General features: G+C 49.2%; 10 protein-coding genes (1 of these 10 only partly in view). All 10 read right to left on the reverse strand.

From position 1 onward, the window contains the following. Positions 1-12,182, reverse strand: partial view of a non-ribosomal peptide synthetase gene (locus J7E26_RS14845; RefSeq protein WP_214813605.1) — the 5' portion only. It extends 4,129 nt beyond the left edge of the window; only the first 12,182 of its 16,311 coding nucleotides appear in the window; its start codon is at positions 12,180-12,182; its stop codon lies beyond the left edge, outside the window. Then, on the reverse strand, positions 12,172-22,740 hold the full coding sequence (locus J7E26_RS14850) for an SDR family NAD(P)-dependent oxidoreductase (RefSeq protein ID WP_214813608.1): 10,569 nt from the start codon (positions 22,738-22,740) through the stop codon (positions 12,172-12,174). Before J7E26_RS14850 ends, J7E26_RS14845 begins: the two co-directional genes overlap by 11 nt. Before the next feature lie 17 nt (positions 22,741-22,757). Next, positions 22,758-36,182, reverse strand: a complete 13,425-nt coding sequence (locus J7E26_RS14855; protein ID WP_311379500.1) for a type I polyketide synthase — start codon at positions 36,180-36,182, stop codon at positions 22,758-22,760. 1 nt (position 36,183) lies between these two features. Further along, the gene (locus J7E26_RS14860) at positions 36,184-51,147 is read right to left on the reverse strand and encodes a non-ribosomal peptide synthetase (RefSeq protein ID WP_214799149.1); all 14,964 of its coding nucleotides are present in this window, start codon (positions 51,145-51,147) and stop codon (positions 36,184-36,186) included. A gap of 38 nt (positions 51,148-51,185) precedes the next feature. Further along, positions 51,186-51,935, reverse strand: coding sequence for a polyketide synthase (locus tag J7E26_RS14865; protein ID WP_214799152.1), 750 nt, complete (start codon positions 51,933-51,935; stop codon positions 51,186-51,188). 9 nt (positions 51,936-51,944) lie between these two features. Continuing rightward, the gene (locus J7E26_RS14870) at positions 51,945-52,718 is read right to left on the reverse strand and encodes an enoyl-CoA hydratase/isomerase (protein WP_214799153.1); all 774 of its coding nucleotides are present in this window, start codon (positions 52,716-52,718) and stop codon (positions 51,945-51,947) included. Next, complete coding sequence (locus J7E26_RS14875) at positions 52,715-53,977, reverse strand: hydroxymethylglutaryl-CoA synthase family protein (protein WP_214799155.1); 1,263 nt, start codon at positions 53,975-53,977, stop codon at positions 52,715-52,717. The genes J7E26_RS14870 and J7E26_RS14875 overlap by 4 nt, the downstream gene beginning before the upstream one ends. A 53-nt stretch (positions 53,978-54,030) precedes the next feature. Beyond that, positions 54,031-54,279, reverse strand: a complete 249-nt coding sequence (locus J7E26_RS14880) for an acyl carrier protein (protein ID WP_214799157.1) — start codon at positions 54,277-54,279, stop codon at positions 54,031-54,033. Positions 54,280-54,347: 68 nt separating this feature from the next. Then, positions 54,348-56,588: an ACP S-malonyltransferase gene (gene fabD / locus J7E26_RS14885; protein ID WP_214799159.1), complete on the reverse strand. Its 2,241-nt coding sequence runs from the start codon at positions 56,586-56,588 to the stop codon at positions 54,348-54,350. 1 nt (position 56,589) lies between these two features. Beyond that, positions 56,590-57,564, reverse strand: coding sequence for an acyltransferase domain-containing protein (locus J7E26_RS14890; protein ID WP_214799161.1), 975 nt, complete (start codon positions 57,562-57,564; stop codon positions 56,590-56,592). Positions 57,565-57,671 lie beyond the last annotated feature (107 nt).

A 57,671-nucleotide genomic window follows, 5' to 3' on the forward strand; every position in this document is an offset into this window, starting at 1 on the left:
ATTCCTACGATGGCAACCGGCTCAGGAGTTTGTTTCATCTCTGTCTGAACAGGCTTTGTAACCGGTTTGGCAAACCGTTTTTTGCCTGTCAGCCTGATGTCTGCATCGTTTTTTGTGCGAATTTGTTTTTCTTCTTTCGGCTGCGTCCGGTCTGTAAATTGCGTTTTATATTCTTTTGATAAATACGCCGCTAATGTTTGGATGGTGGCATATTCAAAAAATATCGTCGGCGCGAGTTCAAGATGGTATGTTTCGTTCAGCTTGTTTGCGAATTCCGTCAATGTGATGGAATCGAAGCCGTATTGGTTGAACTCCAGATCTGTATCTATCTCTTCAGGTTTTATTTTAAGAAGTTCGGAGACCTCGTCTCCCAGCAAATCCTGAAGTTTTGCCGACAAGCCCTTCGGAGCGGCCGTTTCTTCCGCCGTTTTGGCCGGTGCAGCCGATGAAGGCGCTTTTTGGAGCAGCTTTTCCTGCATCACGTCACGAATTCCTTCCATGACGAGCACGCTGGTTTTTCCCATGTTCCACGCTTGATAAAGCGCTTCTATCCCGGTTTCTGTCCGCATCGGCGTCACACCGGTTCTCTTCATCGTGAGCTTCGCCGTCTCTTCATCTACTTGCATACCGCCGTCTTTCCACAGCGGCCAATTGATCGACAGTGTATGCCCGTGGCGGTACATCGCAGTAACAAGCGCGTTGCGGTATGCCGCATAGCTATCCATAAATGCGTTTGCTGCCGCATAATCCGCCTGTCCCGGATTGCCGGTGACACCGGATATGGATGAAAAGACGATGAAGAAGTCCAAAGCCAGATGCGTGGTTGCTTCATCCAAATTGACAAATCCGTCTGCTTTAGGCGCCAATACACCGTGCAGCTCTTTTTTCGTTTTCTTTACGACATATTGATCCTTCATTACACCCGCGCTGTGGATGATGCCGTGAAGGTCTCCGTATTTTGTCTCTATGCTTTTTATGACGTCAGCAGCCGCTTGCGCTTCCGTCACATCCGTCTGTCTGTATTCCGCGTTTGCTCCCAGTAGCCTGAGTGACTCCAGCTGTTTTTGCTGATTCACACTTAATGCGGAACGGCCCGTCAGAATAAGTGTCGGCTGTTTCACTTTCGCGGCGATTTCCTTTGCGAAAATAAAGCCAAGTCCGCCGGCTCCTCCGGTAATAAGATAGATGCCGCCGTCTTTCCACGGGATGCGGATGTTTTTGTCAGGGATGGCCACTTCCTTGACGTCAGCGCTGTATCGTATGCCGTTTTCATATTTCACGCGGCCGTCATCGGCATGATTTTTATTCTCTTTTATGATGTCAGCGATTTTGCCGTTTTCGGCCGCCTCCACTTCGATGAGCTGGGCTTTTAGTTTTTTATTTTCCAAGCCGGCGGTTTTTAACAGACTTGAAAGCCCTGAGAACAGCTGGTGTTTATCTGTTTTAGAGAGGACGGCTTGTACAAGCACGTCTCCTTCCGGTTTTTCCGCCAAAATTTGCTGCAGCGTTTCTAATACCTGCTCGGCATAATCGCGGTAGCGTTCCGCCGCTCCCTTATGCGCGGAGGCCAGCTTAATGCATTCGGCGCCCGCAACACCGGCTTCGACAATTTCTTTTGTTCCGGCATTTGTTTCACAAAGCATCACGATATGCCGGGCAAAAACAGGCGCTGGCTGGTCTGCTGCCTGGCTGTTTCGAGTCCATACAGGTTCAAACATCAGCGTTTCTAATGTTTCCGCTTTTTTCTCCGGTTCTTTTTCAGCTGACCTGAAGGACAATCCTTTCAGCCGGACACAAACCGCACCGTTCTCATCACAAATATCAATATCGCGTTTTTCTACGCGGTCTGCCGCTTTGTTATCTTCAGAAAGTCTGGCGTACACCCACATGTCAGCAGAACACCTGCCGTATACTTCAAGCTCCTGAACCGCAAATGGCAGCATCAGCTTTTGATCGTTTGTTCCGGTCAATATGCTTGATGCCTGCAGCGCCGAATCCATTAATCCCGGATGCATGGTGTAGTCCTCTAAAGTATCCATACAAGCAGGATGCAGCGACAGTTTGCCTAAGACGAAATTCTCACCAGTATAAATGGCTTCGACACCCCGGAAAGCCGGACCGTAATCAAAGCCGATCATGCGGTACGTATCGTATACTTCGTCTACAGTGAACGGGCTTTGGACGCATTGGGCTTGCAGATGCTGCAAATCAAGCACTGGGGCTTGGGCTTCTGGATGGACAGATGCAGATCCTTGGCTGTAAACGATCGGATCAGCAGTTTCTGAATAGCTGTAAATATCGTATTGAACGTCATCCGTATCGTCAGGAACGAGCCGGATGTTTACGTCTAATGGCTCCTCATCAATTGTGATCGGACGCACCCAAACCGTATTTTTCAGTTTCACGCTTCCTTCTCCGGCTTGCAGTTCGGCCGCTTCTTCCATCGCTGCCCGCGCCATTTCAAGATGTGCGACTCCCGGTAAGATCGGCACGCCCTTGACTACATGATCCGCGAGGTAAAATTCTTCACCCGTGTAGGTGGAGCTGAACCGCTGTTCTGTCAGATTCGATGTATTCCGGTGCAAAAGCGGATGTAAAACTGCTCCGGCTCCTGTAAAAGCAGTGCCTTCGCCTTCATTTTTATGCGCGGTGCCGGAAACCCAATAACGGTCTTTTGCAAAAGGGTATGTCGGCAGGCTGATGCGTTTAGGCGGTTGGTCTCCATACAGCTTCGCCCAATCGACATCTAATCCTTTTACCCATAATTCAAGCAGTTTCGCATATTTCCCGCGCGCCATCCATTTTTCCACGGCTTCTTGAATTTCTTCATCCTCGGTCAGCATTTGCAATGTGCTTTTGTCGATTCTGCCTCTGTACAGGTCAGCACTCTCGTCTTCATTTACAAATTGAGACAGTTTTTCTTGCAGTTCTTCAGCGGTGCCCGCAATGATCGCCAGACGTTCTTCCATGGCGTCCCTTCCCGTTTGGAGGGTATAAGCCATAGAAACCAAGCTCAATTGATCGTACCGCTTTTGCTGAATTGCATGTTTCAGCTGCTCGGCTTGTTCTTTCAAGCGTTTTTCATTCTTGGCCGACAGTACGAAAAGGCCCGGATGCTGGTGAGACTGATCTGTTTCCTCTCGATCAGTCGGAATGTATTCTTCTATGATGATGTGGGCGTTGACGCCGCCGATTCCGAATGAGCTGATGCCCGCGCGGCGCGGCTGTTCTTGGCCTCGTTCATCTTTTGGCGCTTGCCACTCCATCGTTTCCCGCACGAGATAAAACGGGCTGTCCTCGAGCTTAATGTACGGGTTCACCGTCTCGCAATGAAGGCTTTTCACCAAAGTTTTATGCTTCATCTGCATCAAAATTTTAATGATGCCCGCCGCTCCGGCTGCGAGAGATAAATGACCGATATTTGTTTTTACCGAGCCTAAGCCGCAATATCCCGTCGTTTTGTCTTTCTCGTCAGCGAATGAGCTGAAAGCTGCTTTCAGACCGTTAATTTCAACGGGGTCTCCAAGCTCTGTCCCGGTGCCGTGCGCCTCGATATATGTGACTGTTTTCGGATCGATGCCCGCTTTTTGGTATGCGGCTTTTATAACTTCCGCCTGCTGTTTCGGGTTGGGCGTTGTTAACGAAGCCGCCCGGCCGCCGTGATTCACGGCGCTTCCTTTGATCACACCGTAAATATGATCTCCATCTTCTTCAGCCGCTTTTAACCTTTTCAAGAAAAAGAGACCGGCTCCTTCGCCATGCGCAAAACCGTCGGCTTGATCTGAGAACGTTTTGCAACGCCCTTCTTTGCTCAGCGCGCCGGCTTTATCAAAGCTGATGTATACGTCCGGCAGAATAATCGTATTGATTCCCCCTGCCAAAGCCATGTCGCACGTCCCTTCTTCAATGGAAGAGATGGCGTGATGGATGGCGACGAGCGAGCTTGAGCAAGCCGTATCAATCGGTTCGCTCGGGCCGTGCAGATTGAGCGTGTAGCTGACGCGGTTCGGTCCGACTGACGGACTTGTATTCGCCGCTGATGAACCCTCAATCGCTGAATTCGCATTGGCCAGCAGTGAGCCGTATCCTGTATTTCCCGTACCGATAAACACACCTGTTTTTGTGCCTGACAGACTCTTTGCTGCATACCCCGCATCCTCTATCGCCTTCCACGCGTACGTTAACAAAAGGCGCTGCTGAGGGTCCATTTGTTCCGCTTCACGAGGAGAGATGCCGAAAAACAGCGGATCAAATTCAGCAATTCCGTCAATAAATCCGCCCCGCTTGACGTTGGTTTTATTGGCTTCTTTTGCGGGATCGCCATAATAGTCCCGCCAATCCCAGCGGTCTTTCGGAATTTCTGTCATGCAGTCTTTGCCCTCTTTAAGGTTTTGCCAGTAGGCGTCAATGTCTTCGGCCATCGGGAAAATTCCGCTGATTCCAACGATAGCAATCGGCTCACGCTGCGTATCATGGCGTTTTGTCTCTGGTTTGGCAGCAGGATAAGTCCGGCGCCGCTTTACAGCTGAATGCATGTTTTGAGTCTTTCTCGCCGGCTCGGCGGCTTGATTTGTTTTCGTGCTTACTGTAAACCGTTTAGCGAATTCGGCTTCGTATTCTTCGGTTAAATGGACGGCAAATTCATGTATCGTCGGATGATCAAAGAAAATCGTCGGTGTCAGCTTAAGCTGGTACGTTCGGTTTAGTTGGTTTGTAAATTCCGTCATCGAAATGGAATCGAGCCCGTATTTTGTCATTTCTTCATGATGGTCAATACTGTCAACCTTTACTTTTAACAAAGCGGATGCCTGCTGTTTTAACAGATGTTTCACTTTTTCAAGCAGGCTGTCAGCGTCAATGTCATGCCGCTTTTCAGTCTCAGCTTTCGGCTTATCGTCCTGTTGGTGAAGCAGCTTCGCTTTAATGTTATTCACATCCCCTTCAAACACCGTCATCCGGGCTGCACCGCCCATCAAGCCTTGATATAAAGCGTTGATGCCTGCTTGTGTGCTCAGCGGCGCAACGCCCGCTTGCTGCATCAGCATGTCTTTTGTGTGCTGATCCGCACGCATTCCGCCCTCTTTCCATAAAGGCCAGCTGACAGAAAGCGTCTTCCCGTATCTTTCTCCTGACTGTGTAAGAGATTGCCGGTACTCCGCATACACATCCATAAAGACATTTGCCGACGCATAGTCGGCTTGGCCGATACTTCCCATCACTCCTGATAAAGACGAAAAGACAATAAAGAAATCTAATGTCTCATTTTTGGAGGCTTCATCGAGGTATACAAGGCCTTTTACTTTAGGAGCCAGCACTTCTTGGAATTCTTCGGCCGGCTTTTTCACCATGTAGTTATCCTTAATGATTCCGGCGCTGTGAAGGATGCCGTCAAGCCTTCCGTGCTTTTGCCGGATGCCGCGGATTAATTGGTATACCTCTGCTTCTTCTGTGATATCCGTTTGCTCGTAGCATACAGAAGCGCCCGTGCTGCGCAAGCTTTCAAGCGTGTTTTCCTGCTTTTCTCCAAGAGCGGAGCGCCCGGTTAAGATGATGACAGACTCTTCCGTACGTTTCGCTATCTCTTTTGCAAAAATCAGGCCTAAACCTCCGGCGCCGCCTGTAATGAGATAAACCCCTCTGTCTTTCCACGGAATGTCCGGCTCTTCTTGAGGTACGTCCATTTCTCTCCAATCAGCAATATAACGCTTGCCGTTTTCGTATTTCACATGGGCATTTTCCGGGTGCATTTGATTTTCCGCTATTTTTTCTGCAATGCCTTCGGCGCTTTCTTTGTTTTCTGCTTCTATCATTTGGCAGGTCAGTTTGGAATGCTCCAGGCTTGCTGTTTTGAACAGACCTGTTATACCTGTGAACAGCTGCTGCAGCCCTGTTGACCGCGTGACAGCCTGAAGGAGAATACGCCCCTGCGGCTTACTTTTGAGAATGGTTTTAATGTGTCCGAACAGCTGCCCCGCATACGATTGGAAACGCGCTTCAGCAGAGCCCGGACGCGCATCCAAGGTAAAGACGCTTGCGTGTTCGAGCTTCGTTTCTACTGCTTTTTTGACAGCTTCATCGTATTCACAAAGAAATACGATATGCTGATCATACGAAGATGCTTCGCCAGACTTTTCGGCAGTTTGTTCAGTCCAGACCGGTTCGGCTAACAATGTCGCGGTACGTCCGGCAGAAAGGCTTGAATTCGTCTCTTCTTCCATGATCCGCGTGGAAAATCCTCTCATGCGGATACATACCTCTCCGTCACTGTCACATAAATCAATATCCGCTTTTTGAATAAGGTCGCCGGCTTTATTATTCGCACTGAATGTGACGTGAACCCACATATCAGAAACGCATGATTTCAGCACTTCAAGCTCCTCTAAAGCGAACGGCAATGCGGCTTTGAACGGTTCGCCGTTTTCTGCCAGCTGAGCTCTTGTCACATTCTGCAAATATTCGGCGGCTTGCAAGGCTCCGTCCATCATACTCGGGTGAAGGACATAATCGTCTTTTGTATGTGACACGGATTCAGGGAGCTTCAATTTGGCAAGCAAGCGCCCGTCCCCTCGGTATACGAGCTGTACACCCTTGTACCCCGGACCGTAATCAGCTCCGATCATCCCTCTGTAGAATGCTTCAGATTCCATTGTTCCCTCGGTGCATTGACGCTGCAGCTGATCAAGATCCAATCTTTCCGAGCGGCCTTTTTGTATGATTTCCGCGATGCCTTGATTATAAAGAGGAGGCTCTTCACCAAGTGCTTCCGGCTCTCCATACATTCGGTAATGAATCTGCCCGTCCTCTTCTTCATAAAGTCCGATATGGACATCAACCGATTGCTGATCGGCTATAACCGGACGGACCCACACGATATGCTTTAAGCGCATGCATAAAGATTCTTCTGTTACACCGCCGATGCCCTGTTCCGCTGCGGCTCTTGCCATCTCCAGCGTTACGGCAGCCGGCACGATCGCCATTCCTTTGATGATATGCTCAGCGATAAAATACTCTTTTCCCGTGAACACTGAGCTGAACCGCTGCTCCTGCAAAATGGATGTATTTTGATGGACCAATGGATGCAAAAGCTTTGTTTCAGCTTGTTTTGCGTCTTCTTCCGGCCAGTATCGTTCCTCTGCAAACGGATAAGTCGGCGCGCTGATTCGCTGCGGCATTGATTCGTTATACAGCATGCGCCAATCCACACGCACGCCCTCAATCCATAACGCGGCCAATACGCTCAGCTTTTCTTCCGCTGTTTCTAATGCAGCCGCTTCTTCCATCTGCTGAGGTGATGCCTCTTTGTTTCTCACTTTTTCGCCTTGTAAGATGTTCTTGTCACTGCCATTGATAAATTCCTGCAGCCGGCGTTTTAAATCATGGATATTGTTTGTGATAAAGGCAGCTCTGCTTTCCATTGCCTCACGTCCGGTCTGATACGTATACGCTAAGTCCCGCAAAGACACATCAGTTTCGCCTTCATGCAGAAAGTCTAATAAAGCAGTCGCGTATGCTGTAAGGCGCGGCTTGCTTTTTGCCGATAACGGAATGAGATAAGGCGGCTGGTCATGGATTGCTTCATCGGCCCTTTCTTGCCGGTATTGTTCAAAAATCGCGTGTGCGTTTGTTCCTCCGAGCCCAAACGAACTTAACGCGGCGCGATGCGGCGTCTCTTTCTCCGGCAGCGGCTTTCTTTCGTCCACCACATAAAACGGCGAGCCGTCGAGTTTGATATTGGGATTCGGTTTCGTGTAGTTAATGGTTGGCGCAAGCTCCTGATGGTATAAACTCATGGCGACTTTAATGCATCCGGCCAAGCCGGCCGCTGTATCCAAATGTCCGATATTCGTTTTTACAGAACCGATGCCGCAATATTGCTCTTGATCCGTATATTTCTTATATACTTGCTGTAAGGCGGACATTTCAATCGGATCGCCTAATGTCGTGCCTGTGCCGTGTGCTTCTATATAGGAAACGGTCTCCGGATGAATGTTTGTGCTGTCTAAAACATTTTGGATTACCTCTGTTTGGCCTTTTACACTCGGTGCGTAAAAACCGACTTTATCCGCCCCGTCATTGTTGAGTCCGATGCCCCGAAGCATCGCGTAAATATGGTCTCCGTCTTCTACGGCTTGTGACGCTTTTTTCAGCAGAATAACGGCGGTTCCCTCTCCGCCGGCCATACCGTCGGCTGAGGCGTCAAACGCTTTGACATGCCCGTCGCTTGAAAAATTCAGTCCGGTTTGATGAACATAGCCGATACTTGTGCTTGCATGCAGGGTCGCGCCGCCGACGAGCGCATATTCTGATTCTCCGCCCGTTATGCTTTTATACGCTGAATAAAGACCGACCAGTGACGACGAGCAATTTGAATGGACGAAATAGCTTGGCCCCTTTAATCCGAGCTTATGGGAAACCATCGTCGGAATTGTGCCGCTCTGAGCCAACACCCATGAAACATAGCCGTCAGGAGAGTCGTGGCCTTCTGTCGTTTTCTCCGGTAAAAGCGATCTGTATGAGTTATTGCTCGCAGACATATAAACGCTTGTATTCGGAATGTCTTTTGCCACATATCCCGCGTCCTCGACCGCTTTCCAAGAATGAAGCAGCAAAAGCCGGAGCTGAGGGTCCATAAATTCAGCATCTTTAGGAGAAATGTGAAAGAAACCCGGGTCAAACAGATCTTTTCCTTCTATTGTTGATAGCGCCGGAACATAATCCGGGTTTCCGATCAGATCTTCCGGCACACCGGCTTTTCGAAGCTCTTCAGCCGAGAAGAACCGGACGCTTTCTTTGCCTTCTTTTAACTGCTTCCAAAACTCATGATGATTTTTCGCACCCGGGAATTGACAGGACATGCCTACAATCGCTACGCTGTCTTCAAAATAAGGCGGCATCGCATCATATGTCTCTCGTTCTCTTTCTCTTTCATATTCATCAGGCAAATATGTTTCATCCGCCTGCTTCGTTTCGACGATAAATTGGCTGATTGCCAGAATTGTAGAGTGTTCAAACAAATCTGTGACGGTAAACTCGCATTCAAGCTCCTGTTTGATTCGTTCAGCCGCCGCCACAGCAAGAAGTGAGTCGCCTCCCACATCGAAAAATCCGTCTTCCGTTCGGATGCCTGTCGTATTCAGCAGCGCTTCCCATATGCGGGTGACCTTGGCTTCCGCTTCTGATAACGGCATCTTGCTCACGATTTCCTGGCGATGGACAATCGCTTGACGCTGCTCAAGGTCTTTCCGGTTCACTTTTCCGCTCGGCGATAACGGCATTGCATCCAAGCGGATAAAATGCGCAGGGACCATATAATCCGGCAGACTCGATAAGAGATGCTGACGCAGCGCTTTTGCATCTGCTGCATGATCGGTTCGCGCTGTATAATACGCTGTGAGTTTTTTATGGCCGTTCTGCTGCTGGACAACAACCGCCTGATCAAGAATGTCCGGGTGTTCACTGAGCTTTGTTTCAATCGCGCCCAGTTCAATGCGGAATCCGCGGATTTTCACTTGGCTGTCAATACGGCCGGCATATTCAATATTTCCGTCCGGCAGCCATCTGGCTAAATCACCTGTTTTATAAAGCTTTTCGCCTTCATGAAACGGGTTATCAATAAACGATTTCGCCGTCAGCCCGGGCTGTTTATAATACCCTCTTGCCAAACCGGCGCCCGCCACGCAAAGCTCGCCGGCAACACCGTCGGGAACGGGGGTAAGCTTTTCGTCGACGATATAAATTCGTGTATTGTCAATCGGTTTGCCGATCGGCGTATTCCGGCTCGTGATCTCCTCATGATTGCAGCTGTAGTAAGCGGCATAGATGGACGTTTCCGTCGGGCCGTATATGTTTTCGATTCTGGTATTTTTAAAGATTGAGACGGCTTTTTTGACAAGTTCTTTCGGAAAAGCCTCACCCGCAACCATCACATATTTAACAGGACCGTGCTCTGTAAATGACTTATACCGTTTTACCGTTTCCAGAAACACATTAAATACGGCAGGAGCGAAATTCAAATGCGTCACCTGATGAGTTTGAATATAATCCATGCAAAGCTGCGGATTTTTTTCTCCGTCCGGCGGCAAAATGACCAGACGGCCGTTTCCGATAAACCAGCCGAATAATTCTGATATTGATACGTCAAATACATAATTCGTTTTTAACAAATACGCGTCCTCTTGTCCGACCGGGTACTCGGCTTCCAGAAATTGCAGTGTATTCATGATGGCCCGGTGCTCAACCATGACGCCTTTCGGTTTCCCCGTACTGCCGGACGTATAAAGGATATACGCAAGGTGATGCGGTTCCGTAAGGCGCTCCAGTTTCTTCCCTGCGAGAGAGCGGCGGCTGTCTTCAATCTGCACGGTGCTGACGCCGGCATTTAATTGATCGATCCTGCCCCGTGTTTTTGCTTGCGTTAATACGATGGAGACACCGCTGTCGGCCAATACGTGCGCTAATCGCTCGTTCGGAAACGCAGGGTCCAGCGGCACATATGCTCCGCCTGCTTTTAAAATACCGAGTATCCCGATGACCATCTCAAATGAACGTTCCGTACAAATGCCGACCGGGCATTCCGGACTGACGCCCTTTTTCTGGAGATCCGCGGCAAGCGCTGTGCTGCGTTCATCTAATTCGCGGTATGTAAGACTTTGTTCACCAAAGATCACAGCTTTTTTATCAGGATAACGCTCCGCTTTTTCTGTAAACACATCATGAATGCAGCGCTCGTTTGACGTATTATATTTCTGTTGCACGCCTTGTTCTTTATGGAGCAGGCCAGAGCATCCTTCAAACGTGACAGCCGGATCAGAAAGGACTTTTTCTGCCAGCTTTACGTAATGCTCTGCCATCCGTTCGATAGAAGAAGCGCTGTATATATCCGGGTTGTACAGAAATTGCAGGACGGTTTCATTTTCTTTTTTATAGACTTCAAGCGCGAGCTCGAATTCCCCTTCTTGATGAATCTCCTCTATCATTTCAATGCCGAGTGATTCATATTGTTCGCTCAGCTTTTCGGCGCCTTCTGTCTGGAAGAAATTTTGATAGAAAAAGGCGGTTTGAAAAACGGGCGATGCGGCCGGTGAGCGATCAGCCTTCAGTTCTTTAACAAGCGCCGGAAACGGGTAGGCAGCATGGTCTAGGCCTTCTGCAAGCGTCAGCTGCAGTTCCTTCATAAACGCCGTAAACGATTTACTGCCTGTTTCCCTGCTTCTGACCGCGATCATGTTAATGAAGTATCCGATCACAGACTCAAATTGAGCCTCAGACCGCCCCATCGTCGGCATACCGACGATCACATCATTCTGATTCGTATATTGATAAAGCAAACCTTTGAAAATAGCGAGAAACACAACGGATTCATTTACATTATGAGTGCGGGCGGCAGCTTTTATTTGCTGATTCAGTTCATCGGGAAGCAAGCGCTGATACGCCTGCCCCCTGCAAGTTTGAACCGAGGATCTCGGATAATCGGCCGGAAGCTCAAGAACCGGCAGCGGTCCGTTAAGCTGCTGTTTCCAATAAGAGAGATGCGCCTTCCCTGTGTCACTCTTTAACAGCTCTTGCTCCCATAAAACAAAATCATGGTAATCTGCCTCTGCCAGCACAACGTTCGGCTCTTTGCCTTCGCTCAATTTCGTATACGCGTCTAATAATGCCGTCATAAACGTCATAAGTGACACGCCGTCAAAAATAATATGGTGTATGGTAATCAAAACAATCGATTTCTGCTTCGCCTGCCGGAACACATGAACGCGCATTAACGGCCCGGTTTCAAGCGCAAAAGGTTCTTTTGCTTTTTCCTTTATAAACGGCACGATATCACGCTCGCTGAGATCTGAAATATCCATTTCAACTGCCGTCAAGAGTGCGCCGGGCTCCTCAGTCTGATAAGGAAGGCCGTTCTCCTCTTTTATCAGACTGGTTAAAATGGGATGCTGACGCTGCACAAACAAAAGGGCATTTTTAAATGTCTCTATATCCAGCTTTTGAAAACGAAAGCATAACGGGATGTTATAAGCGCTCATATCGGGAAACATCTTTTGAAGCATCCACAAACCTTTTTGGCCTTCTGAAAGCGGACGTTTTGCAGATGTCCGCTTGAAGGCATTTAGCTGCCGTTCGACCTCGGCGATGGTGAGAATTCCTGATCTGTAGGCATCGAGAAGTTCTTTATGATTCATACGTTTTACTCCCTTCTATGATGTCTTGCACTCTTTCAAAATCTAATGTTCCTTCTGAGACTTGTTTCATCATGGCGATGATCTCCTGATCTGTGTACGGCTCCTTGTTTTCAGGCTCAGCGGTTTCTGAATCTGTCTGAACCGGCGCCTTTTCTGTCCGGTAAAACCCCTCGATCGCCTCTTTATGTTCTGTCAGATAGTATTTCATGAGATCCCCGAGCGTTGCATAGCTGTAAAATAACGCCGGTGTCACTTCAATACCGTAATGTTTCGATAAGAGAGCGGCGAATTTTGCTAAATAGATAGAATCAAATCCGAATTCCGCCCAATTTTTATGCAGGACGAGCTTGTCCTTGGATATTTTAATCAGGCTGTGAATCAGCTCTTTCATATCCGACTCAAGGCGTTCCTCCACGCTTTCAGCCTGGATCGGCGCTATTATTTCAGACGGAACTGGCAGTTCTTCCGAGGCTTGCTGACTGATTCCTAAAAAGCGCTCAGCTCGGCTTCTTTTTCCGGCAATGACCAGATACTGCGAGTCTTCTTGGGATATAATGCGCTCGAATAAGTCAATGCCTTCTTCTGTTTCTAACAGGCGCTGGCCGCTTGATTTCAAGTACATTCCCGTCGTCTCTTCACCGCCGACTCCCATTCCGCCGTTTTTCCATACCGGCCAGTTGATCACAAAGGCTTTGCCATGCACTGCATGTTCGTTTTTATATTGTGCGTACGCCATTTGGAACCTGTTTGCCGCCGCATAATCACAGCATCCAAAGTCTCCCAAGACAGCCGAGGTGGAAGAGAAGTAGCAGATGAAATCTGGCGTTTCTTCTTTCAGCCACTCGTCAAGAAGCAGGCTCCCCCTCACTTTCGGCTCAATCGTATGCTGGAAATTCTCGATTTCTTTCTCAAAAATAGACGTTTTGCTTTCGATACCGGCCGCATGAATGACGCCGTGAATTTCCCCAAACCGTTCTTTGGCGCGCTTTATGCAGTCACCCATGCCGATCGGATCGCAGACGTCGGCTTCAGCATAAATGACGCCTGCTCCCAGCTCCATGAGTTCTTTCATTTTTTCTTTCTTTTTCTCATCGATTGGCGATCGGCCCGTGAGAATGACATTGGCCTGATAATTTTGGGCCAGATGACGGGCAAATAAGTAACCAAGGCCTCCTAATCCGCCTGTAATGAGATATGTTCCGCCGGTTCTGAGTCTGTTGTTCCCCGGCGATAATTGAGCCCGCTCCATGTGATACACAAAGCGTGTTCCCTTTTCATAGAAAGCGGTATGTTCTGTTTCGCCCTTCAGCTCTGCCCATATTTTCTCCATCCAGTCAGTCATCGTTCCGCCTGCTTTTTGGAAAAGACCGGTGATGTTTGTATTCGGAAGGACGATGCCGAGCGACCGTTCAAAGCCGATCCACGACTCCAGATAGCACCTTTCAAGACCCGTTTCAAATGCTCCCGCCAGTAATACCCGTTCAGGCTGGAGCTTGGCTGCAGCCATTGCCTGCAATATATAGACGATACATGAATAATCTTCTATACAGCTTTTGTCTTCCAGCGTCCATAAATATAAAACAGCAGAGGCTTCGCCATGTTCTTTTTGAATATGCGTAAAGGCTTTTTCATAGGAATGCGGATCTTTCCGCACCACTTGATAGCTGCCGGAAGGAAAAGCTTCGTACCGGTCCCCCTGTGCTATAAAAATGACTTTTGCTTCACTGTCAAATGACCGGACTGCCGAGACGGCCGCCTGCTGCTTTACTGGGTCAGAAAGGAAAGAAATCAGCGTTTTGATTTTCTTTTCTCCCGCTTGCGGCACGGCCTGTTCTTTCAGCACTTCCCGGAAGGCCATCACCTCAAATCGCTCCGCTGTGTCTTTTTCAGCAGATCGTTTGCTCACCGGAGCAGCTTTTCGTTCTGCAGGCTGCTGGTGCCAAAAGCGTTCTTTTGCAAACGGATAAGCAGGAAGACTGATGCGCGCCGGCGGAATGTCGCCGTACAGTTTCGCCCAGTTCACATCCACCCCTTTTACCCAAAGCTCAAGCAGTTTTGAAAATTTGCCTTTGCTGATCCAAGCATCAATGATGGCTCCCATATCCTCATCCGCCGCAAATACGCTGAGCATCCGTTTGTTTTCTTCCGTTCCGTCCCGGTACACCCCGGCGGTCTCTTCCCCAGTGATAAACGCATTCAGTTTTTCCTCAAGTTCTTTAAGCGAATGAACGATAACGCCGAGACGCTCCTCCATCGGTACACGGCCCGTTTGAAGAGTGCAGGCCATATTGATAAGATCTGAGTCGTCGTACCTATTGTCACGGATGGCGGCTGTGAGCTGTTTTGCTTTCTCATTGAGCCGTTCGATGTTTTTCGCAGACAGCACGATTAATGCGGGCGGATAAGCCGGTTGAACGGGCTCTTTGTCAGCAATATATTCTTCTATGACCAGGTGGGCATTCGCTCCCCCCGCGCCGAAGCTGCTTAATCCCGCCCGTCTCGGACATTCTTTGCCATCGATGACAGGGCGTTTCCACTCACTGAGCTCCTGCTGGACGATAAACGGCGTATACGCGAAATCAATATTAGGGTTCAGCTGTTTCGCGTGCAGTGACGGAGCAATCTTGCGGTCTTTCAGCTGGAATAATATTTTGGTCAATCCGGCAATCCCGGCCGCGCTTTCGCAATGGCCGATATTTGATTTGGCGGAGCCGATGGCGCAAAATTGTCTATCCGTTGTTTCCTCTTCAAATGCTTTTGTTAACCCGGCAATTTCAATCGGATCGCCTAATGCCGTTCCCGTGCCGTGGGCTTCAATATAGCTGACAGTCCGCGCCGGGACATTCGCCCTTTGAAGAGCTTCTTTGATTAGTGCGGCTTGCGCATTCGGATTCGGAACTGTGTAGCCGTTCGTTTTGCCGCCGCTGTTGAGCGTGCTGCCTTTAATAACGCCGTAAATATGGTCGTTGTCGGCAATAGCTTTGTCTAATGGTTTTAAAACGACAGCGCCTACACCCTCTCCGTCTACAAACCCGTCCGCGCGGTCTCCGAATGATTTGCATGTATCGCTTGCAGACAGCATGTTCATGACTGATAGATTCATATAATGGATCGGATCTGTGACAATATTTACGCCTCCGGCAATGGCACACTCGCTTGACCCGCTGTATATGCTTTCAAGCGCCAGGTGAATCGCCGTCAGGGAAGAAGAGCAGGCTGTGTCCACTGCAATGCTCGGCCCTTGGAAGTCAAAAAGATATGATACTCTGTTGGCGATGGACCAATAGCCGTAGCCGGTCGGATAGTTTTTGTTCATCGCTCCGGCAAACACGCCGATTTTTCTGCTTTGACACAGGTTATCAGGTGTGTAGCCCGCGTCTTCGATACTGGCGTAAGCCGTCTCTAAAAACAAACGCTCTTGCGGGTCCATCCGCTCTGCTTCTAAAGGAGAAATCTGAAAGAAGAGCGGATCAAATTTGTCCATATCCTCTATAAAGCCGCCCCATTTCGTATAAATAGAGCCTTCTTTTCCTTTTTCTTCATCGTAATAATCCTGCCAGTTCCAGCGGTCTTCCGGAATTTCTTCAATACAGTTTTTTCCCTTTTTAATATTGTCCCAAAGAGCAGCGGCCGTTTTTGCTTGCGGATATCTGCCTGAAACGCCGATGATGGCAACGTCACGGACTGAATTCTGCGGCGCTGTCTCTGCCGTGATCCGTTTTTCCCTTCGGTAGCGGCGGGATGTCTGAAGAGGCATCACAGGTTTTGCCGCCTGCGGTTTTGAAGCCGTCTCCGGTTCTGCTTGAACAGGCACAGCTCCGGTCAGTTTAATCATCGCGTCTCTTTTTGTTTTGATTAAGTGTTCGACAAGAGCATCGATCGTCTGATATTCAAAAAATAAAGTGCTGCTGACTTGGTCTAAGACATTTCGCAGCGTATTTGTCAGCTGTACGACGACGATGGAATCGATTCCGTATTTCTCAAGCGGCGCTTTCGAATCGATATGGCTTGGCGGAATTTTTAACGTTTCTCCTATTAACGTTTTCATATACTCCGTGCTTTTTTCCTTTAAGGAGACGTCACTTTTTTGCACGGCTGTTTGCTGATCAGCGGGCGGAGCCGGCTGGGCTTGCGGCGCTTCATCCCGTTTCCCGGATACAGTCTGCAAAGCCTGACGGACGATGCCGTTGCTGTTGGCCGCGATGATCTGATGACTCAAATCATGTGCCGCTTCAGCAGGGAAAAAGACCGAGTGGCAGCCTTCGCTTTCTAACACTTGCTTCCAGCTTTCAGGATACAGGCCCGGGCACCCCGGAATGCGCAGCTTTGTATCTTCATGAAGCCACCAGCCTTCAAGCAGCCCGAAGGTAATATGCGGAAACAGGCTGTTTCCCGCCATTTCATTTAAAAGCAGCAATCCGTTATGCTTCAGAACCGCTTTTGCGTTTCTCAGCGTTTGTCGGATGTCTTTCGTCGCATGAAGCACATTTGCGGCAACGACAATGTCGTATGCGCCGGGATCTATGTCCTGATGAGAAAGCGGCGCTTCTGCATTAAAGATTTTATAAGTCAGATAAGGATTCTTTTCGCCATATTCGGTTTCAGCATGCACGAGAAAGGCTTTTGATAAATCGGTATAGCAGTATTCTTTTATATTGTTCTGATACGGCTTCAGCTTTTCAAAGATTCCCGCGCTTGTTCCGCCGGTACCAGCCCCGATTTCCAATATGCGGATAGAGGCTTCAGTATCTTGGCTGATCCGTTCTTTCACATAGGCTGTTAATGTGTCGGAAAGCACGCTGTTAAAGTAATCAGCGACTTGATTATGTTTATATATCCCTTCAACAAGTTCCATGGAAGAGTGAGGGAACATGATATCCGTCGCCGGCACGTTCTCCCGCAAGATGTCCGGCAGTGATTTGAGCATCGTTTCAGCTAAAACGGACATCGCTTTCGTATTGGCGTTATTCAGCCACTCTCCTTTTCTCCGCTCCCATTCCTGCCATATCGAGCCGCTTGCGCTTTTTGCCCGGGCAGACAGGGTAAATGAATCCGTATCGCCATCAAGATAACGATGCTCCAGCAGGAAAGCCACACTTTGTTCGAGCCATTTTTTAAAATAAACATGCTCAGGCTCATACGCTTTCATGCTCTCCGGTGTTAACAAGCCTGCTTCCTTAAGCTGGGCGATCAGCAGCTGATAAAGAAAATCATCCAGCTCCCCGTGTTCAGCGCCTCTTAACGTTTCCGCTTCGGGCGGGCGCACATCCAGCTGTGCTGCAGCGGTGAGAGGCTGCGGCAGATAAACGGACATCTGTTCTTGTTCATTCATGCCTTCTACAGCAACTGGTTTTGTCGTATGAATGAAAGCCGCTTGATGCACAGGCATGGTCAAGAGCGCTTCTAACGCCTCCATCGCGGCATCCGGTTCAATCAATCCAAGTCCGATTTGATCCATGAGCTGAACAAAATTGCCGTCTTCAGCGGCTTCGCTGTTCCCCCAATATCCCCAATTCATCACTTTCACCGGGCAGTTCCAGTTCAGTTCAAGCTCCTTCGCGAATGCATCACTAAAGGCGCAGCCTGAAGCGTAGTGGCTTTGTTTCACATTATGGATAAATGCCACAAGTGAGGAGAAAAAGAGCGCAAAGTCAAGCGGCTCCCGTTCAAACACTTTTGCCATAGACACGCTTACGTCAGCTTTTGCCCTCAGCACCGCCTTAAATTCATCTAACTCCATATTATTCAGGCTTTGCTCGGACAGATCCATTGCCGAATGAATGACGCCGTTAATGTTTGTCCAGCGCTCTTTTATACGGTGATAAGCCCGCTCTAATGAGGCACTGTCGGCGGCATCGGCTGAAACATACTCAGGAGCCGGGCCGTATGCGGCAAGCCTGTCCAGCTTTGCCTGTATCGACTCATTTATCCGGCTTCTTCCGATCCAAATGACGCGGGCCTGGTAGCGGCGGATCACATATTCACTCCACGCCTCGCCGAGATAACCGGCGCCTCCGATGACGACATATACGCCGCCTGTTTTATATAACGAGCCGTTTTTCGGAACGTTTGCGAGCGGAATCAATTGCCGCTCGAACAGCTGCTGTTGGCGGTACGCCCACATTTGCCCGTTTTTCTCAGCTGACAGAGAAATTACATCGTTGATCGGCCAGGTGCCGTCCTTTTCCGTGTCGATCACGCGGATATTCCAATGCGGGTACTCTTTCGCCATCGTTCCCGCTAAGCCGCAAACGGCGGCTTGAGTTGGATTGGCGCCGTCATGTTCACAAAACGGCTGCGCTTCCTCTGTGACAAAGCACCAATTTAGGTTTTTCTCCCCGTATCCCAATGTAAGGAAGGCTTTCATCAGCTTAAATATATGAAAAACGTTGCGTTCCTGCTCTTTGAGACTGTCCGCTGAATCGGCCTGCGGAGCGAGCCAAATGATCTGTTCCCATGCTGATGCTCCGAGCATTTGCGTCATGGAGGTGATATCATCCGTGCTTCTGATAGGCAAAAATGCCGCGTTTGGCAGATGCCGTTTGATAAGCGTGTGCTGGGATTCGGTTCCTCCGAATACCGCAGCTTGTCCTGCCAGCGTTTTGACATTGCCGTTTCGTTTAGCTGCAACCGGCTCCCAAGCAGGAATCATCATCGTATGGCCGACGGGCGGCTGACCGGTTTGGGTGTTGTCGAGCGCCCGGACAGACGCGCCTTTCATCCTTACATATACCGTACCGGTTTCATCACAAATATCGATGTCGAATTTTCTTACTTTGTCCTCCGCTTTGCTGCCTTCACTGTAGCGGATATATGACCACACCTTTTCCGGGCACGCACCGAGCACTTCCACCTCCTGCATCGCAAACGGCAAAGAGAGCTGATGGCTTTTGGCATTGTCATGAATCGAGCGGACAAGCAAGCCGATGGAGGCGTGAAAAGCCGCGTCCATTATGCTCGGATGAAGCGTGTATTGCTGTTTGCTCTCTTGTACGGCGGACGGAAGTGAAATATTGGCGAGCAATCGGTCTTCTCCGATCAGCAATTTCTGAACGCCCCGATAGGCCGCGCCGTAATCAAGCCCAATCTTTTGAAATGCATCATAGCACTCGGCTGCCGTCACCGTCTCCAAGCCGCATTGCGCCTGCAAAGACGCGATATCTAACTGTACATCTTCGGCTGCTGTAATGACGGCTTCACCTTGGCTGTGAATGACAGGATCTTCATCTCTTCCTTCCGCCTCGCTGTATATTTCGTAGGTAATCTCTCCATTATCCTCAGGATAAAGGGCAATATGTATTTCCTTCGGTTCGTTTTCAATGATGATCGGACGGACCCAGACGACATTTTTGAGTGAGATGCATTGATGTTTTTCCTGCACACCCGCCGCTTTTTTCACAGCCTCTCCGGCCATTTCCAAATAGGCGACTCCCGGCAATATCTTTTTGCCGTCTACGACATGGTCAGAAAGGAAAAATTCATCTCCCGTAAAGACAGAAGTGAATCGCTGCTGTGAAAAATCGGATGTATTCTGTTGTAAAAGCGGGTGCAGCACGATGCCTGACGGACTTTTTTCTTGTTGCTTTTGCTGCGGAATCCAATAACGTTCTTTAGCAAACGGATAAGTCGGAACGCTGATTTTCAGCGGTTTATGTTTCCCGTACCGCTTGCTCCAATCCACATGTTTCCCTTCCGCCCATGCCTCGGCAAGCTGCCTCACATTATCCGTTTCAGGAGCGGAGGCGTTTGCGGAAAGCTCCGGCACCTCGGCTTGTCCGCGCCAGCAGTCTGGTATGTTTTCTTTTCCGTTTGCGAAATCGTTCAGCTTCTGCTTTAGATCATGAATGTCTTTAACGAAAAAGACAACTCGTTCCTCCATTGCTTCACGGCCTGTCTGGAGCGTGCAGGCAATTTCAGAAAGTGACGCTTTTTCAGGCAGTGACTGGGCAAGCTTTTTTGCATACGCTGAAAGCCTGTCTCTATTTCTCGCGGAAAGCGGAATGATCTTGCATACGTCGTTTTCTAATACAGTGCCTTGATGTGCAGGCGGAATGTATTCTTCTAAGATGATATGCGCGTTTGAGCCTGATGCCCCGAAGGAACTGAGTCCGGCTCGGCGCGGGTAATAAGTCACTTGTCCATTCTCTTCAGCTTTCGGCTTTTGCCACGGAGCTGTTTCTTGCTGCACGTAAAAAGGTGATTGATCGAGCTTTACATACGGATTTAATTCTGCGGAATGCAGGGATTTCACAAGCGTTTTATGATGAAGCTGGAGCACCGCTTTGGTTAACCCGCTGATGCCGGCCGCAGACTCGGCATGGCCGATATTTGACTTCACTGAACCGATTGAGCAAAATTGCTTGTCCTGCGTCCCTTGGCTGAATGCTTTTGCCAGTCCTTCAATTTCAATCGGATCTCCTAACGAAGTTCCCGTTCCATGGGCTTCCACATAGCTGACTGTCCGCGGACTGACACCCGCTTTTTTCAGGCATGCCCCAATGACATCTGCCTGTGCCGCAGGGCTCGGGACGGTAATTCCGCTTACTTTTCCTACATGGTTAACGGCGCTTCCTTTAATCACGGCATAAATCCGGTCGCCGTCTTGTTCGGCTTTCTGTAAAGGCTTCAGTAATACCGCTCCGACACCCTCTCCGGAAACGTAGCCGTCCCCTTCTTTGCCAAACGTGCGGCACCGTCCGTCACTTGAGTGCATGCCCACGCTTCCGTAGCTGATATATTTCGCCGGATGCAAAGACAGGTTTACTCCCCCTGCTAACGCCGCTTCACATTCCCCGCTGCGGATGCTTTCAATAGCCAGGTGAACGGCTGTCAATGACGAGGAGCATACCGTATCAACTGCCATGCTCGGGCCGTGGAAATCACAGTAATAGGACACCCTGTTGGCGATTTGAGCATAATTAAGCGAGACGGGAAACGGATTTGTTTCCGATAATTGTTCTGCGCCGATCAATGAGTAATCCTTATGCATCACGCCCGCAAATACCCCGACTGGGTGTTTTTTCCGTTCGTTTCCGCCAAGCGTCTTAGGCGTATAACCCGCGTCTTCAATCGTTTCCCAGCACGTCTCTAAAAACAGGCGTTCCTGCGGGTCCATCGTTTCTGCTTCACGCGGCGATATTCTGAAAAACTGCGGATCGAAGCAGTCGGCATCGTCGATAAAACCGCCCCATTTTGACAGTGTTTTTCCTGACGGAGACGTCACGTCTGCATATGTCCGCCAATCCCAGCGGGACTCCGGAACTTCGGTGATGCAATCAATTCCGGCCTTGAGATTTTCCCAAAACTCTGCCACATTTTTCGCTTTCGGATAGCGTCCGGCCATTCCGATAATCGCGATATCTCCGGCTTTTTCACGATTTGCCGGTTCGGCTGCTGGTTCGGCTGCTGGTTCGGCTGCTGGTTCGGCTTCAAAAGAAGGCTTACATGAGGGATTCGCCGCCCCTTCAAATGAAACCGTTTCTTTCAGATAGGCTGCCAGTTCCTTTATGTTCGTATATTCAAAGAGAAGCGTGGGCGCAAGGGCTGCGCCCGTCTTCATGCTGATGTCTTGAACAATCTCAAGTAAAGAGGAAGAGTCCAGACCGAGTTCGTAGTAGCCGGAAAGGATATCCAGTTTTTCTGCGGGCCTGTCCAGTTTTTCGGCTAAGAGCTTGCGCAGGAAAAGGATGATTTCTTTCTCGTTTGCGCTTTCCGGCTCACTTGTTTTCTTCTTTGGCTGTCCCGCTTGTTCTGTGTGTACCGCTTCCTTATCACGCACCGCTTTTCCCGCAAAGTTTTTAAGCACGGCCACCTTTTGTCCGGATTTGTTAAAGTACTCAATCGTCATGTATGTGAGTTCTTTTTCCTGGCGGACGGCCGAAGACCGGATACGCGCCGCGCACTCTGTTTGCAGAGTGTCCGCGGCCGTAAACGATTCATAGTATAAGGGCAGGTGAAGGCGGTTTGTTTCAGACAGCAAACCGCTTGCCCCTATGCCGCTCGCATCCAAAAGAGCCGGGTGGAACAAAAAAGCGTCCTTTCCTTCTTCGGCTGACAGATCAATCAGCACGCTGTCGTCCGTTTCATACAGCCGCCCGCTTGATTTCATCATGCCAGAGTGCGCCAAGTCATGGCCCAGACAGCGATCATACATATCATTCAGATCAGAGGAGCACGCTGATTGTTTCCAATCGTTGAAGTCAATGGTTTCGTCAAACGTGATTGCATCTCTTTTATGCATTTCCGCCGTCGCATATTGGATTGGCTCTGACAGCTCAGCTCCTTGCTGTTTCTGCCCTGAAAGGGAGATGGACCACTTTCCATCTCCGCTTTCTGAACATTGAATGGTCAGAATGATTTTATCCGTTTCACTGACGGTTAAAGGCTGATAAATCGTCACATGTTTCAGTTCGAGCTCATTATACGCACAGCCGTGCTCTTGAAATACTTGATACATTAAATCTATATAGGCAAGACCGGGTAATAACGCTTCACCAAAAACCTTATGGCCTCTCATGATAGGATGATCCAATGAGAAATTGATTTTTTCCGTTATCATTTCTTCCCACTCCTCTCTTAATTGAATGTTTTCCAAAACATTTCTTTCGCAGGAAGCTCTTTTTCTTTTACTGGACGGGCCGTTTTTTCTGCTATTGCCTTCCGTCTTAATGGCGGTACCGGCAGCGGCTGTCTTTTCTCTATGGTGTGATCTTCCTCCTGCCATGCTTCTACTATGACGTGGGCGTTTGTCCCGCCGTCGGCAAAACAGTTAATGGCTGCGGCCGGTCTTTTTGCAGCCCAAGGGCCGGTTGTTTTATGAAAATAAAAATCAGTTTCTTTTATATCAAAATGCGGCATCGGCTCATCCCCTGACAAAAACGGAACCGTTTCTTTATGCTTCAGCATTAAGACGACCTTAATAAAACTGGCGATGCCTTCTGCACACAGCGGATGCCCGATGTTCGGCTTAATGGAGCCTATTCCTAATGGCTCGTGATTATCAGAGCGGTATACGGACTGGACCGCCTTCAGCTCAAGTAAATCTGTCACCGCCGAACCTGATCCGTTTGCTTCAAGATAGGTGATGTCTTCCGGTTTTTTACCGCTTTTTTCAAGCGCGGTTTGCATCACGTCTTTTTGCGCCTGCAAATTAGGTGCAGACGGTCCTGCCGTCCGGCCGTCATTATTTATGGCGGCGGCCTTGATGACAGCGTATATAGAATCACCGTCTTTTTTCGCTTGGCTTACCGTCTTTAACAGCACCATACCGACGCCTTCTCCTAAGACAACGCCGCCTGCCCGTTTGTCAAACACATGGAATGACGGTTTCTTGCTTAATAGCCCCCGCTCTTGGAACATCCGGTGCGCCGCGTCTGTATGGAGCAGGCTGACGCCGCCCACCACGGCTGCTTCGATATCACCGCTCCTTAGTGCCTGAACGGCCATGTTCATACCGACCAGCGCCGATGAACAAGCCGTATCCAGCACGATGCTCGGACCGCGCAGATCAAAAAACTGCGACACATTTGCGGCTAAATAGTTTTGTCCCCCCGCGACGATCGGATTGCGGGTTTTAGCAAGACTTTCTTGATCAGGCTGATGCTGGCTGCGACCCCCGATATACACACCGGCCTGCATGCCCTTTATTTCTTCACGGGTATAGCCGGCGTGGCACCAAAGTTTTAAGCTTTCCTCTAATACCGCCAATGCTTGGGGGTCCATCGCTTTCGCATCGTTTTCCGGTATGAAGAAGAATTCGGAATCAAAGTGATCCATGCCGTCAATCATTCCCGCTACAAACTCATTTGGATACCCAAAACGTTCAGCAGGCACTGCGCTTATCGCAGAACGGCCTCCAGACAGCAGATCCCAATATTGTTCTAGGGATCCCGCTCCCGGAAATCGGCAGCTTAGGCCAACGACGGCGATGTCTTCTGTTTGCGTCTTCCTCTGAGGAGCATCGTTCGCCGCTTGAACGGCAGGCTGCTGTTTTGTTGTTTCAGGCTCTTGCTGTTCTGTAAACAACGGCTGCTGATTCGAGACAAGCCATGCTGCAAACGCATCTATCGTCGGATGTTCATATAAAACAGACGGATCTAAATCCTCTTTGAGCGCTTGATTCATTTGCTGTAAAAGCTGGGCTAATATGATGGAATCCACTCCGTAATCCTGGAACGGTTCATCGGTTTCCAGTTCATCAGGAGCGATTTTCAGCTCGTCGGAAAACAGTTTCACAAGCCAAGCTTTTGTGTCTGTGAGAAGACTTGAGCCTGCCGTTTGTTTCACTGTTCCGTTATACACGCTGTCTTTTGCTTCTCTCTGTATGTCTTCTTGATTTAACAGCCTATCGGGATTCCATCCGTCTGCATGAATGACAGCCGGAAGAACTGCGGGACGGATGTTTTCCGATAAGATGCCGTCTAAAAGCTGAAGCCCTTCCGCATTTGTCAAACCTAACAGTCCAGTCTGCTTTAAGCTTTCTGTATGGACTTCCCCCAATCCGGTTTCTTTCCAATTCGGCCACTGAACGCTCACCATCGGATATTGATCTTGATGAGCAGCCGCGAAATAGTCCATGTACGCATTCGCCATCGCATAATCCGATTGCCCGGATGCGAGAGCCGGAATGACGGCTGATACCGATGAAAATAAGATAAAAAATTGCAAAGGCTCGTTTGTGAGCAGGCTGCTTAATGTTTGCAGACCGGCGATTTTCGGTTCCATCACCTCTTGTATGTCTTCGGCCGTCTTCCTGATAAACGCAGGATTTGTTGTATTTACTAATCCCGCACAGTGAATGACGCCGCCAATCGGCCCCATCGTGCGCCGGATGGTTTCGATACCGGCTTGTACGGCATCGCGGTCAGACAGAGTCATGTTGAGCACCGTAACTTGTACGCCTTTTGCTTCAAGCTCTTCAATCGCTTGTATCTTCTCTGCAAGCGGTGTGTTTGCCGTTTTGAAGGATGCCCGCTCCTCACGCGGAGGGAACGGCTCCCGGCCTGTCAGAACTACTTTTTTCACTCCGTGCTTTTCTGTAAAGTGGCGGGCGCATAAGAGGCCCAGTCCTCTCGTCCCTCCTGTAATCAGAAGCACGCGGTCTTTCGGAAACGGAGCGGGCTTCAACTCAGCTTTCTCATCCATCGGTATTTCCCGGTAGCAAGCCCGGTATCTCTGCCCGTTTCGGTAGCAGACTTCAGGCTCTGTGCTGCCGGCAAAAAATTCATCCGCAATTTGCTTGGCAAGCACCTTTTGCTCAGTAAAAGAATCTGCATCCATGTGCCTTGATGTCACGCTTTTGTATTCATTTTGCAGCATTCGGTACAGCCCGCTTTTCGCTGCTCCCGACAGTTGAACCGTCTCCTGCTGAAACGGCTCCAAGCCTTTTGTAACACTTAAAAGCGTTATTGAACGCCCTTGACGGCGGCTGTTCTCAATCAGTTTCTGAAGCCAGCTGATCCCTTGTAAAGTCTCCGCTTCGTCCCCGCATCCGGTCAGATCCACGGCGCCCGCTATCTGATCCCATTCAGTATGTGCGTCATCAGCCGATTCGATATCAAGAATGGCTGATTCAGCAAAATGTTTAGCGGTTTCCTCAGCAAGCCCTATTGTCTTCTGATCAGCTAATAAAATGACGGTTTGGCGGTTTTTGCTTTGGACTGATTGGATTTGGCACGGTGCCCACTGCTTTTGTAAAAGCCGGGTCTCCCGCATGTTTCCGTTTTCTTGTAATCCGGCTTTCGGCTGGGGCAGCCAATACGGCTCCTTTGCAAACGGATAAGCCGGCAAACTGATTCGGCGGGGCTTTTCGCCGCTATAGAGCCTGTCCCAATCAACCTGAAGCCCTTTTGCCCATAATTCGGCGATATTGGACCATTTTTTCTTTTGAAACCATGATCCAAGCAGCTGCTTCAGATCATCATCCGTTTCAAATGTTTTGATTTCGCTTTTAGATGCTTTTACGTGGGCAGCATATACACCCTCGCTCGTTTTGCCGTCGATAAAATCCGTCAAACGTCTGATCAGCTCTTCTTTCGAATCTGCTGTAACAGCGAGGCGGTAATCCATCGCGTCCCTCGCGGTTTGAAGGGTATACGCCACATCAGAAAGATTCAGCTCTCCGCTCGCTTTTGCGAAGTCTTTCATAGACTCGGCATAAGCCTTTAACTGCGGCGCCTTTTTCGCTGAGAGAACAAATATGTTTGTCTCATCCGGCTGCCTGTTCCCGCTCCACTTCGGCTGATACTCCTCAATAACGAGGTGGGCGTTTGTGCCGCTGTAGCCGAAAGAGCTGACACAGGCCCGCCGCGGCGTATCGCCGGATTCCCAATGTTTCAGTTCTGTATTGACATATAAAGGCGACTCATCAAAGGCAAAATGTTCATTCGGCGTGTTGAAATGAAGCGTAGGGACGAGCGTCTGATGCTTCATGGACATCAGCACTTTTTGTACGCTTGCCACACCTGCCGCAGCTGACGTGTGTCCGATATTCGATTTTACAGAACCGATGGCGCAGTATTGTTTGCGATCCGTTTTCTCTTTAAATACCGACGATAGAGCTTCTAATTCAATCGGATCGCCCTGCTTCGTTCCGGTGCCGTGCATCTCAGCATAGCTGATGCTTTCAGGGTGGATGTTGTGCGCTTCATAAACTTCACGCTCTAAATCCATTTGGCTTTTCGCGCTTGGTGCGGTAATGCCGTTCGTTTTGCCGTCTTGGTTAATGCCTGAACCGATAATGACGCCGTATATATGGTCTTGGTCGGCTTCTGCGTCTTTAAGCCTTTTCAAAACGAGCGCACCCGCACCTTCACCAGGCACAAATCCATTCGCGCTGTTATCAAATGCTTTGCATTGACCGTCCGCAGACAGCATTCCGGCTTCACACATGCTGATGTATGATTCAGGCGTTAAATACAAGGTGACACCGCCGACGAGCGCCATATCGATTTCATGGTTTAACAGCGCCTGGCGCGCCAGATGAGTGCCGACAAGTGAAGATGAGCAAGCCGTATCTATCGGAATGGCGGGCCCTTTCAAATTGAGATAATACGGCAGGCGGGCGGCGGCGATGCTGAAGCTGTTGCCCGTGGCGCTTCCCCCTGACTGATGTTTGTTAAGCATCATGCCGTATTCATTGTTCATAATTCCCACATATACGCCGCATTTTTTCCCGTTTAATGTCCTTGCGTTATAACTCGCATCCTCAAAGGCTTTATAGCCCTCCTGTAAAAATATCCGGTGCTGAGGGTCCATCAGTTCGGCTTCTGAAGGAGAAATATTAAAGAACAGCGGATCAAACTCCTCAATATCATCCAGCATGCCGATTGATTTGCAGTACACTTTGCCTTTCTTGTTCAATGCCGGATCGTAATATTTGTTCACATCCCACCGGGAAGGCGGAATCTCGCGGATTGAGTTTTTCGCTTGAACTAAATTGTCCCAATACTTGCCGAGATCCGGCGCATCAGGATACCTGCCCGACATACCGACGATGGCGATCGCATCCTGCCTCTCCTCTTTCGGCGCTGAGTTAACAGGTTCCGTGTCACGTTCCTTTTGAACCGTTATTTGGATCGGCTGCACCTGCTTTTTTTCAAAAGGCGCCGCTTCCTTTTTCAGTTCGGGCGGGCGTTCTGGAGGCACCCGCTTTTTTCCGCCCCTGCCGGCCAGCTCTGAATGCAGAAAATCTGCAAATTGGCGGATTGTCGGATAATCATACACTTTGGTGACGTTACAGTCTGTTCCGTACCGTTTATTGACGGCCTTGACCCATTCCAGACCGGTAATGGAGTCCATGCCTAAATCAATGAATGCTTCATCGATGTCTGCTTCATGAGGCTCCATGTACAGAACATCAGCCAGCGCTTTCGATAACTCGTCATGCAGCGCCTCAACCGGTTCATCTGTCTCAGAAGATGCCGCTGTTTCAGACATCCCCTCCCTGATGTCAGCAACTGCATACGCCTGTACACCTTGCCGCTCAGTCAAAGACTGTAACGAAATATTTGACGGCTTTTCTATTGCCTGTATTTCAATCTGTACGGCCTCAGCATGATCAAGTGCTGTTTCCGCGCCAAGCTCGTCTTTTAAGAAAGCTGCAAATTGGCGGATTGTCGGGTAATCATATACTTTGGTGACAGTAATGGATGTGCCGTACGTTTTATTAATCGCCTTTATCCATTCCAGTCCGGTAATCGAGTCCATGCCGATGTCAATAAACGTGTCGTCTTGGTCAATGTCATGAAGATCCATATATAAGACATCTGCCAAACTTGCCGTTAATTCTCCGCTTAAGGCTTCAGCCGAAACCGGCGAATGGTTAACAGGCTGTGCGGCTCTTTTCGGTTCCGGTCTGCTTAAAGGCTGTAATGCGATATGTGCCGGCTTCTGACTAACAGTCTCATCCGCAGGCAGCGCTTCAATGGCCGGCTTTACGACGGCTGCCGGTGTGATCGGCTCCGGCCGTTTTTCGATCTGTCTGCTGGAAGGCATATCCGCCGATTTGTCAATCCAATAGCGGTCTTTCGCAAACGGATAAGCCGGGAGACTGATTTTCCGCGGTTTGCCGGTCTCGTATAACCTGTTCCAATTTAGCGGAAGACCCTTGACCCAAAGCTCTAATATTTTCGCGGCTTTGCCTTTTGCAAGCCAGGCTTCAATGGTTTTTTCCATATCTTCATCCGCCGCAAACAGCGCCATCGTGTCTTTATTTTGTTTGACCTGTCCGCGGTACAGCAGGTCAATCGAATCCTTGCCGCTGGTAAATTCACCAAGCTTTTCTTCAAGCTCCCGTAAATTGCGGACAATCAGCCCGAGACGCTCCTCCATCGGTTCACGCCCGATTTGCAGGGTATAAGCGACCCGGCTCAGATCTGACTCTTGATAATGTCCGCTTTGAATCGCTTCAAGCAGCCGTTTTGCCCGTTGCTGAAGTCTTTCTTCATTTTTTGCAGAAAGGACAATCATGACCGGATGCGGTGCTCCAAAAGCAGTATCCTTTTCTTCTTCCGGATACTCTTCAATGACAATATGGGCGTTGACGCCGCCCGCTCCGAAAGAAGAGAGTCCCGCCATTCTCGGATATTCCGTGCTTTCTCCGTTTTCATTTATGACCGGTCTCTTCCACTCTTCAAGCGCTTGCTGCACTTTAAACGGCGTACTGAGAAAATCAATATTCGGATTAAGCGTTTTGGAATGCAGCGAAGGCGCGAGCTGTTTGTATTTCATTTGCAGCAGAACCTTTGTCAAGCCGGCGATGCCCGCGGCGCTCTCACAGTGGCCGATATTTGATTTAGCCGAGCCAATTGCGCAAAACTGTTTATCTTGTGTTTTTTCTGAAAAGACTTTCGTAAGTCCCGTGATTTCAATCGGATCACCGAGTGATGTTCCGGTGCCGTGCGCTTCGATATAGCTGACCGCCCTCGGATCGGCTCCCGCATCTTGGAGCGCCCGTTTTATAACGGCGGCCTGGGCATTCGGATTAGGGACGGAATATCCGTTTGTTTTTCCGTCATGGTTTACGGCCGTTCCTTTAATCAAGCCGTAAATATGGTCACCGTCTGCTTTTGCTTTGGACAGCGGTTTGAGGAGAACAGCGCCCACGCCTTCACCAGGCACATATCCGTCTCCCCCTTCTCCGAAACTTTCACATCTGCCTTTACTTGATAAAAATCTGTTCTGCCCGAGCATCAAGTATTTATTCGGGTGAATGGATACATTGACACCCCCGGCAAACGCGGCCTCGCATTCCCCGTTTCTTAAGCTTTGGCATGCCAAATGGATGGCTGTCAAAGAGGAGGAGCACATTGTATCTAAAGCGATACTAGGCCCGTTAAATCCGAAAACATAGGAAGCCCGGTTTGCGATTGACGACGGATTTCCGGTCAGGGCAAGCGATTTTCCACGCGCTTGCTCCTCGGCTCCGTACAGCTGGTATTCCTCATACATGACGCCGACATAAACGCCGACATTTGCTCCCAGCGGATCACCGTCTTTTTTATTCAGATTTTCCCGCGTATAGCCGGCATCCTCCATCGTTTCATAGACGCATTGCAAAAATAACCGCTCCTGCGGGTCCATCATTTTTGCCTCTCGGGGTGAAATATGAAAGAATTGCGGATCAAATTTGTCCACGTCTTTCAGAAATCCTCCCCATTTCCCGTAGGTCTTGCCTTCTTTGTCTTTATCAGCATCATAATAAAGGCTGTGATCCCAGCGCTCGCTTGGAATTTCTGTAATGCAGTCTGTGCCTTCCTTCAAGTTCTTCCAAAACTCCTGAAGGTTTTCGGCTTGCGGATAACGTCCTGACACACCGATTATCGCGATATCTTCGCGTTCAGGCTGCTGCTTTTCGGGCGCCTCTGTGCGTGTGCGGACAAAACCCTTTTTGCCTTTTGCCTTGAAGGAAGCAGGTCTGGCCTCCGTTTTCGCAGGAGCAGCAGGCTCCGCTGAAACGGCTTCCTCAGTTTCCACTCCTAAGATTTCCAGTAAGGTATCACGGTGAGCTTCGATAAAATACTGTGTTAATGATTCAATATTTTGGTATTCAAAAAATAATGTTTTTGATAATGAACCGAAGCTCTTTTCCAGACGGCCTGTCAAATGCATAATCATAATGGAATCGATTCCGTAGTCTTCCATAGGCGCTTTGGCGTCAATCCGGCTGACCGGAAGTTTTATCACCTCGGAAAGCACGTCTTTCAAATAATGCTCCGCTTTTTCTCTGAGCATTTCTTCTTTGCCCGCTGAAAGATTCGTTGGTTTCGCAGCTTTGTGATCGCTTGCTGTTTTTCGCAGAAACGCGCGGATTTTCGCTGCGAATCCTTCTGTTACCATGACTTGGGCTTTCTTTGCCGCCCATCCGCGGTACAAGGCTTGAATACCGTTTTCGGTTTTCATAGGAACCATGCCGCTTTCTTTTGTCAGCATCGCTTCTGTTTCCGCATCCACCCTCATGCCGCCGTCTTTCCAAAGCGGCCAGCAGACAGAAAGGGTGCGGCCGAACCGCTCGTTCGCCGCTTGCTGCCGGTTTCTTTTTTCACTGAACGCGTTCATAAACGCATTCGCCATCGCGTAGTCCGCTTGGCCCGCGCTCCCCGCACTTCCCGCGCCTGAGGAGAAAAGAATCAGAAAGTCCAGCGGAATGTGCTTCGTCGCTTCATCGAGATGAACCAGGCCGGCGACTTTCGGAGCCAGCACCTCCCGGATTTCCCCTTGCTGTTTTTTCAAAATGTAATTGTCTTTTATCGTTCCGGCGCTATGGATGATGCCGTGTAAGCCGCCGTATTGCTTCCGGATATCCTCCGTGAGTGATTGAACCTCTTGTTTTTCGGCTATATCCGTTTGGCTGTAGACTGCGTGCGCGCCAAGCGCGGACAGCACTTGAAGCTGTGCTTTCTTTTGATCATCAAGCAAAGAGCGCCCCGTGAGAATGAGCACGGCATCTTTCGTTTGCTGCGCGATTTCCCGTGCGAATAAAAAGCCGAGGCCTCCCGCGCCGCCTGTAATCAGATAAACGCCTTTGTCCTTCCAAGGCTTTTCGGCGCCGAATCGTTCCAGACCGGTCTCCTTCCACTCAGCCGTATATCGCTTGCCGTTTTGATAGCGTATATGCTTGTCATCCGGACAGAAGCTGCTTTCTGTCAAGTGTTCAGACAGCACATCGGCCTTAATGCCGGGCTCCAGTTCGATGAGCTGGCAGGTCAGGTTCGGGTTTTCGAGCGCTGCTGTTTTCAAAAGCCCCGTTAAACCGCTGAGGAGCTCCGTATCGGCTTCAGCCGGCACGACAATTTGAAACAGCTCCCGTCCTCCGGATTTTGAGGCGAGGATTTGCTGCACCACTTCAAAAGCTTGGAGCGCACAGGCTTCAAACTGTTCGTCTGCGCTCTTTTGATGATCATGGAGCACCTTACAGCTGAAGTCTGCTTTCATTCTATTCATCTGTTCTGTAAACCTGTCAGAAATCAAGACATGATGCGCTGTGTAATGGATCGGCGCCTTCATTTGTGAAACGGTTTTTTCTTCCCATACGTGCTCAAATAACAGTGTCTCAGTCTTTTCCGTTTCTATCGTTCTTGCAGAATAGCCCGTCATTTTCACACATACATTGCCGTGCTCGTCGCACAAGTCAATATCCAGTTTTTGCACGGAATCTCCCGGCTTACTATCCCCGCTGTATGTAATCGATACCCACATATCGCTTTCACAGCCTTTGAAGATATCAATCTGTTCGAGGGCAAACGGCAGCATTGGGTTTTTGTCCATCCCGCCTTTTTCAAGCTTCAAACCGATCGTCGCGTGGAATGCCGCATCAAGCAGGCTCGGATGCAGGACAAATTGATCTTTTGTGTGCGCAGCTGTAAATGGGAGTGACAGCTTCGCCAGCACTTCGTTTTCCCCCGCATACATTTCCGTGACCGCTTTATGAGCGTCTCCGTATTCAATCCCCATCTGCTTATAAGCCTGATAACATTCGGCAGGCGTGATCAAACGGCGTGATTCTTTCAGTTTCCTAATCTCGATTCCGGCCGGTTCTTCCGCTTGAACAAAAGCGGCGCTTCCTTGTGCGTAGAGGACAGGCTCCTGTTCTGGGTGATCCGGCTCTTTATAAATCTCATATGACATTTCGCCATTTTCTTCATGATATAAGCGAAGATACAATTCGGCGCTTTCTTCCGCTGCCGTAAACGGACGGATCCACACGATATGTTTCAGGCGGATTACGCCTTCTTCCCGTGTTTCTGCCGCTTGTTCAACGGCTGCCCGCACCATTTCCAGATAGGCCGCGCCAGGTAAAGTACGCTCGTTTTTTACGATATGATCCTTCAGGAAAAATTCAGTGCCGCTAAAGGATGACCGGAAGCGGACACCTGACATGTTTGATACATTTTGATGCAGCAAAGGGTGCAGAATACCGGCGGTTTGTTCCTGCGTCTTTTCTCTCGGCTCCGCCTGAGGCACCCAATAACTTGTTTTTTCAAACGGATAGGTCGGCAGGCTTATGCGGTTTGGCTTGTTTTCTCCATATAAGAGATTCCAATCCAGTGTGCCGCCGCCGGCCCATCTTTCAGCAATCGTCTCCAGCCCGCCGTCAGAAAGCAAATGATGTATCAAGCCGGGAGCAAGCTCTGTCCGTTTATCTTTATCCGCCCTGCCTCTAAAGCACCCGCTGATATCTTTGCCTAGAACAAAAGCCTTCAGCTGCTCTATCAGCTGAGTTATATCCTCAGCGATGAAAACAACCCGCTCCGCCATTTGCTCACGGCCGATCTGGAGTGTATATGCCGCATCTCTCAGCTGCAGGCCGGAATGGAGAAATTCGGACAGCTTTGCAGCGTACGCCTGAAGCCGCTCCTCATTTCGGGCAGAAAGCGGAATGAGGAATGTCTGATCTTCTGACGGCTCTGTTTTTTTCTGCTCTGATTCATTCGGAACAAATTCCTCCAGAATGATATGCACATTTGAACCCGTGGCCCCGAACGAGCTGATTCCCGCGCGGCGCGGGTACACAGCCGCTTTTCCGTTTTCTGTCACAACAGGCTTTTGCCACGCCTCTGTTTGATGCTGAACGTAAAATGGCGATTGTTTGAAGTCTAGGTACGGATTCAGCTCCTCTGAATGTAAAGAAGGCACCAGTGTTTTATGGTGAAGCTGCAGGACAACCTTGCTTAAGCCGCTGATTCCCGCCGCTGATTCCGCATGCCCCATATTGGATTTCACTGACCCGATGGAACAGAACTGCTTGTCCTGTGTATATTGGCGGAACGCCTTCACCAGCCCTTGAATTTCAATCGGATCACCTAAAGAAGTACCCGTTCCGTGCGCCTCGATATAGCTGACCGTGCGCGGGTCGATTCCCGCTTTGTCCAGACACGTCTCAATTAAATCGGCCTGGGCAATAGGACTCGGGACAGAAATTCCGCTCACTGCTCCCACGTGGTTAACGGCACTGCCTTTTACAACAGCATAAATACGGTCGCCGTCTTTTACCGCCTGCTTTAACGGCTTTAATAAAACAGCCCCGAGTCCTTCTGCCGGAACATATCCGTCTCCATCTTTCCCGAACGTATGGCAAAGGCCGTCAGTTGAAAACATGTCCCACAAGCCGTAGGTCAAATATTTATTCGGATGCAGCGACAGATTGACCCCGCCGGCTATTGCCGTTTCACATTCTCCGCGGCGAATGCTTTCAAGCGCCAGATGCACTGCCGTCAGTGAGGAAGAGCAGACCGTATCAACCGCCATGCTCGGCCCGTGAAAATTACAAAAATATGAAACTCTGTTTGCAATTTGCGCATAATTAAGAGAAAGCGGAAACACATGGTCTTCAGATGAAGCCTCAGCTCCGACCAATGTATAATCCTTGTGCATCACCCCGGCAAAAACTCCGACGCGCTGCCTCTTATTCCGTCCGCGCGGCTCTGCCAGCGTCTTCGGCGTATAGCCGGCATCCTCAATCGTTTCCCAGCACGTTTGGAGGAACAGCCGCTCCTGAGGGTCCATAGTTTCGGCTTCTCGCGGCGTAATTCGGAAAAACTGAGGATCAAAGCAATCCGGATCATCAATAAATCCGCCCCATTTTGATATTTTCTTCCCCGAAGGCGACTCTACATTTTCAAAACGGCGCCAGTCCCAGCGGGATTCCGGGATTTCACTGACACAGTTTTTTCCTTCTTTAAGGTTTTCCCAAAATTCATGAATATTCTCGGCCTTCGGGTAGCGGCCCGCCATGCCGATAATCGCAATGTCCTCATCTTGCGGAACGCTGCTTTGCCTGATTTCAGGTTTCATCACCGCCGGCTCGCTTTTTTTCTCCGGCAATACAGAGGAAGCGCTGAAATGTTCCCCGTATTGCTTCGTAAGAAAAGCTGCTAATTCGGCTACGGTTGTATATTCAAACAGCAATGTCGGAGAAAGGGTTTCACCGATTTTTTCGCTTATGGTTTCGACGACGTCAAGCAATCCCGAAGAGGTCAGACCCATCTCATAGTAGCCGGCCTGCGTATCAATCTGTTCAATCGTCTTTTCCATTTTTTCCGCCATAAGTTTGCTGACATACTGTTCTGCTTCCCCGTACGGATTCTCTCCTTCAAGAGATGCGGAGACTTCCGTTAAGCCGGCAGCGGGAGGCACAGGTTTCGCCTCGGGCTTATGGTTTTTATTAATAAGCTCGGCACCCCGCACGAGCTTGCTTGTGAAATCTTTCAGCTCAGCTACTTTTTGGCCGGAAGCGTTGAAAAACTCCAGCGTGATGTAAATAAGCTCTTTTTCCTGCCGAAGCGACGAACGTTTGATCCTCGTGATGCACCCGGCCTGTAAGGGTTCGGAAGCGGTAAAAGATTCATAGAAAAGAGGCAGAAACAGCCTCTTTTCCCCATTTAACATAGACGAAATCAGTTTATTGGCACCTACACCGCTTCCGTCAATGAGAGTCGGATGGAACAGAAAACCATGCGCTTGCTCCATCGCGTCTTTCCCGAGTGACAAAGCAAGCGTTACACCGTCTGCCCCCTCAAACACTTCTCCCTCCGCTTTCATATATCCGCTGTGAACCAATTCCTGGATTCTGCACTGCTCATACAGTCCATTCAAATTGACAGTTTGTTCGGCAGCATGTTTGATTTGGCTGAGATCAAGCGTGTCATGAAATACTGCGGGTGAAACCAAATGCATTTCAGCTTTTACGTATATGTGTTCTTCCGGTGACAATCGCCCCCCGCTGAACTCTTTTCCTTTTGCGGCGATTTTCCAGCGCCCCTCTTTTACCTCTGTACAGTCGATCGTAAGCTTAATGGCAGTGTCCTCTTTCGCAATAAGCGGCTGATAGATTGATAAATGGCGCAATTGAAGCTCAGCGTAAGAATAGCCCCGCTCTTTGAAAATCTGATAAAACATATCTATATAAGCCAATCCCGGAAGTACTTTTTGTCCGTAAACGGCATGGTGAAAAATAAACGGATTTTTTAGCGATAAAGTGATTTGCTTTTTGAAGTTCTTCACGTTAAACCTCCACTTCATAGGTATCCCAGATGTTTGCCGCAGTTTTCTCTTTTATTTGCTCACGGCTGTCCGGCGAAATCAGCCGCTTTTTTAATACAGGCGGCGTCAAAGGCTGGCGCTTGACCTTGCGTTCTCCGTTTTCCTGCCACGCTTCAATAATGATGTGGGCGTTTGTTCCGCCGTCGGCAAAGCAGTTTATCCCTGCTGCCGGGATGGATGACGGCCACTCCGTCAGAGCGCGGCTGAATATGATATTGGCCTTTTCTCTATCAAAATGTGCATGTTCTTGTTCGCCGGATAAAAACGGCACGAAGCTGCGCTCTTTCAGCATGAGAACGACTTTAATGAAGCTTGCAATGCCTTCCGCGCATAGCGGATGCCCGATATTCGGCTTCACAGAGCCGATTCCGAGCGGACCGGCGTCTTGAGGCCGATAGACTGATTGAATGGCTTTCAGTTCTAAAAGATCGGTTACGACTGTCCCGGAACCGTTTGCTTCGATATAGCTTATATCTTCCGGCTGTTTGCCGCTTTTAGCGAGAGCAGCCTTCATGACGGCTTTTTGGGCATCCAGGCTTGGCGTAGCCGGTCCTGCCGTTCTTCCGTCGTTATTGACGGAAGCCGCCTTCACTACGGCATAAATGGAATCCCCGTCCTTGAGCGCCTGTTTCACCGTTTTTAACAGAACCATTCCGACGCCCTCGCCAAGCACGACTCCATCGGCACGTTCATCAAAAACATGGAAGGCAGAAGCTTCGCTTAAAATACCGCGCTGATCAAACAGCTTATGGGTTTCTTCAGATTCGAACAGGCTCACGCCGCCCACAACGGCTGCTTTAATTTCTCCGGTTAAAAGGGCTTGAACGGCCATATTCATGCCGACTAAAGCAGAGGAACAAGCCGTATCCAGCACAAGACTCGGGCCGCGCATGTCAAAATACTGAGACAGGTTGGCCGCTAAATAGTTTTGGCCCACCGCGACAATCGGATTTTTCGCATCCAAGAGATTCTCTTCACCCGGTTTATGACGGCTTCGTCCGCCGAGGTAAACGCCGATCGGCTCCCCTTTTATTTCCTCCGGTGTATATCCCGCGTGATACCACAGATTCAGGCACTCTTCTAACGCAGCCAAAGCTTGCGGGTCCATCGCCTTTACATCCTCTTCAGGAAGTAAAAAGAATTCAGGGTCAAACTCACGAATGCCGTCAAGCACTCCTGCGTAATAAGGGGTCTCTGAGCCCCAGCGCTCCGGCGGAACCGGACGGATTGACGAACGGCCTTCCGCAAGAATCGACCAGTACGCCTCTAAAGTGTCTGCCCCCGGAAAGCGGCACGACATGCCGACTACCGCAATATCCTCACCGTGCGGTCCTCCGTCAAACGATTCTTCTTGCAATGCAGCGGCTGGTTTTTCACCTTCCCGCTCAGCCTGTGCTTTAGAAGCAGGCTCCGGCGTCTCCATCTTAAACAAGCCTGACAAAGACTCGGCATAGCCTTCAATAAGCCAGACGGCGAAGCTTTGAATCGTCGGGTATTCATAAAGAATCGACGGGTCCAGTGACGCTTCGAGGCTCCGGTTAATCCGCTGCAAAAGCTGCGCGAGAATGATGGAATCCACACCGTAATCTTGGAATAATACGTCTGTCTCAAGCTGATCTTGATCAATCCGAAGCTCTTGAGAAAATAACTCTGTCAGCCAAGCTTCTGTTTTCTTCGCTAATCGTGCGTGATCTTCGGCAGGATCGGCGATTTTTCCCGCCGGTTTTTGATCCGCCGGACTCTTTTCGTGCACAACCTGTTTGCTGCGGCGCATGAATTGTTCCGGTTTCCAAAGCTCTGGATTTGAAACGGCCGGCAGTACCGCTCCCCGGATTGACCGGGCTAAAATGCCGTCTAAAAGCTGTAATCCTTCTGCATTCGTAATGCTGTACAAGCCGCTGTCTTTATAAGCTTTGTTTGTCACTTCGCCCATCCCGGTTTCTTTCCAGTTCGGCCATTGAATACTGACAATCGGCGACAGCTCGCGGAATGCATTCGCAAAGTAATCCATATACGCATTCGCCATGGCATAATCAGCTTGGCCTGCCGAAAGCGCCGGAATTGCCGCTGAAACGGATGAAAACAGAACGAAAAACTTCAGCGGCTCGCCGCTAAACACGTTGTATAACGCCTGAAGCCCGTCTATTTTCGGTTCAAGCACGCGCTGTATATCTTCATCGGTTTTTCTGATAAACGCCAGCGTCTCTTTATCGGTCACACCCGCACAATGGATGACGCCTCCGATCGGTCCGAGCGTCTGTTTAATATGGTTCAGTTCTTGTTTTAACACTGCTTCATCCGCTAAAGGGACGGACAATACGTGTACTTTTACGCCTTTTGCTTCCAATTCAAGCACGGCTTGAATTTTCTCCCTTACAGAAGCGGGGGCCCCTTTCAAGCCGCCCGTCCACTCATTTCGCGGCGGCAGCGTCTCACGGCCTGTGAGCACGAGCTTTTTCACTCCGTAATGTTCGGTAAAATGGCGGGCGCATAACAGTCCGATTCCCCGTGTGCCGCCGGTAATGAACAGCACATGATCTTCAGGAAAATCTGTCCGACGCTCTTCATGTAAATCGTGATTTTCAGAGGCTTTTAATACGGCGCGGTACCTCATGCCGTCCCTCCAGCAAATCTCGGCATCATCAGAGCGGACATTAAATTCATCCGCGATTTGTTTCGCGACCTGCGAACTCTTCAGAGACGCTTCAAGATCGAGGTGTCTCGATACGAGGTGGCTGTACTCGCATGCAAGCATCCGGTACAGGCCGGCCCGTCCTGCCCCTGTTGTTTGAGCTGCTCCTTTAATTCCTAACGACTCCAACTCTTTCGTTACGCAAAGCAGTGTAATACCGTCTTTACGGCCATGCTCAATCAGCTTTTGGAGCCACTTCATTCCAATCATGTCTCCATGGTCTTCTTTCGCTGCGCCGAGAAGATCGATGACTCCGGCAAAACTTTTCCAATCATATTCAGCAGACAGTTCTTCCGTACCGATAATCCTGTGATTCGGAAAATGCGCTGAAACTTCTTCTGCCAGATTCATCGTTTCCCGGTCAGCAAAAATCGCGACGGGACTTGTGCTTGGTTCCCGATATTCTGCGGGACTCAGCTCCCATTGTTTCGTCAGCACGCTCTTTGAACGTTTCTCTATATGAGGCTGATGCTTTTTGTTATGTTCAGGCAGCCAATACGTGTCTTTTGCAAACGGATAGGATGGAAGACTGATCAAACGCGGCCTGTTGTCATCATACAGACGGTTCCAATTGATCACGCCGCCTTTTACCCATACCTCTGCCAGCTTGGCGTATTTTCTTTTTCTGATCCAGGCATCGATGACGATGTCCATATCTTCGTCGGCCGTAAACAGGGCAAACGTCTCTTTATTGCGAGACTGGCCGGTGTAAAGCCCTTGAGCGTCTTGTTGATTCTCCGTGAAAGCGTACAGCTTCGTTTCCAGCTCCGACATCGTTGCTGCGAGAAATGCCAAGCGTTCTTCCATTTCATCCCTTCCGGTTTGCAGCGTATAAGCGATAGCGGCCAAATCCTTATCGGTATATGGCTTTTTGTGAATCTCCTCCAGCAGCTGTACTGCCTGTTCGTGAAGTTTTGCTTTTGATTTGGCAGACAGGAGGATAATCGCCGGATTGTCCGGGTTTACTTTATGCACTGAATGACCCGCTTCTTCCGGAATATACTCTTCAATGACAATATGGGCGTTGACGCCGCCAATACCGAATGAGCTGACTCCGGCGCGGCGCGGAATGATTTTTCCGTTTTTGTCCGTTAAAGCCTTCCATTCCTGATTTTCCTGCACGATATAAAAAGGACTGTCTTTCAGCTGGATATAAGGATTGATCGTTTCTGCATGCAGGCTCTTGACCAATGTTTTATGCTTCATTTGCAAAAGCACTTTCATAACACCCGAAATTCCCGCGGCCAGCTCTAAGTGGCCGATATTGCTTTTGACTGAGCCGATGCCGCAGCGATGATCGGCAGCCTCAGACTCTTCATTTGTTTTTGACAGCTCTTGAAACGCCGCCTTTAAACCGTTTATTTCAATCGGATCGCCCAATTCGGTTCCCGTTCCGTGCGCTTCAATATAAGTGACGGTGCTCGGGTCAACTTCCGCTTTCCGGTAGGCATTCACCAATAAATCAGCCTGCTGTTTCGGATTCGGCGATGTTAATGTGTTGGCCCGCCCTCCGTGATTTTCCGCCGTGCCGCGGATAATGCCGTAAATCGGATTGCCGTCCCGTTCGGCATCAGCCAGTTTTTTCAGCATGATCATCCCGGCGCCTTCTCCTCTGACATATCCGTTGGCATCTTTAGAGAAAGTTTTGCATTTTCCGTCTTTACTGAGCATGCCCGCTTTGCTGTAGCTGATGTGCGCTTCCTCGGTCAAAATCGTGTTGATCCCGCCGGCGATTGCCATGTCACACTCTCCGTTTTGCATAGCGGAAACCGCGCGGTGAATCGCCACAAGCGAGCTTGAGCACGCCGTTTCAACCGGCTCGCTCGGACCGTGAAGATTTAATAAATAGCTTAAGCGGTTCGGCCCTACTGAAGGAATCATGCTGCCTGTCGCCGCATGGCCTTCCAGCGGCAGTCCGGCTCTTGTGAATAAATCTTTATATCCGGTATTTCCCGTCCCGATAAAGACACCCGTATTTGTGCCGGAAAGGCTCTCCGGTTTACATCCCGCATCTTCTATCGCACCCCAGGCAAAGGTCAATAATAACCGCTGCTGCGGGTCCAAATACTGAGCTTCCCGCGGTGAGATGCCAAAGAACAGCGGGTCAAATTCAGCGATGCCGTCAATAAATCCGCCCCACCTGATATTCGTTTTATTTTCTTCAAGATTCGGGTCGCCATCAAACGCCTCCCAATCCCAGCGGCCTTTCGGAATCGTTGTGATGCAGTCTTTCCCTTCTTTCAGATTGCCCCAAAATTCATCAACATCCTTCGCGCCGGGGAATCGGCCGCTGATGCCGACAATGGCAACCGGTTCAAAACGAGGTTTCGTAAGTTTCGGTGTTTCTGCCTTGGCGGTAATAACCGATGCGAAACGTTTTCTTTTTGCCGCTTTCGGCTTTTGGGCTTCCGGGTGCTCTTGTACTGAAACCTCTTTCGGCTTCGTCTCGGCAAATCGGCCGTGATACTCTTTTGCCAAATGCCCGGCAAGGCTGTTGATCGTTCCGTATTCAAAGAAGATCGTCGGTGCAAGCTCAAGCTGATGCGTTTCATTAATCCGGTTTGTAAAGACGGTGAAGGAGACTGAATCAAAACCGTATTCACTCAGCTCTGTATCAATATCAATGTCCTCACGGTCAACTTTTAAAATCTCGCTTACCATGCCTGTCAAAGAGGTATGAAGCGCTTGACGGGGTTTGCCGTCTTCCGGATCTCTTACCGCAGAAGAAAGCTCTGCTTTCACTTCATCCGTCAAATATTCTGCTAAGCTGCGGATGGTTCCGTATTCAAAGAAAATCGTCGGCGCAAGCTCAAGCTGATGCGCTTCATTTAATTGATTTGTAAAGACAGTGAAAGAAACTGAATCAAAACCGTATTCGCTCAGCTCTGTATCAATATCAATGTCCTCACGGCTGACTTTTAAGATCGAACTTACCATTTGAGTCAGCGGATCATGCCAGTTGCTTTCTGAAACGGCAGATGCCGCCGTATGTTTCTCCTCTGGCGATTCAGGTTCAGAAACGGGTAGGAATGTCTGTTTCAATTTTGCCGCCATCCCTTCCGCTGCAAAAAGATGAGGCTTCGTGTGAGCCATTCCTTCATAAAATGCGGCTAAGCCGGTCTCCGTTTGAAGCGGAACCATTCCGAAGGTTTTAGCCATCATCTGTTCAGTCTCAGCTCCGGCCTGCATCCCGCCTTCTTTCCACAGCGGCCAGTTAAAGGAAATCGTTTTTCCGTGCCGCAAGCCGACAGCTGCCAATGAATCTCTGTAAGCGGCATATGCATCCATAAATGCATTGCCGGCGGCGTAATCTGCCTGGCCGATATTGCCGAGGCTTCCGGAAACAGAGGAGAAGAGAACAAAAAAGTCGAGCTCGCAGTCTTTGCTGGCTTCATCTAAATAAGCAGCGCCTAATACTTTAGGAGCCAGAACTTCTTGGAATTCCTGACTCGTTTTTTGGATCAGAAAACGGTCTTTTATGACTCCCGCACCGTGAATGATTCCGTTCAGCTTCCCGAACTGACTCATTATCTCTTGAATGAGCGCTTCGTTCGCCTGCCGATCAGCAGCATCGAGCTTTTTATACACGACATTGGCGCCCGCTTGTTGAAGCATGCTGATCTCACGCTGCTTTTCTTCGTTTACATCTGAGCGGCCGGTCAGAATGAGTCTCGGCTGTTTCACACGATTTGTGATTTCTTTTGCGAACATAAGACCTAAGCTTCCGGTGCCTCCGGTAATCAAATACACGCCTTCGTCCTTCCAGACGGCGTCGGTTTCAAGTGCCGGCTGTATTTCTTTCCAAGCCTTCACATATCGTTTTTCTCCTTTGTAACGAATATGTTTATCTTGAGGTCTTTGGCTGTCGTTTTTCAGCTTTTGGGCTATAGCAGGCATTTCTTCTATCGCTGATATTTCAATAAGCTGACACGTCAGTTTTCCGTATTCCAATTCTGCTGTTTTTAAGAGGCCTGACAAGCCGGCAAACAATTGCTGGCTGCCGTCAGCGGAAATAACGGTTTGAATCAGAATGCGCCCTTTTCGTTTTTCGCCCATCATCTGCTGAATCCGCTCAGCGATAGTTTGCGCGTACGTTTGGAAGCGCTCAGCCGCCGTTTTGCCCGCACCATCGAGCATCAGTAAGCCGGCGTCTTTCAAGCCGGAAGCAATATCTCCGTTTGCATGACGTGCTTCTTCACAAAGAATGACCAAATGCTCGTCAGCGTGTAAACCGGATGCCTGAGACAGCTCCGCTTCTTTCCAGACTGGCTCAAACATGATTTTTTCAGAAACGGAAGACGTTTGAATGGATTCTGTATCTCCCTCAAGCACTCTCGTTGAAAAACCTCTCATTTTGACGCAAACCGCCCCTGTATCGTCGAACAGGTCAATATCTGCTTTCTGAACGGGATCTCCGCTTTGGTATCCTTCACTAAAACGGGCATGGGCCCACATATTCGGCGTACATCGTTTCACGACTTCAAGGTGTTCAAGCGCAAACGGCAAAATCAGCTTGTGCCCGGCAAACTCCTGCATAATGCAGATCGTCGCTGTCTGGACGGCTGAATCAATCATGCTCGGATGGAGTGTAAATTGTCCGCCCGTATGAGAAACGGAAGACGGCAGCTGTAATTCGGCCAGCACTTCTTTTTCGCCGATAAAGGCTGCCTTAATGCCTTGGAAAGCCTTGCCGTGGAACATTCCCCTGCTTCTGCCTTCTTGATAAAAGGCGGCCGGTTCAAGCTTGTCCGCTGCACATCTGCTTTGTAAAGCGGCAAGGTCCGCCTTAGGATGTTTATCAGCTTTGATGATTTCCGCACGCCCTTGGCTGTGCAGCACTTCTTCGTTTTCATTTACACTGTATATGTCATATGAAATGATTCCGTCTTCTTCAGGAAACAGCGCAATATGCACTTGCCGCTGTTGTTCATGGACAACAATCGGTTTCAGCCACACTGTATGACGCAGCGTGATTCTTTCATCATCTTCTAATAAACCTCCCAGCGCCCGTTTTACGGCTTCATATGCCATTTCCATATACGCCGCTCCCGGAAGCACAGCTTTTTCTCTGACCACATGATCTGTCAGGAAAAATTCTGAACCTGTAAACAGTGAACTGAATCGCTGCTGGGACAAATCAGATGTATTTTGATGCACGAGCGGATGTAAAGCCGAGATTCCGGCTTGTGCTGCCGGTGTTTTCCGCTCTGCTTTTTTCGGCCAATACGGTTCCTTCGCAAAAGGATATACCGGCATGCTTATGCGGTTAGGATGTTTATCTTTATAGAGCTTATGCCAATTGATATCGACGCCTTTACTCCACATCTCAGCCAGCTTGTTTCCTTTTCCTTTCGCCAGCCATTTCTCAATGAGTTCAGCGCTGTCATCATCATCAGAAAGCCATGCGATGTCTTTCGCCTGCTGTTTTTCTCCCCTGAAGCAGCCTTTAATGGACGGCTTATCGTTTACAAAGTCGCCAAGCTGCTGCGTCAGCTCCGCAATGCTGCTTGTGATAAAGACTGCCCGCTGCTCCATCGCTTCCCTTCCGATTTGGAATGTGTAGGCGGCATCAGCGAGATCAGCATCCGTCGTCTCATTCGTTTGTAAGAAAGCTAAAAGCTGCCTTGCGTACTCTTTGAGCCGCTCTTTCTTTCTGGCCGACATCGGAATAATGAAAGGGCCTTTCCAGTCTTCTTGCCGGGAGGATGGCTGATATTGTTCAAAAATCGCATGCGTGTTTGTTCCGCCGAGACCGAACGAACTTAACGCCATGCGGTGTGTGTTGATCTCCCGGCTTAATGCTTTCTTTTCTTCCACGACGTAAAATGAAGAGTTTTCTAAATCAAGGTTCGGGTTCGGTTCTTTGTAATTGATGCTCGGTGCAAGCTCTTGATGATATAAGCTCATCACAACCTTGATACATCCGGCCATTCCCGCCGCCGTGTCCAAATGACCAACGTTTGTTTTTACCGAACCGATTCCGCAAAATTGTTTTTGATCTGTATATTGTCCGTAAACCGATCCCAGTGCCGACAGCTCAATCGGGTCACCGAGTTTTGTGCCTGTGCCATGAGCTTCGACATAACTGACGGTTTCAGGATTAATGCCCGTTTGATCGATGACCTTCTGAATGACTTCAGCCTGTCCTTTGACGCTCGGAGCGTAAAAACCAACCTTGTCAGCACCGTCATTATTGACGCCGATTCCGCGCAACAGCGCATAAATATGATCTCCGTCCCTTACAGCGTCCGCAGCATTTTTCAACAGCACGGCTGCGGCTCCTTCACCGCCCATCATTCCGTCAGCAGACGCATCGAAGGCCTTAATATGGCCGTCGCTTGAAAAATTCAGTCCCGGCTGATGCACGTACCCGGCATTTGCTTCAGTATGAAGGGTCGCACCGCCGACAAGCGCGTACTTTGATTCGCCGGATTGTAAGCTTTTGTATGCCGAATGCAAACCGATTAAGGAAGACGAGCAGTTGGCATGAACAAAATAGCTCGGCCCTTTCAGCCCAAGTTTATGAGAAATCATCGTCGGAATCGTGCCGCTTTGGGCAAGCACCCATGACACATAGCCATCAGGCGTTTCCAGCTGTTCTGTCGTCTCCGCCGGCAATAGATTGCGGTAAGAATTATTGCTTGCCGACATATAGACGCTTGTTTCAGGAATTTCTTTTGAGACATAGCCTGCATCCTCAATCGCTTTCCAAGAATGAAGCAAAAGCATCCTCAGCTGCGGGTCCATAAATTCGGCATCTTTTGGAGAAAAGCCGAAGAAACCGGGATCAAACATCTCTTTTCCGTCTATAGCTGATTTCGCCGCGACGAAGCCGGGATGATCAGCAAGCTCTTCTGAAACGCCGAAACGGCGAAGCTCTTCTTTCGTAAAAAATGCGATGCTTTCCTTGCCTTCTTTGAGGTTATCCCAAAATTCAAAATGATTTTCAGCTCCGGGAAACTCACAGGAAATACCGATAACCGCGACACTGTCCTCGTAATAATCAGGAAGATCATGAGACGGCCTTTTCCGGGAATCTGACCGCGTTTTTTTGTGCGGTACAGCTGAGAGAGCAGCTTCTTTTGGTTTTTGATCTGCTATATACCGGCTGATTCCTTTAACCGTCGCATATTCAAAAAGCTCTGTCACGCTGAATTCACAATGCAGTTCCTGTGTAATCCGATCAGCCGCGGTGACGGCAAGAAGCGAATCTCCGCCGGCGTCAAAAAAGCGGTCATCAGGCTCAATTTCACTGTTTTTCAGGACATCCCGCCAAATCGCAAGCACTGTATGCTGAATATCTGATGAAGAGACAGCTTTCGTTTCTGCCGGATTTTCCGTCAGGCCACGCCGCGCAAGCCGCTTGCGGTCTACTTTTCCGTTTGGCGTGAGCGGAAGCTCTTCAAGCCGGATAAAATAAGCTGGCACCATATAAGCAGGCAGCGCTTTTTTCAAATGATTCCGCAATTCCTTTGCTGAAAGAAGCGATTTCCCGTTTTGTGCGATATAATAAGCCGCCAGCCGTTCACTTCCGGTGTGACTGTTGACCACAACCACGCTCTCCTGCACGTCCGGATGGGCATTCAGCTTACTCTCAATATCCCCCAGTTCAATCCGGTAGCCGCGGATTTTCACTTGGCTGTCCATCCGTCCCATATATTCGATGCGGCCGTCAGGAAGCCAGCGCGCCATATCCCCTGTTTTGTAAAGCTTTGAATCACGCTCCAATTCATGATTGACGAAGGCTTTCTCCGTCAGCTCCGGCTTATTAAAATAGCCTCTTGCCAGTCCGTCTCCTGCAATGCAGAGCTCTCCGGACACCCCCGGAGGAACAGGCTTAAGCTGAGAATCCAATATATAAATCCGGGTGTTGGCGATCGGGCGGCCGATCGTAAGCGCGCTTTCACTTTCAGATATGCGCTGAACCGCGGACCAGATCGTCGTCTCCGTCGGACCGAACATATTCCAAGCCTCACTGCCGGTATTGAGAAACTGCTGCTTCAATTGTTCAGAAAGCGCTTCGCCGCCGCAAAGAATTTTCATTCGTTCTTCATTTGTCCAGCCGGAATGAAAGAGCATTTTCCACGTAAACGGAGTCGCCTGCATGATCGTCGGTTTATACTCCTTTATCAGCTCTTTCAGCTTCTTGGCGTCTTTTGTATCTTCTGTTTTACAAATGTTGCACTCTGCTCCTTTAATTAAAGGAAGGTACAGCTCTAAAGCAGCGATATCAAAGCAGTACGTCGTCACGGCAAGCAGCTTATCTTCTGATGAAAGACCCGGCTCTTGTGCCATGGAAGTCAAAAAGTTTGTCAGCGCACGGTGCGGGATCATTACGCCTTTTGGCTTACCCGTGCTGCCTGACGTGTAAATCACGTATGCCAAATCGTCAGGTGTCACCAAGCGTTTCAGCGCCGTTCTTTCTGCTACCGTCCGTTCTATTTCATGCCAATCGCGATCAACCGCTACGGCCTGAACGCTGCTCCAGTTTAATGAATCCTGCAAATCAGCCGTCGTCAGCGCCATCGTAATCCCGCTGTCGGCAATCATATATTCCAGTCTGTCTGCTGGATAGGAAGGGTCGAGCGGCACGTATGCCCCTCCGGCTTTTAAAATGCCGAGAAGGCCGACAGCCATTTCTAATGAACGATCTGTATAAATACCGATGAGACCGTCAGGCACTGCGCCGTGCGCCTGCAAAAAGAGCGCCAGCTTCGTACTCTTCTCATCAAGCTCGCGGTACGTCAGTGTTTCCTTTTCATACACGACCGCACAGGCGTCCGGCGTTTTTGCCGCCTGCCGTTCAAACAGTTCATGGAAGCATACATCGGGATACTCGCGGCTTGTCTCATTCCACGTATGAAGGATCAGCTCCTCCTCTTCTTTAGGAAGCAGGGAAATGTCCCCCAGCGGCAGGTCCGCCTGCCCCGTCAATGATTCAGCTGCATGGACAAATTGGTCAAAAAGCCTGGAAACACCAGCTTCGTCAAATAACTCTGTGCTGTATTTCATCGTGAGATCCATGCCTGATTTCTCTTCCCACAATTCAAACACAAGGTCGTATTCGCCTTCTTGATGAATGTCTTTTACAAATTCGCAAGAAAACTCTTCATATTGATCAAGCATAGATTGATAGCTTGTATTTTGCAGGAAGTTTTGATAGAAAAAGGCCGTAGTGAAAATAGGCGACCCGATTTGCTGCGGCTTCACATTGACATCCCGCACCATTTTCGGAAACGGATAAAACGAGTGATCGAGCCCGTCAAGGACGGTATCCTGCACCTTTTTCACCAACTGTGCGAACGGCTCTTTTCGATTCACTCTGTTTCGGATCGGAAGCATGTTGAGAAAATGGCCGATTACCCCATCAAAACGCTCTTCCGGTCTGACCATGGCCGGCATGCCTACCACAATGTCTTCCTTATCCGTATATTTGCTTAACAGCACCATATAGCAGCTCAGCAAAACGGTTGACAGATTAGTTGAATGAGCCTTAGCAAATGATGTCAATCCGTGCAGCAGCCGATCCGGGAGGCGGCGTGTATACGTATCTTCTGCAAGCTCCGGTGCCATTTGGCTTGTGCGCATTGACGGAAGCTGAAGATCCGGCAATGTTCCTCCGAGCTGTTCTTTCCAGTAGGAACGGGAGGCTTTGCTTTCTTCGCCCGCCAAGTACCGCTTTTCCCATGCCGCAAAATCATAGTGCGTGACTGAGGAAACAGATTGATCATCTTCTTTCCCCTGCAGCAGCGCCTGATAGTGATCAAGCAGACTATGAATAAATGTAATGGAAGAAACGCCGTCAAAGATGATATGATGGATCACCGTAAGTAAGAAATGCTCCGTATCCGATTTTGAAAACAGCTGTACGCGAAGTAACGGGCCGGATTCCTTTACGAACGGCTCTTTCACTTTTTTTCTGATAAAAGCGGGTATATCTGACTCTTTTACTTCGGAAATGTCTACCTCCGATAAACCAAAGGGATACTGTGCTTCCATTAAATAAAAATCGCCGTTTGTTTCTTTCACAACACGCTTTAACATCGGGTGCTGTTCTAATACAAGCTGAAAAGCCTGCTTTAGTTTCTCTTTGTCTATTACTGATATGAATCGGAAACAGAGCGGAACATGATAAGCAGATGATTCAGGCGACATTTTTTGCAGGGTCCACAGCCCTTTTTGAACCTCAGAAAGAGGAAGCGCCGTTTGTTTTTTCTCTGTTTCCACAGACGGTGCAGGCTGCGCCGGATTAAGCTGATCAGGCGCTTTTTCAGCTGTATAGGCCGCTAATGCGCCAATCGTCGGATGCTGGTGCAGCTCCCTCGCCGTAAGCCTGATATGATACGTTTTTTCAATCGATCTGGCGAGTCTCATCATTTTTATGGAGTTTACTCCAAGACTTTGAAACGGAGTATCTGCGTCGATAAGCTCATCTGCTATTTCAAGTTCATTTTTCAATAAGCGGATACATTCATTTTGAATCTCTTTTTCTGCTGCAGCAGATTCAGAGATGTCCGCACCTTGTCTCTTTTTATGTAAAGAATCAAATTGTCCTTGTTCGAAAGACGTTTTCAGCTGGGTGCGCTGGATTTTTCCGATCGCCGTTTTCGGAATGTCTTCTTTTGCCACCGGCAATAAATAGTCAGGTGTGACGCCGACTTTCTGTGTCACATGCTGATGAATGGTTTGGAGCAGCTTGGCCATGCGGTTGTCATCCAATTGAACGGACGTGACAAAGAAGATCGCCAGCTTGTCTGTCGTGCTTTGATTCGGCCGGACGGCGCATGCGGCTGTAAATGACGTTTCAATTTCCGGTAATTCCTCAACAGCCGATTCAATCGCGTGGCTGTAGAAGTTCACGCCGTTAATGATGATGGCATCTTTTGTACGGCCCGTTATCGTCAGGCGGCCTTCACGCAAGAAGCCGAGGTCTCCCGTTTCAAACCAGCCGTCTTCTGTGAAGACACTCTCATTTAAATCCGGGCGCTCATAGTAGCCGCTCGTAACAGTCAGTCCCGACACTTGAAACCGGCCGATTTCTCCTTCTTCCACTACTTGATTCCGCTCATCCGTAATCCTCATATTAAATCCCGGGATCGGAAGCCCGATCTCGACGAAACGGTCTTCGTCGCTCGTGTTTGCCCGTGTAAACTCGTCTGAGAAAATCACGCCTGAAGATGTTTCAGACATTCCCCATGCGGGCCGGATCGCATTAGCGGGCAGGCCGTGCGGCTCGAGCAGCTCCATGATTCTGCGCCCGACTTTTGCAACCGCGGCCTCCCCGCCATTGAGCATGTAACGCATTGAGGATAAGTCCCAATTCCGGGTTTGAATGTCTTCTGCAAAGTCTGCAAGAAGACCGAAAGCAAAATTGGGCGCCCACGTAACGGAAGCGCGGTAATGATCAATCAAATCGAGCCATTTCAAAGGGTCCATCAAAATAGACTCACTTGGTATATTGATTTCTTTACACCCAAGGTAAACATCGCGCAGGTGGAGCATTCCGATGCCGCCGACATGGTCAAAAGGCATCCAGTTAAATGTGACGTCATCACTTGTATAGCCCTGCATTTGAATATTTCCTTTCACCATGCACACGATGTTTTCATGACTGAGCATAACGGCTTTCGGCGTGCCCGTGCTCCCTGAGGTTAACAGCAGCATCGCCAAGTCTTTCGGACGGGGATGGTGCCAGTCTGTTACCATATCTGCCGCTGACAGATCTTCCGCGGCTAAAGCACAGAACCCGGCAAGTTTCTGCTCCATCGCCCATTCTGTCATTTCCGGCAGCATCTCCCGGCTTGTGATGACAAACGGCTTATTCAAAAGCGTCCAGGCGTCTTTCAGTTTTTGAGTGCCGCTGTTCATTTCCGTATAAGCCGGTGCGGCTGCAAGCGGCACCGGAATGGCACCCGCTAAAACACAGCCCCAAAAAGCGGGGATGAGCTGAGAATTGTCGCTGAGCTGCAAAATTACTTCATCTGCAGCTTTCACTCCTGATTGCCGGAGCCCTTTTACAATTGAAAGAGCGATTTTTCTCAGACCGCTGTACGTCTGATATACTTCAGTACCGTCAGGCTGGATATAAGTGATTCCCTTTGTGTCTCCCGCCGCCGCGGCAGTTTTATGCAGAACTTCAGGAATCGTCATCGGCTGATCCGCAGAGAGCCGCAATGGTTTTCCATAACTGACAGATGGTTTGAGTAACCCGCTTTCATTCATATCCCTTTTCATAGAGCTGCCTCCATTTCATCTGTATGTATAATGTATTTTTACACTCCGTACATGGTCGTGATCCGTTTTTTCACTTCTTCATCATGAAAGGTTTTGTCATGCATGATTAATTCTTTTTCAATAACGGCAGGCAGCTGCTCGCGAAACGGCGCCACTAAGTGTTTTTTCAATGTGATTAAAGAGTTTCGCGGCTTTTCCGCAAGCTCACGGGCCAATTCCTTCGCATGGCTTAATACCTGCCGGCGCGGCAGCACCGGAAAAGGAACTCCCCTTTTCTCCAATTCACCGCCTCGGTAATGGCCGCCGTTCATCAGCATCTCATGCCCAAGGCTGAAGCCGAGCTTCTGAGGAACGATAAATGTAGCGCCCATTCCTGGGGTAAACCCGTATTTCATAAAGTTTGCGGTATACACACTTTCTCTGCTTAAAATGACAAAATCAGCAAACAGCCCCATGACAAACCCGCCGCCGATTCCATGGCCCTGCATAGCGGCAACGACGGGAATATCGCATTCCAGCGCCAAAGAGTACATGCGGTCTTCTGTAAACTTCGTAATGCCCTGCTGAATCCTGAGCAGACCTTCCTGCGTGCCTCCTGAAGCAAAGTAATTATCATATCCGGTTAAAATAACGGCTTTATAGGCTGAAGATGCCTGTATCCGTTCAAACGCCTTCATTAATCCATCTGTCAGCTCTTGTGAAAAGGCGTTTTTGTGGGCTCTGTCTTGCATCGTCACTTGGACAATATCCGGTTCGATCTCAAGCAGTTCAACTGCAGCGTGCGGCATGATATCCTCCTAACTGTTTTCATTCTCCCATGGTAACCGGCCCGTTTCTGCGTAACGGATAATGGCCGCTTGATTATCCCGGTCTGAAAACATAGCTTGGTTTTCCGCTAAAGCGATTGATTTAGAGCGATGAACAAGGTCATTCAGCGAGTCCATGTATTGTTTGTAGCGGATGACGGCCTTTTTCGACAGCAGGCGGAGGCGAAGCAAATGCTTTCTCAGCTCCGCGCCGCTTTCCGGGCTGCAAACATCCGCAAGCCCCCATTCCTGTGCCTGCCGGACGGAAACGGGTTTCGTCATGATTGTCATATAATGCGCCTTTTGGAACCCGATCCGCTGAATCAAAAACGGCAGAACACACGCGGGAAAAAGTCCGAACAACAGTTCAGATAAGCTGAATGAAGCGGACTCGTCTGCAATGACAATATCGCTGGCGGCAGCAAAGCCAACTCCTCCGGCATTTACTTTTCCGCGGACGTGGGCGATTGTAATGTACGGCCCCGACTTTAATGCCAGCCATAAACGGTACAGCGGTTCCTGCGTCTCCGCATGCTGAATCCCCTGCCTCATCTTCTGATACATCTCGCCGAAATCTGCCCCAAAACAAAACACCTCAGGCAGCCCTTCAAGCACTACGACGGTAACCGATGCCTCGCATTCAGAAAGAACATGCAGGCATTCTTCCACTAAACGGTCATTAATCGTATTATTGGCTTCAGGGCGGTAAAAGGTAATGAAGCAGACATTTTGCTGAAAGCGGACTTGTATCGTGTCATAGGTCACAGCAGCCACCTGTATTTCCGATGGAATTCGCTGATTTCTTCTAAATATAAACGCGGGCTTCCTTTGTGATGGTCTGAGATGCCCGGGATCATGTTCATATCCAGCTTTACATTACGGGTGCCGAACTTCACCATGCCGCTTTCTTTAAATAATTCTTCATACTCTTCCATTGACAGCCGATACCTATTGTTCAGATGCTCTTCTATTCCAAATGACCGCTGCCGTATTTGTCCCTCAGGCGTAACGATGCCGCTGTAAAATTCCGAGCAGCAGCCTGATCCGTAAGAGAAACAGCCGATCCGTTTTGAGGTTTCAAATGTCCCCTGGTCGATGGTGCTTGCCAGCGCCAAAAGGACGGCGGCTCCCATAATATTTCCGACTCTTTGACAATAGCGTAATCCCGGCTCTACCCTGCTTTGGAAATCCTGTTCAATCTCAGCGCTTTTCGCTTTCGCAAGCTTGCGCATCATCGTACGGTGCGCTCCTTTTACCATGCCGCCAAACGGTGTATGATAGGCCAAATAGTGAAACGTATCCTTGTAATCGGCAAGAGGCACACGGTTTTTGTACTCCCGAAACGTCTGTTCACAGCAATCGAGATAGGACATCAGTGACAGGTCCGCATCGCCCGCTTCACTGTCAGGAATCGGGCGGCACGTATCCATAACTTCATAGCCGTAGTAGCCGTTTGCACCCGCATCCGCCTGAAAAACGATCGGATTTTCGCCTACCAATAAGGCAACCGCACCCGCTCCGGCACTCGGTTCTGCATAAGACCAATCCTCGCTTAACGCATCACCGCCTTCGGCAATTAAGAACCGGGAAATATCAGTCGCAACGACAAGCGCTTTGGCTCCCGGGGATGTTTGAGACAAAATAAAGTTGAGCGCCATCTGAAAACCCGCCGTTCCCGAATAACAGGCTTGCTTCAGTTCAAATAAACGGCAGTTCCGATTCAGGCCTAAGTGATCATGGATATATGTACTGAGTGATTTTCCGAAGTCAATGCCCGACTCCGAGCAGGTAATCAGCAGTTCAATCCGGTCTTTTTCAGCCTCTGTCAAGCGATCAATAATCGGCTTTGCCGCATTTACACCGAATGTAACGGGATCTTCGTACGGAAGCGCCACCGCTTTTTCTTTCATCAATAAATTTTCAAATCTGGCAGGGTCTAAATTTCTGTATGCCGCCAGCTGCATGACATCGAGATAAGCTGTACCGCCAAACACATTGATTGCTTCTATTCCGGCCGCAGCCATGATCTTCGCCTCCACATATGTATTAAATTCCCGTTTTTCGTTCGTTTTTTAAATCAGACAGCCTGTACTTTTTCATACAGCTTTTCTGCTAATTCGCCGATATTCGTAACTCCCGTCAGCTCAACGCGGGGGATATGCAGCGATAAACCCTCCAGCATCATCGTAATAATCTCAGCCCGGTCAACGGAATCCGCCCCTAAATCAGCCAAGCGGTCTTCAAATGAAAGCTCCCGGCCTTCTAATTCAGGCAAAACCTCATATATATTGCGTTTCAGCATTTCAAAAATTCTCTCTTTATTCATTGACATTTCCTCCTAGTCCTCTTTCGTTTTATGAATTTTCCATGTTTTCAATCTATCATTTCGTCTTGTCAACACATTTCCAGAAACGCGCTTATTTTTTTATTTAAAAGCGAGGCTGTCTCTTCCATAAGACGGCAGCCGATTTCACCGACGCGGCGGTTTCTCCATGATTCCAGTTCCGTTCCTTTAACCCATTGGTTAAATGCGCCCAATGCCGGTCCGCAATGAATTTGGTAATCCACCTTAGCTTCGGGGTCTCCTTTAATCGCTAAAGAAGAACTCTGCCTGAAGTAACATTTGAATACGAGCGCCATTTTATGTTTCGGGTTCCGCTCAGCCTTTAACAATTCTTCATTTGAAAGACGTGCCTTCACTTCTTCGTACACGTCTCTTATGCTGCGCTTGAAATATTTTTGTTCAATTTGGGTGAGTGTTCTTTCGTCGATTTCCTCAAGCGAGCTGTAACGCTGGTATAATTCATGCAGCTTGCCGGCTCGGGTCGGGAAGAACAGCCCTTTCTTTAATACCTGCACCTTGCTGCCTGATTCAAACATATCCCCTGCGGGCGCGTAAGCTGTGTCTTGCACATTCATCTGCTGAAGCAGATCCTTTACCTTATCACTCGTTGCGGCTTCAACGGTGCATTGGTTGATCGAGCCGGTCACAATAAAGTCAGCCCCCAGCATAAATGCCGCCATCGCAGACTCCGGAGTCCCGATTCCGCCTGCCGCCCCGACCCGGATGGTTTTATCATATTGATATTTCTTCATCATTTCGTCCCGCAGCCGCAGCATCGCCGGCATGAGACTGTATGCGGAGCCCCCGTCTGTATGGCCGCCTGAGTCCGCTTCCACGCAGATGTCATGCGCAACCGGGATTTCCCGCATAAGGTCTGCTTCTTCAGCCGTAATTTTGTTTTCCGCCGCCAGTTTTTGAAGAAGATGTTCTGGAGCCGGACTTAAAAACGCTTCTGCTACCTCAGGCCGTGACAGCTTCGCAATGATACGATGGCGCGGAATTACCTTACCATCATTACCGCGCTTTAATCCGTTAGCGCGAAACCTTACTAAAGCAGCAGTAACCGTTAAAAATGCCGACGCCTCCAGATTTATGACCCCGTGTTTCAGTAAAAGGTCAATCATTTTTTCTTCTGAATCTGTATGCTTCATGCTGTGTACGACATTAATGCCGAAGGCGCCGCCGTACTGAAGTTCGTTTTGAATCGACAAAATGGCGTCCTCAGCCTGCGGGATGCTTAAACCGCCTGTTCCGAAAAAACCCATCATGCCTTTTTTGGCCAGTTTTACGACCATTTCCTTTGAAGCGATTCCCCGGTACATGCCGCCGGCCAGATAAGCGTATGTCAGCTGATAATCGCGTTTAAACTCTTCATTTCCTAATGACACCGCTGTAATGGCTGGCCGGGCGGTGACTGCGGGAGCTTTTGCTTCTTCTGTAATCGGCTCTGCTTCAGCTGTAATTCTCTGAATAAGTCCGGTCAGCACTTTTCCCGGGCCGATTTCCTCAAAGCTCATGCCTTTTCTGCCCATTAAAAAACGGATACTGTCTGTCCAGTTCACTGTGCCGCTGATTTGTTCCGCCAGCGTTTCCTTTATCCTTGCTTGTTCATACGGTCTTGCCGTGACATTTGAAATAACGGGGATCGACAGCGGATTAAAGTGAAGGGACTCAATAAAATGTGTAAACTCCTCCTTCGCTTCACGCATATATCTGGAATGAAAGGCTCCGCTGACATTTAAGCGATGGACCATTTTTACGCCTTTGACCGCTTCAAATACGGCTGCGGCTTTTTCTATATCTTCTTTATATCCGGAAATCACGATTTGCTGAGGTGTGTTGATGTTGGCGATATCTATCATATGTAATTGATATTCTCTTAAAACGTCTGTCACCTGCTGATGATTCAGGCCGATCACGGCTGCCATGCCGCCTCCTGATACACGGCTCATCAGCTCGCCTCTTTTTTTGACAAGCTGTAAGCCTTCCGCAAAATCAAATGCTCCCGATGCGTATAAAGCGTTGTACTCTCCTAAACTGTGTCCTGCCACAAAATCCGGTTTCAGACCGGTTTCCTCTGTCTTTTTCAAATAACAGAGAGCGTTGACGACATACAGCGCCGGCTGGGTGAACTGTGTCTGATGTAAACGTCCCCCATCCTGGCACAGTTCTTTCACCGAGTATCCGAGAATATGATCGGCCTTTGCAGTCAGCTCGGGATATTGATCAAATAAATCAGCCCCCATGCCTTTTTGCTGAGAACCTTGGCCGGGAAAAACAAAGGTAATCATCTCATTGCCTCCTTCCGGGCGATGATAAAATGATGTCTTCTATTTGCTGTAAATGGTTAATTTCTTTATGAAACGGCGTCATAATGGTGCGGATGCGCTCTGCCGAAACTGCGGGAAGCAGCTGTTTGGCAAACGCCGCCAAAGTTCCGGACGGTCCTGCATCAATATACATGCCTTGCTGGCGGCTTTCTGCATATTGAAGCGCTTCGCGAAATCGGATGGGCTTTCTTACTGCATCCCAGAAAAAATCTTTTTGGACGTCTGTTACGATGCCGCCCGACAGACTGGAAATATAGGGTATCGAAGGAGGCTGCATTGACTTCGTGTCTAAAAAACGCTTAAATGCACGCTCCGCCGGGTCGATCAGCGCTGAGTGAAATCCATACGAAACCGGTAAAAGCTGATGAGGAATCTGCTTTTCTCTCAGAAATTCCATCATCCCTCTTACCTTTTCCCGTTCTCCGGAGATGACAAAGTGAGAATGATAATTAACAGAAGCCAATTCACTCTGCTCATATAACACCGGAGATTCTTGATATAATTGCGGATCGCCCAGTATCGCCAGCATACTTCCTTTGCGGCATGTTTGTTCAACGATTCCTGCCTGTTCCAGTACGCAATCCAAGGCATCTTCGGGGCTCAGCACACCAGATACGGCAGCCGAGGCGTATTCTCCGAGGCTTGCCCCGATGACGAAATCAGGACGGATACCCTTTTTCTCCATCGCGTAAGCAAGTGCATACTCAGCCATAAAAATCGCAGGGTGAGTAAGAAGAATGCGGTCAAACGGATCAGACAGCCGCTTGGCCGAATGATAAACTTCTTTTATGACAGATAAACCGGTACGCCCCGCAGCAAAATCGTCCATATCCAGCATCTTTTCACGAAAAGCGGAGTTATGGTTAAACAGTTCTTTTCCCATCTGATAATATTGGGAGCCCTGTCCAGAAAACATGAAAACAATTGGCTGATTCATTTGTTCTCCTTTTAGCTGCTTATTTTTTTAAAATATTGATTTATGAGATTCATGATGTTGTGTGCAGATGAGGTGGTCATAATGATTTTTGACTTGCACATATTGTG

Origin of the sequence: Bacillus sp. ISL-51 (assembly GCF_018613535.1) — a bacterium.
Classification (GTDB): domain Bacteria; phylum Bacillota; class Bacilli; order Bacillales; family Bacillaceae; genus Bacillus.

Excerpts from the sequence above, each read along its gene's own strand:
- J7E26_RS14850 (WP_214813608.1), bottom strand. The coding sequence starts at position 22,740 with ATGATAACGGAAAAAATCAATTTCTCATTGGATCATCCTATCATGAGA.
- J7E26_RS14860 (WP_214799149.1), bottom strand. The coding sequence starts at position 51,147 with ATGAAAAGGGATATGAATGAAAGCGGGTTACTCAAACCATCTGTCAGT.
- J7E26_RS14865 (WP_214799152.1), bottom strand. The coding sequence starts at position 51,935 with ATGCCGCACGCTGCAGTTGAACTGCTTGAGATCGAACCGGATATTGTC.
- J7E26_RS14875 (WP_214799155.1), bottom strand. The coding sequence starts at position 53,977 with ATGGCTGCGGCCGGAATAGAAGCAATCAATGTGTTTGGCGGTACAGCT.
- J7E26_RS14880 (WP_214799157.1), bottom strand. The coding sequence starts at position 54,279 with ATGAATAAAGAGAGAATTTTTGAAATGCTGAAACGCAATATATATGAG.
- fabD (WP_214799159.1), bottom strand. The coding sequence starts at position 56,588 with ATGATTACCTTTGTTTTTCCCGGCCAAGGTTCTCAGCAAAAAGGCATG.
- J7E26_RS14890 (WP_214799161.1), bottom strand. The coding sequence starts at position 57,564 with ATGAATCAGCCAATTGTTTTCATGTTTTCTGGACAGGGCTCCCAATAT.